Below are 57,671 nucleotides of genomic sequence, written 5' to 3' on the forward strand. Positions count from 1 at the left end.
TGGGTCAGCCGCAGCGGGCGGCGTGACAGGCGTCGCAGGTGGCGGCGCAGGCGCTTCCGGGGCTGGCGCAGGCGCAGGCGCCGCCGGCGCGGCGGGGCGTGGGACGGCTGGCGCTGCGGCGGGGACAGGCGTCGCGGGATCTGGGACGGGCGTGGGATCGGCCGGCGCCGTCGGCCCCGAGGGCGCCGGGGGCGGGACCGGATCTGGATCGGGCTTCAGGGCCAGGACGGCGATCCAGGCGATCGGCTTGCCGGTGGTGATCGGCCCGCCGGCCAGGGTCCGCTCGGTCTTGGTGACCGTGTCGCCGACATTGCCGCCGATGGAATGCACCACATGCTTGGGCGAGCGGGCCACCTGGCTGACGATGTCGCAGTGGGACTCGTAGCCGAAGGCGCCCTTGGCCGCCTCGACCCCGGCCAGCACCTGGCTGAAGCTGCGGATCGGGCTGGAGTTGCGGGAATAGCAGATCACGTCGCCGACCCGCGGCTCGACCCAGCTCGGGTCGCAGGGCAGGTAGGCATAGGCCTTGCGGCCCAGGCCATAGGCGTCGATCGCCGCCTGGATATAGCCCGCATGGGCCGGGGCCGGCCGGAACTGATCATTGGCCAGACCGGCCTGCTTCATCACCGAGGAGACGAATACGGCCGACCAGGGCAGGGTCGAGGCGCTGGAGCGCTTGATGGCGCCGGCAATGGCCTTGGCGGTGGGGGCGCCGGCGCCGAACTTGGCGTTGGCCGCCTCGATGTTCTGGCGGGTGTTGGCCTGCAGCACCTGAGGGCCGGAGGGGCCGATCACCACGTCATAGGGGAAGGTCAGCACCCCGTCGAAGCCGGTGTAGGCCCAGAACTGATAGACCGCGTCCCAGGACAGCGAGCCGGACAGGCCGCCGTCGCCGGTCTTGTCGATCACGGTGTCGACCGCCGTCTCCTTCACCCGCCCGTAGCCGAACTTGCCCCACTGGTCGTTGGCGACGCGGGAGATCTCCTGGGCCACGGCGGCGGGCGGCCGGGCGCTGGCCGCCATGCAGGCGTCCTTCAGGGCCGCGCGGTCGATGTGATAGCTCGCCGCCGCCGCAGGGGCGGGGGGCGACTGGAGCGCGGCGACCAGGGCGGCCGCCAGCATCAGGGCGGACCGGGTCATGGCCGGCCATCCGCCGCGGCGCAGGCCGGCAGGTAGACGACGGCGCAGGGCGGCGCATAGGGCCGCTCGGTCAGGCCCACGTCCGAGGCCTTGAGCCGGCTGTTGCGCACCCAGGAGCTCGCCTCGACGGGATCGAGGCCCGCCTGGCCCACGGCGTCAACCCAGTAGACCGCGTCGCGGCCGATCTGGAAGCTTCGGGCGCCGGGCGAGGTGAAGGGGGTCTGGTTGGCGATGATCCTGCGCGCCTTCCAGGTGTCGGGACCCGCCGCCTTCAGCAGCGGCAGGAGCTGGGCGGTCAGGGCGTCGCCCAGCGGCGGATAGTCCAGGGACCGGTCGAGGAAGAAGGCGAAGTCGGTCTCGGTGGGGGTCAGGCCCGCCTGGGCGTAGAGGCTGTAATAGCGGCCCATCCGCCCCGCCAGATAGCCGGCGGGTCCCAGGAAATAGGCGTCATAGCCGGCCCGAATCTCGGGATGGGCGGCCAGGCGCGCGAAGATCACCCGAAACTCCTCCCGCCGCTCGGGGTCGTCGAAGACCGGCTTCAGAACCGCCGCCTGATGGGCGCACCAGTCGGGGTCGGTGCGGTCGAGCAGGCGCTCGAGCACGGCGGTCTCGCCCTCGAAGTGCTCGCGCACCAGGGCTGCGGCAGCCGGCTGGGCGACCAGGGCCGAGAGCGCCTTCTGCAGGGTGCAGCCATGTCCGGCCGTGGCCTTGAACGGTCCCCAGCTGAGGATCGAGTCCGGGTCGGCGCTGGTCCAGCCGGCGCCCCGGTCCCAGTCCCAGATCGTGCGGTCATAGTCCGGCGTGAGCGGGGCGGCGCCGAAGGCCAGCACCTTGGCGCGATCCAGCGGCGTCGGCGGGGGCTGGTCCTTGAGCAGGCGGCTCCAGACCTTTTCCGGCAGGGCGGCGTCGGGAACCTTGCGGAACCAGCCCTTGCGGCAGTCGCGCAGGGCGGCGATGGCGGCGACGCCGCTGCGGTCCAGCCGGTTGGGCGACATGCGCAGACCCGCGGCGGCGGCGGGATCGGCGTGCTTGCAGCGGTCCAGCTCGTCGGCCAGCCCCAGGAACAGCGGGGTGAAGAAGCCCCATATGGAATCGGTCAGCCGCCATTTGCGGACCTGTCCTGCGTCGTCGGCGTAGGCGGGCTGCCGGACCAGGATCTGAGGCGCAGCCGCCCAGGCCGCGCCGCCCCAGAGCTGGGCGACGGCCCAGGCGAGGATCATGGCGGCGGCGCTTTTCGCGCGCATATCGGCCTCCCCAAGGGTTGGGGAAGCGTCGCAGTCGCGCTCCCGCCCGTCAACCTTGGGGCGTGGAAGGGTTCAGGCGAAGTCTCGGGCGAGTTCGGCGCGGGTCGAGGGGGACAGCAGGGCCATGTGGGCATAGGCCTCGTGGTCGCAGCCGATCATCACGGTCGTGGCCGGGTCGCGGAACTTTGCGACGCTCTCGGGCTTGAGGCCGAAGTGCAGGAAATGAACCGAGGAGGTCTTGCCGTCCTCGCGCGTCCGCTCGACCTCGTCCTCGGAGACCCCGTAGATCTTGTCGTCGCCGACCTTGAGATACATCAGGCTCTCGACCCCGCCGAGCCGGGCCAGGATCTGGGCGCGGCGCACCTCGTCCTCGATCTCGAACATCACGGTGGCCACCAGCTCGGTCCCCTGGGGGATCAGCGGATTATAGGCCGAGAGTTCGTCCGGTACCTGGGCGGCGCGCCCTTTTCGATGAGCAGCATCTCCTGGACCTGGAAGAGCATGGTCTCGTAGCTCTCGAAGAAGAAGGTGCAATGCGGCCCCAGATGCACCCGACGCAGGCGCTTGATCGGCATCAGCGCGCTGCGCCGTTCCTTGCGCACCTTGGCGAACTCGGCGTCCGGCATCAGGTCTTCCGGCGTGATCTGGCGAAGGGCGAGGGGCATGGCGGGCGTCTCTTCCTAAAGCGCCCCATAGGCGCGGGCGAAGATCTCGATGGGGTGGGACTGGCGCGGGGCCGTGGCCGGGCCGGTCTCGACCGTCAGCAGCTGGCCCAGGTGCTTGCAGGCCAGAGGGCAGTCCGAGCAGAGCTCGGCCGAACCCTTCTGCGCGACCTGCTTGGCGGCGGGCTTGCCGACCTTAACGGCCAGGGGGCGGGTCTGTTTCATCACCCCGAAGGTGCCGCCATGGCCGGAACAGCGCTCGACGATCTCGACCTTGGTGTCGGGGATCAGCTTGAGCATCTCGGCCGACTTCGCGCCCATGTTCTGGGCCCGGGCGTGGCAGGCGTGATGGACGGTGACCCCGCCCTCGACGGGGGTGAGGCCGGGCGCCAGGCCGAAGGTCTTGGCGAGCTCGACCACATATTCGCTGACGTCGCGGGTGGCGGCGGCCAGCCGCAGGACGGCGTGGTTCTCCGGCTCCAGCAGGGGCCATTCGAACTTCATCATCAGGCCGCAGCTGGCGGTGAGCGCCACGACCTCGTAGCCGTCCTCGATCAGCGGGGCGAACACCTTGGCGACCCGCTCGGCGCGGCCGGCCACGTCGCCGAGGTCGCCGGCCTCCAGCTGGGGCATGCCGCAGCATTCCGGATAGACCAGCTTGGCCTCGACCCCTTGCCTGGCCAGGACCTTGGCGGCGGCGACGGCGGTGTCGGGCTGGTTGTAGTCGACGAAGCAGGTCGCATAGAGCGCCACCTTGCGCTGGCCGAAGGCCGGGCCGGCCGGATCGGGGGCGAAGGGCGTCTTCAAAAGGTCGGTGGCGGTCTTGGAATGGTACTGGGGCAGCTCGGCCTCGGCGTCGATCTCGGCGATCGCCTCCAGCAGCTGGCGCAAGGGCGTGTTCTTGCGGGCCGTAGCCCAGTTGGCGAGGCCGGCGACCGGCTTGGCCAGCTTGCCGTTGCGATCGGTCTGGCCCAGCTGCTCGCGCACGAAATCCCGTTCCCCGGCGCGACGCTTGGCGGCGCGGTAGCGCAGGATCAGGTGCGGGATATCGATGTCGAACTCGTGCGGCGGCACATAGGGACACTTGGTCAGGAAGCACATGTCGCAGAGCGTGCAGGCCTCATCGACCTTGGCGTAGTCGGACTTGGCGACGCTATCGAGCTCGCCGGTCTTGCTCTCGTCGATCAGGTCGAAGAGGCGCGGGAAGCTGTCGCACAGATTGAAGCAGCGCCGGCAGGTGTGACAGACGTCGAACTGGCGCTCCATCTCCTTCTCGACGGCGGCCAGGTCGTAATAGGCCTCGTCGCGCCAGGCGATGGGATGACGGAAAGGCGCATCGAGGCTGCCCTCGCGCGCCGGCGTCTTGGGGGCGTCGGCCACGGTCGTTCTCCTGATCAGCGGTGCCGCGTCTCCTCCCCCGTTCACGGGGGAGGGGACCGGCGAAGCCGGTGGTGGGGGCGGCCTCAGGCTCGGCGCCCGGTCGCGCGCCCTCCACCACCCTACGGGCGGTCCCCCTCCCCCGCTGCGCAGGGGAGGATAGGATTAGCCCAGGGTGTCCAGGGCGCGCTGGAAGCGGCCGGCGTGGGACTTCTCGGCCTTGGCCAGGGTCTCGAACCAGTCGGCGATCTCGTCGAAACCTTCCTCGCGGGCGGTCTTGGCCATGCCCGGATACATGTCGGTGTATTCGTGGGTTTCGCCGGCGATCGAGGCCTTGAGGTTGTTCTCGGTGCCGCCGATCGGCAGGCCGGTGGCGGGATCGCCAACCTCTTCCATGAATTCCAGGTGGCCGTGGGCGTGGCCGGTCTCGCCCTCGGCGGTCGAGCGGAACACGGCGGCGACGTCGTTATAGCCTTCGATGTCGGCCTTCTGGGCGAAATAGAGATAGCGGCGGTTCGCCTGGCTCTCGCCGGCGAAGGCGTCTTTCAGATTCTGCAGGGTTTTGCTGGCGGCGAGGCCCATCGTCTTCTCCCATGTTCAGGCCGGGTGGAGTCCCGGCCAATCTATTGTCGGACCGCACTATGATCTCTTCGCGAAATAGACCAAATCGATTTAATTTATGGATCGCATAGATCAGATCTATGAATTGGGACTGGGCTGTTGACGCCGGTCCCGGCTTCAGCCGAACTGCCCCACATGCAGCTCACTCTCTCCTCCAGGCTCTATCGCGACCCCCAGGCCTATGAGCGCGAACGCACCGCTGTGTTCGCCGCCGGATGGCAGTTTCTGGGTCACGAGAGTGAGGTCCCCGAGGCAGGCGACTATCTGGCCGGCGAGGTCGCGGGCTGGCCGGTGCTGGCGGTGCGCGGGGCGGACCAGACCCTGCGCGGCTTCCACAATGTCTGTCGCCACCGGGCCGGGCCCCTGGTCGAGGACGGCCGTGGCAGCTGCGGCGCGGAGCTGACCTGCCGCTATCACGGCTGGCGCTATGCGCTCGACGGACGGCTGCGCTCGGCGGTGGATTTCGGCGCGGCCGAGGGGTTCGATCCGCGCGAATTCGGGCTGCATCCGGTGCGCACCGAGACCTGGCGCGGTTTCGTCTTCGTCAATCTCGACCAGAAGGCCGGCCCGCTCGCCGAGCTGGTGGCGCCCCTTGAGCGGATGTTCGCCGAGCGCGGCATGAGCCTGGCGTCCGCCACCCTGCGCCGCAGCCACGACATCGCCTGCAACTGGAAGACCTATGTCGAGAACTATCTCGAGGGCTATCACATCCCGGTGGTGCATCCGGCGCTGGCCGAAGAGGTCGAGACCGAGGGCTATCGGGTGCGGATGGACGGCGCCGTCGCGGTCCACGAAGTCCCGACCAAGAGCGGGGTCAATGACGGGCTGTGGGCCTGGCTTTGGCCGAACCTCGCCTTCAACGTCTATCGCTACGGCCTGATGGTCGAGCACATGCGCCCGATCGGCCACGCCAAGACCCGGCTCGACTACCTGTATTTCTACGACCCCGAGACGGCGGATATGGACGCGGTGCTGGCCGCTTCCAACCAGCTGACCGCCGAGGACGTGAAGATCTGCGAGGCGGTGCAGCGCAATCTCGACGCTGGGATCTATGACACCGGCGTGCTGTCGCCCCGCCACGAGGACGGGGTGGCCTGGTTCCAGACACAGGTGGCTGAGGCGATCGCGCCGTCGGTCCCGGCCTAGGCGGTGGCGCAGGGGGGTCGAAAGCTCGGCCTTTGGGCCGCCCTGGTGATCGTGGCCGGAAACATGATCGGCTCAGGGCTCTATCTGCTGCCGGCGACGCTCGGAGCGGTGGGGTCCATCACCATCTTCTCCTGGCTCATCGCCGGTGGCGGGGCGCTCGTGCTCGCCCTGGTCTTCGCCTATCTCGGCCTCCTGCGGCCCCATGCGGACGGGGCGGTGGCCTATGCGACCGAGGGACTCGGGCCAGCGCTCGGCCACTTCGGATGGTTCACCTATTGGGTCACCTGCTGCTTCGGGACCTCCGGGGTTGCGGTGGCCGCCACGGGCTATCTGAGCTTCTTCTTTCCAGCCCTGAAGGCGACCGGGCCCGGCCTGGTCTCAAGCATCGGGATCATCTGGCTGATGGTGGGCGCCAACCTCATCGGTCCGAAGCTGATGGCGCGGATCGGGGCGGCGACGCTGCTGATCGGCCTCGCTCCCATCGTCCTGGCCATCGGGGTGGGCTTCGTCAGCTTCCGGCCGGAGGTGTTCGCCGCCTCCTGGAACGTCAGCGGCCGCTCGGACCTGGCGGCGACCCTCACCTCGGTCACCCCGATCTTCTGGGCCTTTCTGGGCCTGGAGTGCGCCAACATCGTCGCGGCCATCATCGATAATCCCAAGCGCAACCTGCCGCTCGCCGCCGTGGGCGGGGTGGCCCTCGCGCTTACGGTTTACCTCCTGGCTTCGGTGGCGATCCTGGGCCTCTTGCCCGCCCGCACCCTGGCCGCCTCCACCGCGCCCTTCGCCGACGCCATCCGCGGGGTGGCGGGTGGCCTGGCGGCCGCCCTGGTCGCCGCCTGCGCCCTGGCCAAGACCTTCGGGGCCTTGGGCGGCTGGATCCTGGTGGGGGCGGAGTCCAACCGCTCCGGCGCAGCTGTGGGCTTCTTGCCGCGCTGGACCTCCGACGTGACGCCGGACAGCCGGATGGTGCGCGATCTCGTCCTGGTGGGCCTGATTATGTCGGTCAGCATCTACGCCAGCGCCTCGCCGACTCTCGGCAAGCAGTTCGGGGTGCTGATCAATGTCACCGTGGTCATTTCCATGGTGCTTTACCTGCTCTGCTCGCTCGCCCTGGTGAAGATGGCGACAGAGCTGGAGACGGCGCGCAGCCGCATCATCGCCCGGATCGCCGGGGGAGTTGGCGCGCTGTTCTCCGCCGGCGTGATCGCGGTTTCCGATCCCGCCTTGCGGCTGCCGACCCTGATGGTGGCGGTGCTCAGCTTCGCCTTCTACGGCGTGTCGCGCTGGCGCAGGCTTCAGCCGGCATAGGGCCGCACGACGCCGTTGGGGTCCTCGACCGCCGTCGCCCCGTCCGCAGCTTGCGACAGATAGTCGGGGCCGACCGGCACCTTGCCGTGGCCGTCGGGGATATCCAGCACATAGGTCGGCTGGCAGAGGCCGGAATAGCGGCCCCGCAGGCCCCGCATCACTGCATGTCCCTCGGCCAGCGTGGTGCGCAGATGGCCGGTGCCGGGCGCGAGGTCGTGATGGTGCAGGTAGTAGGGCTTGATCCGCGTCTCGACCATGGCCCGCATCAGGGCGCCCAGGGTCTCCGGCGTGTCATTGATCCCCTTGAGCAGCACGGTCTGGCCGATCATCGGCACGCCGGCGTCGACGATTCTGGCGCAGGCCGCGCGGGCGGCGGGCGTCAGCTCGCGGGCGTGATTGGCGTGCAGGGCGACATAGACCGCCTTGCCCGGGCAGTTCAGGGCGGCGACCAACTCGTCGGTCACGGCGGCCGGATCGACGGCCGGCACGCGGGTGTGGAAGCGGACCACCTTCACATGGTCGATCTGCGCCAACCTGGCCATCAGCTCGGCGATCCGCCGGGGCGAGAGCACGAAGGGGTCGCCGCCGGTGACGATCAGCTCCCAGATCGCCGGGGTCGCGGCGACATAGGCCAGAGCCGCGTCCAGCGCCGCGGGCGACAGGGGCTTCACCCCGTCGGGCCCCACCATTTCGCGGCGGAAGCAGAACCGGCAATAGACGGCGCAGGTGTGGGTGATCTTCAGCAGCGCGCGGTCGGGATAGCGGTGGACGATCCCCTCGACCGGGCTGTGGCTGTCGTCGCCGACCGGATCGGCGGATTCTTCGGGGCTCTGAACCAGCTCCGCCTCATGGGGCAGGAACTGGCGGGCGATGGGGTCGTCCAGATCCTCGACCAGCTCGGCCATGGCGGGCGTGATCGCCACCGCATATTGCGCCGCCACCCGCTCCAGCGCCGGCAGGCGTTCCGGCGCGATCAGGCCGGCGTCGGCCAGGGCCTGGGGACTGCGAAGGGTCTTGGTCGTGGTCATGAGGTTGAGAACAGCCGAACCGTTTCCGGATCCGCGTCGAAGCGGCACTCATCAGCCATCCACGCAGGCGCAGCACCTCGGCGGACCAAGGTCCTGACTGCGCTGTTCCGGCAGAGGCTACAGGGCGTGTGTTCGTATAGGTTCAGGAGAGTGGTCCTGCATTCGTCGGTGGAGACGTCGTTCTTATCGAGCAGGGCAAGAACGGAGAGGCCGAGATCGTGAGCGCGCTCCTCGGACGGCGGCTTATGAAGCAAGGGTTCGATCTTTGCAAAGTCGCCGGGTTGGTAGTTCGCGAGGAGCAAGCGCACGCCCTGGTCGCCCATTGCGAGCCGTTGTAGCGCTTCTTGGCGAACCCGAGGATGCGGTACGCGTCCGAGGATCCCTGCGGTGATCCCAGACACTCTGGGGATCGGACTGTCGAGCCACTTGAACAGGCGCGTTGGATCGTCGGGGAAAGGCCGTCCCGTGAAGTGGCGAAGGAGTTGGGCGGCATCATTCTCGTCGATGCGCTCCAACATTTCCGCGGTAAGCGAGCTCCAATCAGCCTGCGATAGCTTTCGTCTCCAAGCGCCCGGTGGGCGTCGTCCGCCGAATATGTCTGATCTTATTGCCGCCAAATCGTAGGCTTCATCGTCCACCGAAGGTTCGGGTTGTCCTACATCCTCGATAGACGACATGAGCTCGTCGAGCTGCAGATGATTCGCTCGCAATTCCCTGAGGGTCTGTTCGGAATTCGCCCCGTCGCGCTCGAAAAGCGCGTCCAGCATGCCCTGAACTCGCCAACCTTCAGACTTGAGCCGAGATGCCAATAGCTCGGCGCAATCCAGCAATGCAGCTGCGCCATCGAGGAGGATCAGGCCCTCCATACAGTCCAGCTGGTCCTCGTCGGATAGGCCTGCGAAGGCTCCACGGAGGGCGTCCCCTTCAAGCTGGGGTAAAATCCTGACCAAACGGACCAGTACGGTGAAAAGCTGCGGTACGTCTGTATCCTCGTCGGCCGAGATCAGCGCAGTTTCCAGCTTGGAAAAGAGGGCCGCCGGGCTATCGCTCGCGGTGATGAGGCGGGCCAAATATGCACTGCGTTCGCTCTCGCATTGACGGTCGAAGGCGAGATTGCTCACGCAGGCGCGAATGATTTGGTCGTGCAGGCCTTTGCGCTCTGGCGCCTGCAGAAGGAGTTTCATGGCGCGGCCAGACCCCTTCGCCAGAGCCGCCGCGAACTCCTCGTCCAGTATCGTCATATCGCCTTCAACCAATGCGAGTTGTACGGCGCCAGGGGTGACCATTCTCCGGCGAACATTCGGGCGCGCTTATGGCGTCTCGGCGACCGGGACCCACAGCACCTGATCGATGCGGCTGGCCCCCGTCGCCAGCATGACCAGCCGGTCGAAGCCCAGCGCCGATCCGCTGGCCGGAGGCATGTGGGCGAGCGCCGCCAGGAAGTCCTCGTCGATCGGATAGGTCTCGCCATAGACGCGGAGCTTTTCGACCATCTCGGCCTCGAAGCGGCGGCGCTGTTCGGCCACGTCGGTCAGTTCCCCGAAGGCGTTGGCGAGCTCGACCCCGCAGCCATAGAGCTCGAAGCGCTCGGCCACGCGGGGATCCGACGGCTTGGGTCGCGCCAGCGCGGCTTCCGCCACCGGATATTCGCACAGGATCGTCGCCCGGCCCTGGCCCAGGAAGGGCTCGATCTTCTCGACCAGCACGCGGGAGAAGACATCCGCCCAGGTGTCGTCGTCGGCGACCCGGATTCCCTTTTCCCGGGCGGATGCGGCCAGGGCGTCGCGGTCCGTCGATCCGTCGGCGGCCACCGTGGTCAGAAGGTCGATCCCGGCCATGCGGTCGAAGGCCTCGGCGAGCGTCAGCCGCTCCGGTTCGGCGAAGGGGTCCATGCTCATGTCGCGGAAGGCGAAGGCCTTGGCGCCGGCCGTCTCGGCCGCGAGCGCCAGCAGGGCCGCGCAGTCGGCCATCAGGGTCTCGTAGGGTTCCCGCACCCGATACCATTCCAGCATGGTGAACTCGGGATGGTGCAGGGGGCCGCGCTCGCGATTGCGCCAGACCTTACCCAGACTGAAGATCCGCGTCTCGCCCGCCGCCAGCAGGGTCTTGCAGGCGAACTCCGGCGAGGTGTGCAGGTGGAGCCGCGTGCGACCGCCGTCATGGCCGACCGCGTCGGTGGAGAAGGCGTGCAGATGGGCCTCGTTGCCCGGCGAGATCTGCAGGGCCGCGGTCTCCACCTCCTCGAAGCCGCGGACCTCGAACCAGGCGCGGACGGCGCGGGTGATACGGTTGCGGGTCGTCAGAAATCCCCGGCGATCGGCGTGGCGCTCGGGAGCCCACCAGGCGGAGGGGGAGGGGATCGGCACGGGTTTGGGTTCCGGTTCGGCGGCGGCCTGGAGCCGCAAGGGACGAAGACGACTGGCGATCTTGGCGCGGATCGCTATAGGTGCGCTCAAGATTTACAAGACCGCGCGCTCCTCGAGGGGCGCGGCAAGCTTCGAGGAAGAGAACTTAAGTGAAGGTCGCTGCAAGCTCGCTCCGCAAGGGCGCCGTCGTCGATATGGAAGGCCGGCTCTATGTCGTGCTGACCGCGGAGAACATCCACCCCGGCAAGGGCACCCCGGTGACCCAGCTGAACATGCGCCGCATCTCCGACGGCGTGAAGGTCTCGGAACGCTGGCGGACGACCGAACAGGTCGAGCGCGCCTTCGTCGACGACCGTGACTACAACTTCCTCTACAACGACGGGGAAGGCTATCACTTCATGAACCCGGAGAACTTCGACCAGGTCGTGGTTCCGGAAGACGTGGTGGGCGACAACGCCTCCTGGCTGCAGGACGGCATGACCTGCATCCTGTCCCTGCACGAGGGCGTGCCGATCGCCATGCAGCTGCCCAGCCGCGTGACCTTCGAGATCGCCGAGACCGAGCCGGCGGTGAAGAACCAGACCGCGTCCTCGTCCTACAAGCCCGCCATCCTGACCAACGGCGCCCGCGTCATGGTCCCGCCCTATATCGCGGCCGGCACGCGCATCGTCATCCTGACGGAAGACGGCACCTATATCGAACGCGCCAAGGACTAAATGACTTGGTCCCCTCTCCCCCTGCGGGAGAGGGTGGCCCTGCGCAGCAGGGTCGGGTGAGGGGTCAAACAGACCTCTCCGAATGCGGCGTCCCCAGAATCGCCGATGGCGGAGCAAGACCCCTCATCCGTCGGCTTCGCCGACACCTTCTCCCGCAAGGGGAGAAGGGAAATTAGCTACTCCAGATCCGGATAGGGCCCCTTGCCGCCCTCGGCGATGAAGCGGTCGATGCGGGCGGTCAGCACCGGCATGGGCACGCTGCCCAGCTCCAGCACGGTGTCGTGGAAGGCGCGCAGGTTGAACTTGGGGCCCAGGGCCTTCTCGGCTTTTTCCCGGGCCGCCAGGATGGTCGCCTCGCCGAGATAATAGGCCAGGGCCTGGCCGGGCCAGCCGATATAGCGGTCGACCTCGGTCTCGATCTCATGGTCGCTGAGCGCGGTGTTGTCGTGCAGGAACCGCTGGGCCTGCTCCCGAGTCCAGCCCTTGGAATGGATGCCGGTGTCGACCACCAGTCGGGCGGCGCGCCACATCTGATAGGTCAGCATGCCGAACCGGTCATAGGGCGTTTCGTACATGCCCATCTCCAGGCCGAGCTTCTCGCAATAGAGCGCCCAGCCCTCGCCGAAGGCGGAGATGTAGACCTTCTGACGGAACTCCGGCTGTTCCTTGTGCTCCATAGCGATCGGCATCTGGAAGGCGTGGCCGGGCGCGCTCTCGTGCAGGGTGAGCGCCGTCAGATTGTACAGCGGCCGGGACGGCAGGTTGTAGGTGTTGACCAGATAGACGCCGGGGCCGCCGCGGCCCGAGGTGTAATAGGGCGCGATGTCGTCCGGCACGGGGATGATCGCGAACCGCTTGCGCGGCAGATAGCCGAAATACTGGTCGGCCTTGCCGTCGAACCGCTTGGCGATCCAGGCCGCCCGCATCAGCAGCTCTTCCGGGGTCTTGGCGTAGAACTTCGGATCGGTGCGCAGATAGGTCAGGAAGGCCGGGAAGTCGCCCTGGAACCCGGTCTCCTTCATGACGTCCAGCATCTGGGCGTGGATCTTGGCCACCTCCGACAGACCGAGCGCGTGGATCTGGTCGGCGGTCATGTCGAGGGTGGTGAACTCCTTGATCTTGCTCTGATAATAGGCCCTTCCGTCGGGCAGGGTCTCGGCCGCGAGATCCGCCCGGGCGGCCGGCAGATAGGTGGTCCGCATGAAGGTCAGGAGCTCGGCATAGGCCGGGATCACGGAGCTCTCGATGGCCGCAAGCGCCTTGGCCTTCAGCCGGGCCTGGTCGGCGGCGGGGATCGAGGCCGGCATCTGCTTGAGCGGCCCGAAATAGGGATTGGCCTCGCCCTTGGCCTCGGCCACCGAGGCGATGGAGGCGTCGCGGCCCTTGAGCACCACCTGGGGCGGGGTGAAGCCGCGGGCCAGGCCGGCGCGCATATTGACGATCTCCTCGCCGAAATAGCGCGGAAAGTCGCCCAGCTGGGTGATGTAGCGCTCATATTCGGCGGCGTCGCGCAGGGGCTTGCGGGCCTCGCCGGTCAGGTCCGACCAGAAGGCGGAATCGCCGTTCAGCGGCTTCTCATAGTCCCGGAACTTCTGCTGATTGATCAGGACCGCGATCTGGTCACGATAGATCTGGGCGTTGATCTTCGCCTCCGGCGACAGGCTCGCCGCCGGAATGGCGTCGAGCTCGGCCATGACCTTGGTCCAATAGGCGAGCCGGGCCGTCTGATGGGCGGCGTCGATGCGCGGCAGGTGATCGGCCATGCGATCGGTGGAATCCTCGCCCTCCTGGCCGTCCAGCTCGGCGCTGCGCCAGGCCCATTCGCGGGTGTAGAGCGCCTTGAACTTCGCATCGCCCGCCGCGTCGGCGGCGAGGGCCTGGGAGGTCAGGGCGGTTGCGGCGAAGAGGGCGGCGAGGCCCAGGCGCGTGGCGGTGCGGGACATGCGAAACTCCGAAAGCGTGGCCTATCTGACCTTGCGCCGGGGCTTCGGGCTAGGGGGCGCGGGTTTGGCGACCTCATAGACATAGGCCCAGTCGCCATTCGGCTCGTCGTCATTGGGGCCATAGTCGCTGGGAAATCCGTGGGCGACGACCGTCGCCCCGGCCAGCTCTGGGCGGGCGGCCAGGGCGGCGCGGATCCGCTCGGCGTCGGGCGGGCCGACATCGTGGACGCTCCAGGCCAGGATGGGACAGCCCCCGTGGGCGCGGGGCGTGAACAGCGGGGCCAGCGCCGGATCCCCCGCCAGCTCATCGGGCAGCAACGCCTGGAGCCGGCCGCCGCCGCGATAATAGCGGCCGAAGAAGTCTGCCTCGGCGAGCCGCCGGAAGAACAGGGTGGAGGGGCCGAAGCGGTAGGGCAGGACGACCGGAATGTCCTGGCCCCGGCAGGCGGGGAGATTGGACACATAGGCGGCGGAGCCGCGCCAGTCCTCCATCCGCTGAATGTCCCGCCGCTCCAGGGTGAGCGGCAGGCGCAGCGCCATACAGACGAACACGGCAAGGCCCAGGGCGGCCTCCCAGCGGGGGCCTCTCGATCCCAGGGCCGCGTCATAGAGCCAGGCGAGACCTGGCCAGATCAGGGGGAAGGCGACCAGGACGTTCTGGTCGGAGAAGGAGGGCGTATAGACCAGGGTGACGAGGACCCCGAGCAGGGCGGCTGCCACCGCCGCGAACAGGCCGGCGCCCGCCAGCCAGTCGCCGAGCGGACGGTCGCTCCCCTCCGGCGCCCGTGCCGCCCGCCCGCGCCAGGCCGCAAGCGCCAGGAGGAGGCCGCCCAGGGCGACCTCGACCTTGCCGTCCATGAGGTCCTCCCAGACGCCGGTCAGCTCCATCCGGAAGAAGGGCCAATCCTTGCCGAACCACAGGGCGTTGAAGTTCTGCAGGGTGTGGACGCGCAGGGCGTGGATATAGACGAGCGCCACGGCCAGGATCACGAGACCGGCTCCGGCGACGGCGGCCTGCAGGCGTCGATCGCGGGTGGTGAGGATCAGGGCCGCGAACACCATGCCGGTCTGCAGCAGCATGTAGAAATGGCCCATCGACCCGATCAGGCCTGCGGCGACCAGGGTCGCGTAGGCCCTGGCCGGGAACGGGCCGCCCTGCGCCTGGCGGCGGCGGATGGCGACGGCCGCGGCCGCCAGGACGGCGCTGGCCAGCATGCAGAAGGCGTAGTTGCGGCCGTTCTGGGACTGGTTGAACCACCAGGCCGTGCCGACCGCGACCAGGCCGGCGAACAGGCGCGCCCGCAGGGAATAGACGCCCCGCGTCCCGGCCATGAACACCGCCACGGCCCCGGTCGCACAGATCGCGCTCAGCGACCGGACGGCGACCTCCGAGGATCCGAACAGGCCGATCCAGCTGTTGAGCGCGAGATAATAGGCAGGGGGGTGGGTATCGGTCAGGGCCCGGGCCATGACCTCGCTCCAACCGCCGTGATGATCCACGACGAACAGGGTGAAGAGCTCGTCGATCCAGTAGCTGGAGGTCGAAAGCCCGTGGAACGCCCAGCCCAGGAACACCGCTAGCAGGGCCGCGGACAGGGTCTCGGGCAGGAACTTGACGAACTTCACTCAGGCGCTCCGGGCGGGCGCCTACTCCAAGGCCTCGCGGCGAACCGGGTCAAGTCAGAGGCGGCGTCCTCGCGGGTCGGTCCGCCGCCTGCCTGCGGGGCGACCGCCTAGGGGCGCGAGACTTCGTAGACAAAGGCCCAGTCGCCGCGCGGCTCGGGCTCATGGGGCCGGCGGTGGCTGGGAAAGCCGTGGGCGACGACGCGCGCGCCGGCCAATTCCGGGCGGGCGGCAAGCGCCGTGCGGATCTGCTCGGCCTCGCGCGGTCCGACATCGTGGACGCTCCAGGCCAGGACGGGACAGCCGCCCCGGGCGCGCCGGCCGAACAGGGCGGCAAGCCCGGGGTCATGGGCGAGCTCGTCGGGCAGATAGGCCTTCAGCCGTCCGCCGCCGCGATAATAGCGGCCGAAGAAATCCCGCTCGGCGAGCTGGCGGAAAAATGCGGTCGAGGGCCCGAAGCGGAAGGGCAGGATGACGGGGATCTCCTCGCCCCGGCAGGCGGCCAGGCCGGAGACGAAAGCCGCCGATCCGCGCCAGTCCTCCATCCGCGAGACGTCACGGCGTTCGAGGACCGGCAGGCGCAGGGCGACGCAGACCGCCAGGGCGAGGGCGAGGCCGGCCTCCCATTTCGGGCCGCGTCCACCCAGCGCCGCGTCATAGAGCCAGGCCGCGGCCGGCCAGGTCATGGGAAAGCCGGTCAGCAGGTTCAGATCGGAGAAGGACGGGGCGTAGGCCAGGGTGACCACGACGCCCAACACGCCGGCGCCGCCCGCCGCGATCAGACCGGTGGCGGCCATCCAGTCCCCGACCCTGCGGTCGGTCCCATCAGGCGCCTGGGGCGCCCGGCCGCGCCAGCCGGCGAGCGCCGCCAGGAGGATGACCAAGGCGGCCTGGATCTCGCCGCTGAACCCCGCCCGCCAGGCGCCGTTGAGCTGGGCGCGAAAGAACGGCCAGTCCTTGCCGAACCACAGGGCGTCGAAGTTTTGCAGGGTGTGGGCGCGCAGGGCGTGGATATAGATGAGCGCCACGGCCAGGATCGCGAGCCCCGCTCCGGCGACAGCGGCCTGTAGGCGTCGATCGCGGGTGGTGAGGATCAGGACCGCGAACACCATGCCGGTCTGCAGCAGCATGTAGAAATGGCCCATCGATCCGATCAGGCCGGCGCAGGCGAGGCCTGCGACCGCGCGGGCCGGAAATGGTCCTGCGTCGGCCTCCCGGCGGCGGATGGCGCAGGCCGCGACGGCCAGGACCGCGCTGGCCAGCATGCAGAAGGCGTAGTTCCGGGCGTTCTGGGACTGGGTGAACCACCACAGGGAACTGGCGGCGACGAGGGCGCCGAACAGACGGGCGCGCAGGGAATAGACCCCCCGGGTCCCGCCCACGAAGACGACCACGGCGGCGACCGCACAGAGGGCGCTGAAGCCGCGCACCGCGACCTCCGACGACCCGAACAGGCCGATCCAGCTGTTGAGCGCCAGGTAATAGGCTGGCGGGTGGGTGTCGGTCAGCGCGCGGGCCAGGACCTCGCCCCAGCCGCCGGGGTGATCGACCACGAACAGGGTGAAGAGCTCGTCGATCCAGTAGCTGGAGGTCGCCAGGCCGTGGAAGGCCCAGGCCAGGTGAACGGCCAGCAGGCCGCCCAGCACCAGGGCGGTCAGACGGGTCGGCCAGGTCATCGGGTCTCCTTGGGGCGCAGGTCCCCAAAGTGAAGCTTCTGGTCGGGTGGAAAATGGGGCGCCCCGGTGTCGGTGGCTGTAACGGAGCCGGCGGCCGGATTTCTCGGGCGCGCGGGGCCCGGTCGCGCTAAGGTCGGCGGTGAAGGATCCTGACCATGGCCGCTGACGACGACGCCCCGCCCGCCAACGAGACGCCGATCCAGCGGGCCCTGCGCCTGAAGAAGGCGGCCATCGAGGCCAAGCCCAAGCCGCCGCGCGGGGGCCGCTTCCAGCGCGAGCGCGCCGCCGCCGCCCAGGCCTCGTCGAAATCCAAGCCCTGGATGTCGCGCTAGGCCGTCAGGCGACGAAGGACCCTACACCGAGCGCGGCGACCGCCCCCAGGGTCAGCACCGTCCTCAAGCGCGGATACCATGCGGGATGCACGAAGCCGCGGGTGTCCCAGACCCACTGCGCGACGAAGGCCGCCGCCATCAGGGCGCATTGCACCCCGCGGTCGGCGTGCGGCGCGATCAACAGGGCGAAGCCGGCCAAAGTCGGCGCCATGCTCAGGCTGATCACGGCGATCCGCACCTGGGGCCGCACGACCTCCATGCCCCAGCGCGCCCCGCCCAGGAACGACAGGATGAGCGCGCCATAGACCAGCAGGGTCATGAGCGCGTAGTCGGCCATCATCCCGCGGCTGAGCGCCGCGACCCCCGCGGCGGCCGCGAACGGGATCAGTCCGGCTAGGCCATAGATCCAGGCGATGCGGGGGGCGGGGGAGGGCATGGCGAATTCTCCAGAGGCGTCGCGGACCTTATGCGCCGGGGCGATGGCGGCGAACAGCCGGGTCTGGCCGCTCGCGGTCGAGGCCTTGACTTGGGCCGCGCGCTCTGGGCGCCTAGGGTGTTTTTGAATGGGGCGCCTCGGCAAGGCCTTGCCAGATCGTGCCCTTCAGCCGCTCGGCGCCGCGGGTCTGTCGCGCCTCGGCGACGAACGCCGTCCGTGTCGCGTCCCAGTCCAGCCCGAAGACGTCCTTGAAGGCGGCCCCGAAGTCCGCGCCGCCGCGCATCTCGGTGATCACCCGCGCCAGGCGGGGTTGAACATCGACAAAGCCGGCCCCGCCGCAGCGTGTCCGTAGAAACTCGACGAACCAGGCGCCGATGAATTCCAGCCGTCGATTGGCGGCGGGATCGGCCAGGTCGCCGGGGCTCAGGTCGTCCAAGACCGCGGCGGCGTCCGCCGCCGTATAACCGGCGATCGCCCGGGCCAGGCTGCGGTCATAGGGTTGGGGCGGATAGCCCAGGCTGCGACGGTACATGAAGCCGTCGGTCAGACCCCGTCCTTCGGCGATGAAACCGGGAACGCCGGAGGGGCGGACCTCGCGTCGGTCCTGGATGTGGGTGAGCTCGTGGGCCAGGGTCCCGGCGGACAGCACCGGATCGGACCTGAGATAGGCCAGTCCGACCTTGAACCGGTCCTTCATCGCCACGCCCAACACCCCCGGGGTCTCGGCCACGGTCACCTGCAGCGGCGCAGACAGGGGCGCGGCATCGGGCCAGGCCTGGGTCCGGGCCACCCAGTCATAGGCCGCCTGGACCCGGCCAGCGATGGCCTCGGCCTCCCCGGTCCCCAGCTCCGCCCGCCCGACGATGCGGATCCGGCCGTCCGGCGTCTCATAGATCTGCCGCATCCGGCCCTCGGCCCTGGCCACGGGCTGGCAGCCTAGAGTGGACGCCAGGGCCAGGACCGTCAGGGCGGCTGCAACCGGTTTCGAGCATCGCATCGTCCTCGGTCCCCCCGGCCGCGAGCCCACTATGCCTGGGCCCACGCCCCGTGAAAGCCCGGAACCGGGCTCGGGCCAAGGCTCCGCCCCCGCGGAACGTCGGCAGACTCTGGACTGGAGATTAGGTCGTGGCGGAGAGGGTGGGATTCGAACCCACGGTACCGGTAAAGGTACGCCGCATTTCGAGTGCGGTGCTTTCGACCACTCAGCCACCTCTCCGGAGCCGTCTGGAGGCCCCCAAGGGGGGCCCGCCGAGCGAGGGGCGGAACCTACTCATCCGACCCTTCCGAAGCAAGAGGCTGTTTAGCCCCGGGCTGCGGCTTCCGATTCAGTCGTCGGCGGGCAGGACGGCGACGCCGTCTTCGTCGGCATAGAGACGGTCGCCGGGCACGAAGACCACGCCGCCGAAGGCGACGGGGGTGTCGACCACGCCCTCGCCGCGCTTGACGCTGCGCATGGGGTGGGAGCCCAGGGCCTTGACGCCCAGCTCCAGGGTGCCGAGCACGGCGGTGTCGCGCACCGCGCCGTTCACCACCACGCCGGACCAGCCGTTCTTCACCGCGTCGGCGCCCAGCATGTCGCCGACCAGGGCCCGGTGCAGGGAGCCGCCGCCGTCGATCACCAGCACGCAGCCCTCGCCCGGCGTGGCGAGCGTGGCCTTCACGAGCGAATTGTCCTCGTGGCAACGCACGGTGCGGATCGGGCCGGAAAAGGCGGTGCGGCCGCCATAGTCCTTGAACTGCAGTTCGCAGACCTCGATCTCGTCCTCGTGGGCGTCGCACAGGTCGGCGACGCTGACGCCCATCTCGTTGGGAAGGGTCATGCGGTGAGGGCCTCGCCTTTGTAGGAATCGCGCAGTTCGCGCTTGAGCACCTTGCCGATGTGGCTGCGCGGCAGGCTGTCGATCAGCACCAGGTCGGCCAGGCGCTGGGTCTTGCCGACCTTGCCGTTCACAAAGGCGCGGATCTCGGCCGGGTCGGCGCTGGCGCCGGTCTTCAACGCCACGAAGGCGACCGGGGTCTCGCCCCAGGCCTTGGAGGCGACGCCGACCACGGCGGCTTCCAGCACCGCCGGGTGCTGGACGATCTCGGCCTCGAGGTCGGAGGGATAGATGTTGAAGCCGCCGGAGATGATCATGTCCTTCTTGCGGTCCATGAGCGTCAGGAAGCCGTCCTCGTCGAAGCGGCCGACATCGCCGGTGCGGATGTAGCGCAGGCCTTCCGGGCTGTACCACTCGGCCTCCGAGGTCTTGCCCGGCTGGTTGTGGTAGCCGACCATCATGGCGCCCGATCGCCCCACGACCTCGCCGATCTCGCCTTGGGCCACTTCCTTGCCGTCCTCGTCGATCAGGCGGATGTCGTGGCCGGGCAGGGGCTGGCCCACCGTGTGCAGCTTGTCGGGGAACTCGTGGGCGCGCAGGCCGCAGGAGCCGCCGCCCTCGGTCATGCCGTAATATTCGATCAGGCCGCCCGGCCAGCGCTTCAGCACGTCGGCCTTGATCTCGGCCGGGAAGGGCGCGCTGGTCGAGAACTTCATGACGAAGCTCGACAGGTCGTAGCTGTCGAAATCGGGCCGCTCCATCAGCCGGCGGTACTGTACGGGCACCAGCATGGCGTGGGTCACCCGGTGCTTTTCGGACAGCTTCAGGAACTGCTCGGCGTCGAACTTGGGCATCAGCACCGCCGTGCCGCCGTTCGACAGGGTCGGCAGGAAGGAGACGAGGGTGGTGTTGGAATAGAGCGGGGTCGAGATCATCGAGACCGCCGTGTCGGGATAGACCCCGCGGCGGATCTGGCCCCAGCGCATGGCGTGCGGCTGGACGATGCCCTTGGGCGTGCCGGTGGTGCCGGACGAATAGATGATGTTGAAGCCCTGGTCGGGGGTGACGGTTACCGGGGCGGGCTTGGCGCCGGCCGGGGCCAGCCAGGCCTCGAAGGCGATCCCGGCGTCGGAGCCGTCCAGCGCCACGCGCTTGGCGGTGATATCGCCCGCCACGCCGGCGAGCGCATCCGACACGCCCTTGTCCAGGAAGAAGACCTTGGCCCCGCAGTCCTTCAGCATGACCACCAGGCTCTCGGGCGTGGAGGAGGGGGCGAGGGGGGCGACGACGCCGCCGGCGCGCAGGATGCCGAAGAAGGTCGCGCCGTATTCCACGCTGGAGGTGGCGCAGATGGCGGCCACATCGGCATTGCCGACCCCGTCGCGCTGCAGGGCGACGGCGATGCGGTCCATCAGGCCGTCGAGTTCGCCATAGGTGATGGTGCGCTTGGCGTCGACCAGGGCGGGCTTGTCGGCGCGCTCCGCGGCCTGGGCGGCGATGACGTCGGCCAGGGTTCCGAATTCCTGGGTCAGGATGTCTTCGACGGACATGGGGCCTCCTACCTACCGATCGTTCGAATTGTTGGGTCCTCTTAGGCCGGAAAGCGCGGCCCCCGCAATCGCCCGCTTGCCGCCAAGGCCTGACGTGGAGGAAAGTAGCCGGGACCGCTCTTTCCTATCGGCGGCGACAGCTATTTTCAAAAGACGCCTGGCGTCGCGGCCCCCCCGCCGACCAGGCCATTGGGACGGAACATATTATGGCCGACGACACCCCCGAAATGATCTCCCTGGGCGCCAAGCTCAAGCAGTGGGCGGAGCTGAAGCCCGACGCCCCGGCGGTCTCCTGCAAGGACGAGACGCTCACCTATGGCCAGTTCCACCGCCTGACCAACCGCGCGGCCCGCGGCCTGGCGGCGCTGGGGGTCAAGCACGGGGACCTGGTGACGCTCGGCCTGCCCAACTCCATCGACTTCGCCGTCGCCTGCTGGGGCCTGTGGAAGCTCGGCGCGACGCCGCAGCCGGTCTCCTTCCGCCTGCCCCAGGCGGAGCTGGAGGCGATCATGGAGCTGGCCGCGACCCCGATCGTCATCGCCGACTTCAAGATGGTGATCGATCGGCCCTTGGTGACCCTGGCCGACATCCTGGCGAAGTCCGACGACGACAGCGACCTGCCCGACGCTACCGCCCCGGTGTCCAAGGCGCCGACCAGCGGCGGCTCCACCGGCCGGCCGAAGCTGATCCTGTCCGGCCAGCCGGGGGTGACGGCGGCGGTGACGCCGGAGGTCGGCGGCTGGCGGATGCGCACCGGTTCGATCGCTCTGCTGCCCGCCCCGCTCTATCACAACGCCGGCTTCGGCATGATGATGGCCGCCTTCGGCCAGGGCGCCCACATGGTGATCCTGCCGCGCTTCGACCCCGAGGGGACCCTGGCGGCGATCCAGGCGCACAAGGCGACCTGGATCTATCTGGTGCCCACCATGATGACCCGCATCTGGCGGCTGCCGGAGGAGACTCGGGGCGCCTATGACCTGTCGTCTCTGGAGACCCTCTGGCACCTGGCCGCGCCCTGCCCGGCCTGGCTGAAGGAGGCGTTCATCCACTGGGTGGGGCCTGAGACAGTGATGGAGCTCTATGCCGGCACCGAGGCCCAGGCCGTGACCACCATCACCGGGACGGAATGGCTGGAGCATCGCGGCTCGGTCGGCCGTGTGACCGTGGGCGAGATGATCGCCGTCGGCGAGGACGGGTCTGTGCTGCCGCCCGGCGAGGTGGGCGAGATCTATATGCGCCGTCCGGCCGGCGCGCCGCCGTCCTACAAATATCTGGGGGCCACGGCCAAGACGCTGGAGGGCGGCTGGGAGAGCCTGGGCGACATCGGCTGGTTCGACGCCGACGGCTATCTGTACCTCGCCGACCGGCGCACCGACATGATCCTGGTCGGCGGATCCAACGTCTATCCGGCCGAGATCGAGGCGGCCCTGGAGGAGCACGGCGCGGTGCAGTCCTGCGCGGTGATCGGCATCCCCGACGACGACCTGGGCAACCTGATCCACGCCATCGTCCAGACCAAGGGCGAATGCGACGAGGCTGCCCTGCGCGAGCACCTGTCGGGCCGGCTGGTCACCTACAAGCAGCCCCGGACCTACGAGTTCGTCGACGAGCCCCTGCGCGACGACGCCGGCAAGGTGCGCCGCTCGGCGCTCAGGGAGGCGAGGCTGAAGCCGGTCGCTTAAGCCGCCGCGTCGCCGAACTGCAGGGCGGCCAGGCGGGCGTAGAGCCCGCCGCGGTGCGTCAGCTCCTGGTGCGTGCCCTGCTCGACCACGCGGCCGGCGTCCATCACCACGATGCGGTCGGCCTTGAGCACGGTCGCCAGGCGGTGGGCGATGACGAGGGTGGTGTGGCCGTCCATGGCGCCGTCGAGGGCGCGCTGGACAAGCTGCTCGTTCTCGGCGTCCAGCGCGCTGGTCGCTTCGTCGAGCAGCAGGATCGGCGCCTCGCGGACCAGGGCCCGAGCGATGGCCAGGCGTTGGCGCTGGCCGCCAGACAGGCTGCGGGCGCGCTCGCCCAGCGGGGTGTCGTAGCCTTGGGGCAGGGCCTGGATGAAGCCGTCAGCCTGGGCGGCCCGGGCGGCGGCGTGGATCTCGGCCTCGCTGGCGCCCTCGCGGCCGAAGCGGATGTTCTCGGTCGGCGAACCCGAGAACAACGGGCTCTCCTGGGCGACCAGCGCCATGCGGCGGCGGACTTCGGCCGGGTCGGCGTCGCGCAGGTCGACGCCGTCGACGCGGACCACGCCCGTTTGCGGATCATAGAAGCGCAGCAGCAGGCGGAAGACGGTGCTCTTGCCGGCGCCGGACGGGCCGACCAGGGCCACCCGCTCGCCGGGGGCCACGCGCAAGGTGAAGCCGGAGAGCGCCGGCAGGTCCGGGCGGCCGGGGTAGGCGAAGGTGACATTGTCGAAGGCGACCTCGCCCGCGCCCGCCACCGGCAGGTGCTTGGGGACCACGGGGGCCGAAATGCCAGGCTGGGCGTCGAGCAGGTCGGAGATCCGCTCCATCGCGCCGGCGGCTTTCTGGACATCGCCCCAGGTCTCGCCGAGCGCGCCCACCGAACTGGCGGCGAGCACGGAGAGCAGGGCGAACTGGAAGAGCGCCCCCCAGCTCATGTCGCCACGCAGGCCGGCATGGACGCCCAGCCAGAAGATCGCCACCACGCCGCCGAAGACCAGTGCGATGACCGCGGCGGTCATGATCGCGCGGGCGGTCATGCGGCGCAGAGAGGTGCGGAACGAGGCCTCGACCGCGTCGCCGAAGCGGGCGGCGCCGGAGGCTTCGCGCCCGAAGGCCTGGACGATCTCCAGGGCGTCGAGGGTTTCGCCGGCATGGCCGACGGCCTTGGCGAACTGGTCCTGGGTGGAGGCGGTCAGCTTGCGGACCTGGCGGCCGAACAGGAAGAGCGGCGCCAGGACGACAGGGAAGATCAAGAGGACCAGGCCGGTCAGGTGGGGGCTCACCACCATCAGCATGATCAGGGCGCCGATCAGGGTCAGGAAATTTCGCAGCGCCATGGAGACCGAGGTGGAGAGCAGGCTCTCGACGATCTGGATGTCGGTGGTCAGGCGCGACAGCACCTCGCCGGTCTTGGTGGCCAGGAAGAAGGCCGGGTCGAGGGTGAGGATATGGGCGTAGGTGGCCTTGCGCAGGTCGGCGACGATCCGCTCGCCCAGCTTGGTGACGAAGAAATAGCGAAGGGCCGAGGACAGGGCGAGGGCGACGGCGACGGCGCCCAACAGGATGAACCAGGCGTCGACGGATTGCGGGTTGGCCTTGGCCGAGGTCAGGTGGTCGACGAGCAGGCGGACGGCGGCGGACAGGCCCAGGGTGGCGGCCGTCGCGGTCAGCAGGAACACGCTGGCGAAGCCCGCATCGGCCTTGTGCGCCCCGATGAACGGCAGGAGCCGGCCGAGCGCTTTGACATTGCGGCTGCGCGGTCTGCGCTGCGCGGCCTCGGAGATCTCCTGCACCAGAGCGGCCCCTGCCGTCGGCCGGCCGTCCACCTGAGGCTCGGCCCCCAAATCACTCATGAAAATCGCGCCCTTGCTCTTGCCCCGCCTTTTCCTGTATAGGCGCGGCTCGTTCGCGCCCGCCCACTCGGCGGGCCGTCCTCTTTGATGCCGCTCCTTTAGGTCGGATGCCTCCGAAATGAAACAAGACACCCATCCCGACTATCACTTCATCACCGTGGTGATGACGGACGGCACGAGCTATCAGACGCGCTCCACCTACGGGAAGCCGGGCGCGACGCTGAACCTCGATATCGATCCGAAGACCCACCCGGCGTGGACCGGCGGCAACCAGCAACTGCTGGACCGTGGCGGTCGCGTGTCGCGCTTCAACGCCAAGTTCGGCGCGTTCACCCGCAAGTAAGTCGCGGCGGCCCCGGCCGCTTCGATCCAGATCAAAAAAAGCGCCGCGTGACTCACGCGGCGCTTTTTCTGTTGCCCGGTCACCCCCGCCGGACGGACCGCCCGGCGGGGGCTTGGATCACCAGGACTTGGTCACCGCCACGCCATAGGTGCGCGGCTCGTTGTAGAAGGCGTTGCGATAGAGCCCGGAGGAATCGTCGGTGAGGTAGGTGTCGGTGATCACCTGCTCGTCCGTGGCGTTCTTGACGAAGCCCTCCAGGGTCCAGCCCTTGGCCCGGTTGGCGAAGGTCAGGGTCAGGTTGACGTTCTGCCAGCCGCGGATCCTGTCCGCCTCGCTGTTATAGATCCGCGCGAAGGTCTCCGACTGCCGGTAGTAGTCGGCGCGCGCCACGGCGTCCCAGCCATTGCCGAAGTCGCGCGTGTACTGGGCGCCCACCGAGGTGGTCCAATGCGGGGCGTTGGGCAGCTCCTTGCCCTTCAGGTTCACCGCCACCCCGTCGCTCGCCGTGCCGAAGCTTCCCGAGCAGAGGCCGAGGATCGCGAAGGGGTTGTTGGTGGCGTTGGCGTAGGCCACCGCCGCCGCCGCCGCGGTGGTCGAGACCACGCAGTTGGAAGCCGCGGAGGACTTCACCACCACCAGGCTGGTGTCGCCCTGGGTGCGGTCGAAGGTGTCGACCGAGGAGCCGCTGGTGATCTCGGTGTCGAGATAGCCGATCGAGGTGTTGAACCTCAGGGCGTGGGTCGGCGACCAGATCGATTCCAGTTCCACCCCCTTGATTCTGGCGTCGATGTTCTCGTTGGTCGAGGCGCGGTTGACGATCTTCGACACCTGGTAGCCGGTGTAGTCGTAATAGAAGACCGAGCCGTTGAGGATCAGCGAGCCGCCGAGCAGGGCGTTCTTGGTTCCGATCTCGAAGGAGTTCACGAACTCCGGGTCGAAGGTCGGCTTGCCGCAGATCACCCCACCGGTGTTGGTGCAGGGGCTGTTGACGCCGCCGGCCTTATAGCCCCGCGAATAGAAGGCGTAGACCATGGTGGAGTCGGTGAAGCCCAGGTCCGGCTTCCAGTCGAATCCGAACCGGCCGGTCGTCTCCTTGAACTCCACATGCTGGTTGGTGATGCTTGAGACCCCCGATCCCGTGGTGCCCAGGGTGACGGTGTGGCTCTCAATGTGCTTGTCGTCGTCGGTGTAGCGCAGGCCCAGCGTCCATTTGAAATTGTCAGCCATCCGCCAATAGAGCTCGCCGAACAGGGCGTTCGATTGCAGGTGATAGGGGGAGTAGGCGTCGTAGTAATTGTGGCCGGAACGGTTGGGATCCTGGCTGGTGTCGATGGCCACACAGGACGAGCCGCTGGTGCAGTTGGCGTTGCCGGTCTTCAGATAGTTGTTCAGCTGGTAATAGGCCGTGCCCGTGTTGAACATCACGTAGTAGTCGCCGGTCGATTTGAAATCCAAGGCGATGGCGCCGACATTGAAGTTCCACGGGCCGTCGAAATTCGACTGCAGCCGCACCTCCTGGCTCCATTGCTTGGAGCTGCCGGCCGAGATGTCGCTGGTGGTGAAGCGGTTATAGGCGCCGTTCTGGGCGTCGCTGACCACGCCTGACGGGAACAGGGCCGCGTAGATGGCGTTGTAGACCGCCGAGCCGCCGACCGCCGCGGCGAAGGCGTTGACCGCGTTCGGCGTGGTGTTGAACGTCGTCGAGGGCGTGTAGCGGTTGTAGTCCTGGCGCGTGTAGATGTCGTTGCGCGAGGTCGAGGTCAGGGAGGTCAGCTTCAGGGCGTCGGTGACGTCCCACTCCAGGTTCAGCTCCCAGATGTCGGTGTGGGCGCGATAGATGGGGTCGAAGGTCGACTCGATGTTGCGGACGTTCTGATCCTGCATCTTGCCCGCATAGGCGTCGCCGGTCTGCAGACCGGTCAGGGTCCCGAACAGGCCGCCGAGCGTGGCCTGGGAATTGACCGTGCCGAGCGCGTCGGAGGAATAGAGCGAGGTCGCCTTGCAGCCCTGGCTGAAGAAGCCCTTCTCGATCGTGGCGATCGCGGACACGCCGGAGAAGCTGGCCCCGCCCACGCTGGAGGGCCCGGTGTCCTTGGTGCAGTACTGCTTGCCGATCCGCGAGCGATTGTCGTCCTCGGCGAAGCGGTCATACATCAGCGAGGCCTTGAACCGGTCGGTCGGGGTCCAGGCCAGGGTCGCGCGCACGCCATAGAGGTCGCGGTTGTCGGCGTCGTTGCCGGTGACGATGTTCTTGCCATAGCCGTCCCGGCGAAGGGTCGACCCGGCCACCCGCAGGGCGAGCTGATCGCCGATCGGCACATTGATCATGCCGCGGAACTTCTCCTCGCCATAATTGCCCAATTCCATGCGGGCGTTGGCCTCGAAGTGATCGACCGGCTTGTTGGTGATCATATTGACCACCCCGCCGGTGGCGTTGCGGCCATAGAGCGTGCCTTGCGGGCCGCGCAGGACCTCCACCCGCTCGACGTCATAGAACTCGGTCTCGAACAGGTTGTTGGCGGTGAGCGGGGCGTTGTTCAGGTGGATGCCGGTGCCGGCGTCCCCTGAGCCGGCCACCAGCTTGGAGCCGACGCCGCGGATCTGGAAATTGTACCCGGTGAAATTGCCCTTCGAGAAATTGACGTTGGGAATGGCCAGAACCAGGTTCGGGCCGCCGTCGATCTTCTGTTTCTGAAGCGCGTCCTGGCTGAAGGCCGAGACGGCGATCGGCACGTCCTGGATCGACTCTTCCTTCTTCTGGGCGGTGACCACCAGTTCCTCGATCACATTGGCGGTGTCCGAGCCTGCGGCCGCGTGGGCCGGGGTCTGGAAGGCCAGGAGCGCGAGGGTCGAGGCGCCCAGGGTCAAGGACAGGCGCGCGCGCGCCCGTATGGCGAGTGTCATGATCTTCTCCCTAATCGGCGGCGCGGCGGCCGCCGGCGTTGTTCTTGGTGCGCCGCGCCGATCCGCACGGCGCCGCAGGGCGACACCCGTGGCCCGGACCGGGCGGTGATCCGCCCTGTTTCAGGTGTCGGATCGGCTGGAATTGCACGCAGAACAGATGGGCGTCGTCACCTGGAAATCCCAAGTACAATGCCCGGAAGATTGGATTCAGTGCGGGTTGCTTCTATATAGTGATCGCGTAAGCACAGTTTATTTCAATGAATTCAAGCCGAAATCATGTAGAAAAGTCTGCATTTACAGAGTGTATATTCTGAAAGAATTCGGTCACATTGGGTCTTGCGTCGCGATTTGGCGAAATCGGCTCGCCCAGATGTGCGTGCGATATCGGCGCATCCTCCCAAGGGATGACTGCCCCATGTGGGTGTGAGCGGCGCGCGGGTCGCGCCGCTCGTCTTGTCGCGGGGAGCTCGGCGCAAGAAAAAGCCCGGCCGTGAGACGGCCGGGCTTGCAGCTCTGAAGGATCGATCGGGCGGTGTCAGCCGCCGAAGGCGGAGCGCAGTCGGTCCATGTGGTCGGCGACCGGATTGGCCGGTTCGGCCTCGTCGGCCTCCACATACATGCGGCGGTCCAGGTGGCGGACCCGCTCATAGAGACGCTCGGAGCGGTCGAGCAGGGTCAGGAGGCCGGCGGGCAGTTCCTCGGCGGCCTTGGTGGCGCCCGGCCGGCAGACGTCCTCCGCGCCCAGGCGATAGCGGTCGTCGCAGGCGCCTTCGGGCGGCATGTCGCCTTCGCGAACGGCGCGCTGGACCAGCAGCCAGGAGGCCACCTGCATCAGCCGGGTGGTGAGGCGCATGCTCTCGGCGGCGTAGGCCAGGGCGGCGTTGCGCGACAAGAGCTTGGATTCCTGGCGGCCGGAACCGTCCAGATAGCCGGCGGTCTCCTCGACCAGATCCATGCCTTCCTGGAAGGTGCGGTCAAACAGCTCGGAACCCGCAAAGTCGCGGATCACATCCGCGCGGCGGGCGGTGGTCGGCGTTGCGCCATCACTCATAAGTTCGTCCCCGACAAAGTCGTAAGCGCCCTAGATCGTCCTTGGACGGGATATCGTCCGCGGACAGGCGCCGGTGTTCGATCCCCGGCGCTGCAACCCCCGTGCCAAGGCGCGGGGCCGTCTCCCTTAGCCGTCTCAGCTGGCCGACGAGCTGGGACCGAACAGCGCATCCGCCGCCGCCCGTCCCGCCTTCTTGCGGCCGATCTGGGCCTCGCAGCGGGCGATCTCCTCGCGCAGCAGGGCGATGCGTTCCTCAAGCTCCGCCACCGCGTAGAGCTCCAGGTCCTCCTTCACGGCCTCGGCCAGGCGCTGGCCGCGTCCGACGCGAATGCTCGCAGGTTCTTCCATATGAAGAGCCTCCTCTTGCCGGCCCGTTTCAAGAGTCTATCTGAACGCGGACGCGTCAGCGACGCAAGACCAGGGAGGTCACACCCGTGAGCCAATCGACGACCATGACCGCGATCGCGGTGGAGGGCGGCCGCGGGCCGGCCGAGGCCCTGAAGGCCGCGCAGATCGCCCGCCCGGTTCCCGGACCGGGCCAGATCCTGATCAAGGTGGAGGCCGCGGGCGTGAATCGTCCTGACCTGATCCAGCGCATGGGCGCCTATCCGCCGCCGCCCGGCGCGCCGGACACCCTGGGCCTGGAAGTCGCCGGCGAGGTGGTCGAGGGCGCCGGCCGCTGGAAGCCTGGCGACCGGGTCTGCGCCCTGCTGGGCGGAGGCGGTTACGCCGAATACGCCGTCGTCGACGCCCGCCACGCCCTGCCGATCCCGGCGGGCTTCACCGCGGTCGAGGCCGCGGCCCTGCCGGAGACGGTGTTCACGGTGTTCGCCAATGTGTTCGAGCATGGCGGGCTGAAGGCCGGGGAGACCCTGATGGTGCACGGCGCGACCTCGGGCATCGGCGCCACCGCGATTCCCATGGCCAAGGCCGCCGGCGCCCGGGTGATCGGCACCAGCCGCGGCGCGGCCAAGACCGCCGAGGCCCTGAAACTGGGGGCCGACGTCGCCGTCGACGTCACCGCCCAGGACTTCGCCGAGATCGCCAAAACCGAAGGCGGCTGCGACGTCATCCTCGACATGGTCGGCGGCGACTATTTCTCCAAGGATCTCGACGCCATCAAGACCGGCGGCCGCATCGTGTTCATCGCCGCCCAGGGCGGCGGCGAGGTCCCCTTGCAGATCTTCCGCCTGATGCAGAAGCGGGCCGTCGTCACCGGTTCGACCCTGCGCCCCCGTGACGCCGACGAGAAGGCCCGCCTGGCCGCCGCCGTCGAGGCCACGGTCTGGCCCTGGATCGCGGCGGGCAAGCTCAAGCCGGTGATCGACCGCACCTATCCGCTCGCCCAGGCGGGCGAGGCCCACGCCGCCCTGGAGCGGGGTGAGGTGGTCGGCAAGGTGGTGCTGACGCTCTAGTTCTGCTGCGCCGCCTCGAAGGCCGCGCGGCGGGCGTCCATCATCTTCTGACGCTCGGCGCGCATCTCGGGGTCCCAGCTCTGGCGGGGGCCGACAAACATGCCCCCGTCCACCAGCATGTGGACGCCCGTGACGAAGGCGCTTTCGTCGGAGGCGAAGAACAGGGCCGCGTTGGCGATGTCGGCGGGCAGGCCGGGCTTGGCGATCGGCTGAGCGTCCGGCGCCTGCTGGGCCATGTTCTGCTTGATCATCTCCGCCAGGCCGGTCGGCACGGTCTCGGACGGGGTGAAGATGTTGGTCAGGATCAGGCCCGGGCAGATGGCGTTGACCCTCACCCCGTCGCGGGCCAGCTCGGCGGCGGCGACCTTGGTCAGGTGGATCACGCCGGCCTTGGCCACCGAATAGGCGATCGGACCCATGCCGGCCTGCAGGCCGGCGATGGAGGCGGTGTTGACGATCGCGCCGCCGCCGCGCGCCTTCATGTGCGGTAGGGCGTAGCGCATGCCCAGCGCCACCGAGCGCAGCAGCAGGTCCTGGCTGCGGTCCCAGGCCTCGCCGGTCATCTCTTCCAGCCTCTGGGGCGAGCCGCCGGCCCCGGCGTTGTTGAACAGGATGTCGAGCCCGCCGAAGCGTTGCGCCGCGCCGGTCATCAGCGCCTCGATCTGGTCTTCCTGCATCACGTCGCAGTGGCGGTAGGCGACCGTGCCCGGGAAGCGCGCCTCCAGACCCGCGCCTGCAGCGTCGTCGATATCCCCGACCATGACCCGAGCGCCCTCGGCCTCGAACCGTTCAACGGTCGCCAGTCCGATCCCCGCGCAGCCGCCCGTGATGACCGCAATCTTGCCCTTCAGACGCTCCACGGCGTTCTCCCCAACCGGTTTTCCCAAGCTTAGACCCGGTTCAAACTCGGCTAAAGGCACACTTTTGATTGCAAGTCGGAATTATTTTTCGCTCCTAGGTCGAAAATCGGCCGAATTATTACGCCTGGGTAACCCCATGGCTTGACGTTGGGCCACGCCCGAAACAGTCTTTCCGTAAACGCGGTATTCGCGCTGGCCAAAGAGCCAATAAGGGGAGGCGACTTTGATCCGTAACAGGATGGGACTTTTTGCGACTGCATCTCTCGCGGTTGTAATTTTCGCGGGCGCAGCACATGCGCAGGGTTCTCAGACCACCACTATCGAAGAACTGGTGGTCACCGCCGAAAAGCGGGAACAAAGCCTGCAGGACGTGCCGGTCGCCATTTCGGCGTTCACCAGCAAGCAGCGTGACCTGGTCGGGATCAGCTCGATCCAGGACCTGACGAACTTCACGCCGGGCTTCGTCTACCAGTCGGCCAACGACCGCGCGAGCATGCGCGGCATCGGTCGTCTGACCAACGTTCACTCCGTGGACGGCGCGGTGTCGATCTATATCGACGGCCTGTTCACGACCTCGACGGTTCTGGCCGGCGGCCCGCCGCTGGAAACCGACCGGGTGGAAATCCTGCGCGGCCCGCAGGGCACGCTGTACGGCCGTAACGCCATCGGCGGCACGGTCAACGTGATCAGCGCGCGCCCGACCGACACGCCCTATGCGGAAGTTCGCGCGATCGCCGAGAACTTCGGCTTCACGAACCTGCAATTCGCGGCGTCCGGCCCGCTGGCGGAAGGCCTGCAGGTCCGCTTCTCCGGGTACAAGCTCGATCAGCGCGATGGCTATTACAGCAACATCAGCCCTGGCATGCCCACCGAGGGCAGCAAGCGCAACGAATATGAGATGCAGTTCCAGGTCAAAGCCCAGCTCGGCGAAAACGCCGATCTGTGGATGAACTACAAGACCCTGGAATGGAACAACCGTGGTGGTCCCGGCGCCCGCGCCGGCTATCTGAACGGCCCGTACGACACCGGCCTGCTCGATCAGAACTACACCGTGGTCTATAACTCGGCTCACGGTTATTCGACGGCGACGGGCGCCAATGGCATCGTCCCGGGCAGCCTGGTGCAGTTCAACGGCGTCACCACGACCACCAACCCGGCGCTGCAGGACCCGCACAAGTTCAACACGAACACGCCGCAGCACGTCACCCTGACGGATGTGCACTCGTTCACGGCGAACTTCGCCTACCACATGCCGACCTTCGACATTAAGTACATCGGCGGTCTGCAGAACTATAAGTACGACCTGACGGGCGACACTGACGCCACCAGCGTCAAGTCGTACCAGATCCCGCTGGCGGCCGGTTCGGTCTGCGGCACCGTCCATACGCTCTATGGCTTCGGCGCTTCGACCGTCGACTGTAACCCGCTGACGGTGAACGGCGACAACACCTACCACTATTTCGAGTACCCGACCTGGTACAGCCACGAAATCAACATTGCGTCGACCGACGACGGTCCGGTGCAATGGATCGCCGGCGTGTACTACTATAACGAAAAGTACTCGGGCACCGGCTCCACCGCCGACTTCTTCCTGAACGGCGCGTCTTCGCTGCAGACGCCGATTCTCGGCGCCGCGCCGAACCCGGAAGGCACCTGGTCGACGGGTCACTACTCCCTGACCACCGAGAGCAAGGCCGTCTTCGGTCAGGTCGACTGGAAGGCCACCGACACTCTGAAGATCACCGCCGGTCTGCGCTACACCAAGGACCACAAGTTCGGCACCGAATATCGCCGGATCGTCTGTAACTCCGACGTCTGCTACTCCGGTCTCTATCCGGCCATCGGTCTGTCGGGCTTCGGTCCCGGCACGGCGGCCAACTGGGGCAGCCTGCTCGGCAACCTCGCGGCCCTGCCCGCGGTCGGCAAGGCCTTTGGTCTCGGCAACGCGCTGGCCCCGCTCGGCGGCCTCGGCAACGGCGGCATGGACCTGACCGACACCTTGGGTCCGAAGACGAGCGTGGCCGTGAAGGGCGTCACCAGCCCGGTGGTCTGCACCGGCACCACCTGCCGGCAGTACACGATCGATCCGGCCACCGGCGTCGCCGCCCGTAACCTGGGCGACACCTCGGACGCCGTGACCGGCACCATCGGCCTGCAGTGGGACCCGAGCGAAGGCACGATGGGCTACGCCCGCTACAGCCGCGGCTACAAGGCCTTCGGTCTGTCGGCTGGTGGTCTGCTCAGCAAGCCTGAAGCCGATCCCGAGTTCGTCAATTCCTACGAAATCGGCTTCAAGACCAACATCGGCCGCACGCTGCAGCTGAACGCCGCGATCTACTATCTCGACTATCGCGATCTGCAGGCCCCGGTGACGGTGCGCGTTGGCCCGACCAACGTGACCCAGTTCGTCAACGTGGCGAAGTCGCGGTCGGACGGTCTGGAACTGGATGCGATCTGGCAACCGATCGCGCCCCTGCGCCTGACCCTCGACTACGCCTACAACGACACCCGGATCCTCAAGGGTGACACGTTCGTGGACGTGAACGACAACGTGAACACCGGACCGGTCAGCATCGTCGGCAACAGCCTGCCTCAGGCGCCGAAGACCAAGATCGCCGTCAACGGCAGCTACTCGTTCTTCATGGAGCCCGGCACCCTGACCCTGAGCGCGAGCTACATCTATCGCGACAAGGCCTATGCCAACATCTTCTCCAAGGCCTGGAACGAAGCTCCGTCGTGGGACCAGATCGACCTTCGCGCTCACTGGGCGCCGAAGGGCAACAAGTACACGGTCATCGCCTATGTGAAGAACGTGGCTGACACCGAAGGCTATGACGCCGCCGTGGTCGCCTCGAACCGTAACCCGGGCGCCTTCCTGAACGGCGGTCAGAACCTCGAACTGACCCCGCCGCGCACCTACGGCGTCGAATTCCAGTATCGGTTCTTCTGATCCTGAGGCCCGCCTCCGCCGCCTTGCGCGGCGGGGGCGGCGCCCTTCTGCCGACCGCCCTTGCGTTGCTGCCTCCTGCAGACCGATCGCCGGATACGGCGACGGCGAGGGCCAGACTGCGCCCCGACGGAGCGCATAGTTCGCGTACGTCTAGTATTCCTCAACTACGACCTTACGGGCGCGCCGGTCTCCGACGCGCCCGATTTTCGTGTCCCGCCAGGTCGGTCGAGCGGGCTTGTGTCAAAACCGTAAGATCAAAATCGTTGACGGGTAGGAAGGCCTCCCGCACGCTGGAGCCCAACGAGATCGGCGCGAACCCTTCGGGGATCACGGCGCCGCACGCCCCGGGGACGAAGCCGAATGACGCCAAAATCCGCGCCTGACTTGGCGGCGCTCGTTCCGGGATCCCTCGCTACACCCACCGCCATCGCCCCGCGCCGCTGATCCTCGCCGGCGCATCCTTCGTCACGCCTGAAATCATACCGAATATTCGAAATCGATCCTCATGAACCAAGCCGCCTCTCCCCCGCCGAAGTCCGCCCGCCTGGGGTTCGGCGCCAAGTCGCTCTATGGCGTCGGGTCGATCGCCTTCGGGGTGTCGACGCTGGGCCTGTCGTCCTCGGTGCTGCAGCCCTACCTCAATCGCGTGATCGGCCTGCCGGCCCTATGGGTCGGAACGGCGATCATGCTGACCCTGATGCTCGACGCGGTGATCGACCCGGTCATCGGCCACATCTCCGACAAGCTGCGCACGCGCTGGGGCCGGCGCCACCCCCTGATGTATCTCTCCGTCCCGCTGGTGGCGGTCGCCTGCTACGCCTTCTGGAACACGCCGGCGGAATGGGGCCCGGCGCGGGCCGGGCCGATGCTGATCGTGCTCCTGATGCTGCTGCGGCTGGCGATCAGCCTCTATGAGGTGCCCAGCCAGGCGCTCGCGCCGGAACTCGCACCCGACTACAACGACCGGACCAGCCTGTTCAGCTACCGGTTCTTCTTCGGGGTGGTGGGCGGCCTGAGCATGAACGTCTTGCTCTACCGGGTGTTTCTCAGCCCCGAAAACGGCGGCATCCTCAGCCGCCAGGGCTATGGCGCCTATGGCCTGGTCGCCGGCCTGGTCATGGCCTTCACCATCTTCCTGTCCTCGATCGGCACCCATCGCCATATCAAGACCCTGGTCCAGCCCCCGGTCCGCAAGGTTCCCACCGCCCAGGTGGCGCGCGAGGTGTGGGGCACGATCACCAATCCCTCCCTGGTGGTGGTCATGGTCTCGGGGCTCTGCTCCGGGGTCTCGATGGGGCTGTCCAGCGCGCTCAGCCAGTATTTCTATGTCGAGATGTGGGGCATGGACTCCAAGGGCGTCTCCCTGATCGGCCTGGCCGGCGTGGCGGCCTCCCTGTTCGGCGTCGCGCTGGCGGCGCCGTCCTCGGCCCTGCTCGGCAAGAAGCGCGCGATGCTCACCCTGTTCTCCATCTCGGTGATCACCACGGCCCTGCCCCAGTCCCTGCGGCTCCTGGGCCTCGCCCCCGCCAACGGCACGCCCTGGCTCATCCCCTTCCTGGTCGCCGACTTCTTCATCGCCACGACGCTCGCCATCACCGGCTTCATCATCATCTCCTCGATGATCGCCGACGTGGTCGAGGACGCGGCCGTGAAGACCGGCGTGCGCTCCGAAGGCCTGCTGTTCGCCGCCAACGGCCTGCTCAACAAGTTCACCTCGGGGATCGGGGTGTTCCTGTCGGGCGTGCTGCTGACCGTGGTCGCCTTTCCCACCCATGCCGCCCCCGGCTCGGTGAGCCCGGAGATCATGCGGCACCTGTCGCTGCTCTATCTGCCGGTCACGGCCGGGATGAGCGCGCTGTCGGTGGCGGTGCTGGCCTTCTACCGGATCGATCGCCAGACCCATGAGAACAACCTGGCCACCCTGGCCCAGGCCGCGGCGCTCGCCGAGCGCGGCGAGGAGGTCGAGGCCCGGTCCATGGTCGCCGGCCCCGGCGGACTTGACTGAGACCCGCCCCGCCATCCCGCGCCCCATCAGGAACTGACCCCGTGACCGACGCTGTTTCGCCGACCGCCCGCCGCCTGAGCGTGCCGACCAAGTTCTTCTACGGCTTCGGTTCGGTCGCCTTCGGGGTGAAGGACAGCGGCTTCTCCTATTTCCTGCTGATCTTCTACAATCAGGTCATGGGGCTGCCGGCCCAGACCGTCGGGCTGGCGATCATGGTCGCCCTGTTCGCCGACGCCTTCCTCGATCCCATCGTCGGCCAGATCTCGGACAATTCCCGCTCGCGCTGGGGACGGCGCCACCCGTTCATGTACGCCGCGGCGATCCCCGTCGCGGTGTCCTATCTGCTCCTGTGGAATCCGCCGCGCGGTCTCGATCACCAGGGGCTGTTCTATTATCTGATCGCCACCGCGATCCTGATCCGCAGCTTCATCACCTGCTACGAGATCCCGTCCTCGGCCTTGGCCGCGGAGCTCACCACCGAATATGACGAGCGCACCAAGCTCCTGTCCTACCGCTTCCTGTTCGGCTGGATCGGCGGGCTGATCATGTATTTCGCGGCGCTCAAGGTCTTCCTGAAGCCGGACGCGCTGCACAAGGTCGGCCAGCTCAATCCCCTGGGCTATTCCCACTACGGCCTGGCCTCGGCCCTGCTGATGCTGGTCGCGATCCTGATCTCGGCGGCCGGCACGCACAGCCAGATCCCCTATCTGCGCGAGGCGCCGCATCGCAAGCTGACCCTGGCCAGCTGGGCCGCGAGATGCTGGGCACCCTGGCGCACGCCTCGTTCCTGCGGGTGCTGGCCGGCAGCCTCTGCACCGCCATGGCCGGGGGCCTGGTGCTGTCGATCTCGCTCTATATGACCACCTTCTTCTGGGAGTTCTCCTCGGCCCAGATCGCCCTGTTCACGTTCTCCAGCCTGACCGCGGCGGCGGTCGCCTTCGTCGCAGCGCCGATCCTGTCGAAGCGCTGGGGCAAGAAGAGCGCCTCCATGGTGCTGATCGCCAGCGCCCTGGTGATCGGCTCGACCCCGATTTCGCTGCGGCTGCTCGGCGTGTTCCCGGCCAATCACACGCCCTTGGTCTTCCCGATCATCTTCATCCAGAACATCATCTCGACCAGCTTCTCGATCACCGCCGGCATCCTGATGAATTCGATGATCGCCGACGTGGTCGAGGATTCCGAGCTGCGCACCGGCCACCGGTCGGAGGGCCTGTTCTTCGCCGCCTCGGCCTTCGTGGCCAAGGCCGTGTCGGGGATCGGCATCTTCGCCTCCAGCATGATGCTGGCGCTCGCCCACTTCCCCCAGCACGCCAAGCCCGGCGAGGTGCCGCAGGACATCATCCATAATCTTGGCGTGATCTATGTGCCGACCCTGGCGGTGCTCTATGTCCTGGCGATCGTGGCGGTGTCCGGGTACCGCATCACCCGCGAGAGCCACGCGGAGTCCCTGCGCCAGCTCGCCGCCGCGGCCGACCTGGCCCAGGAGGGCGAGCCAGCTTCGTCCGAGGGCCGCCTCGGCTGATCAGCGGCTGAAGACGCCCATCAGCAGGGGGCGGGCGAAGATCGCCGGCGCGGCCTTCTGGGTCACGCCCTGGACCCAGAAGCCGAGCTCGGCGCCCGCGTTCAGGGTGGCGTTCAGCATCTGGGCGGCGATGGCCGGATCCACCGGCCGGATCGAGCCCTCGGCGATGCCGTCGGAGATCATCGAGGCGAAGCGGTCCGACACCCGGTTGGAGTGGGCCACCTGTTCCTCGCGGATCGCCTCGGGCAGGGCCGACAGGGCCGAGGTGCGCAGCAGGGGCCCATATTCCGACAGCTGATATTCCGTGATCGCCGCCGCCGCGCTGGACAGCCGAATCCACTGGTTCTGGGGCAGGGCCATGGCCAGGCGCTGCACCCGGCGCATGACCTCGAAGGTGCGGTCGAAGCAGGCGACCACCAGGTCGTCCTTGGCGTCGTGGTGGTGATAGAACGAGCCCTTGGTCACGTTCAGCTCGGCGGAGATCTTGTCGACCGAGGCGCCCTTGTAGCCACGGGCGTTGATCAGCCGGGTCGCCGCCAGCAGGAAGGTCTCGCGGCCGTTCTCTTGGCCCTCGCTGGCCGCCAGCTCGGCCAGCGGCATGGGGGTCGGCGCCCACTCCGCCCCCGGCGCCGCGAAGCCGCCGATCAGGATGTCGTACATCCGCTCGCAGATCCGCGGATAATCCTCGGGGTCGTACTTGGGCAGCCAGGCGGCGGCCCAGAACAGCTGCTCCAGCAGCATGTGGGTCCGTGCCGTGCGGCGGCCCCGTCCCAGCCAGGCGAGGTCGGGCGATTCGAACAGGCCGCGCACCTTGCGGAAGCCGGCCATGAAGGCCTCGGTGACCTGGGCCCGCTGCGGATTGTTCAGCGCCCGGACGTCGGCCAGGGAGGCCAGGGCCGCGGCCTCGCCAACGGCCACCTGGCGCAGGCGCTCGAGCCGCAGCTCCAGCAGCCGGCGCAGCCGCTCGGGCGGGGTGGGCAGGGTCATGGCCTCGTCGGCGGCGGCGCACAGCCAGTCGACCCCGCGCATCAGGCAGGCGGCGGCGAGGTCGTCCTTGCGCTTGAAATAATAGGTGACGCTGGTGGTCGAGAGGCCGACGGCGGCGGCGGCGACGCCCAGGGTCAGGCCCTTGACGCCCTCGCGGTTCAGGATCGCGGTGGCGGCGTCGAGGATCGCTTCGCGCTTCTTCTCGAAGCGGTCGGTCGACCGGGCGCTGCTCCGCTCTGACATCTCGTCTCCACCCCCGCCGGGCCCGTGGCCGCAGACATGACTATCTCTATCGGACCTGCCCGGTTCGCGCCAAGGCGAAGTGCCGCGGTCAGCCTGCGGCGAAGGGGTAGGGCGATATCGACTTGGTGAAGTCGTCGACCGTCAGGGTGCGGTTGATGGGCTCCGCCGCCCGCTGGGGACAGGCCGGGCGCTCGCAGATCCGGCAGGCCGGGCCGATGGCGGTGGCCACGGGGTCCTTCAGGTCGAGCCCGCGGGAATAGACCAGGCGCTCGGCGTATTTCAGCTCGCAGCCCAGGCCGACGGCGAGTTCGGAATCGTCGCCGGCATATGGGGTGGCGATGCGGCTCACGGTCCGGGACAGGGTGAAGTAGCGCTGGCCGTCGGGCGTCTCCACGACCTGGGTGATGATCCGGCCCGGCGTGCGGAAGCTGGTGTGGATGTTCCAGCGCGGACAGGCGCCGCCGAACCGCGAGAAGGGAAAGGCCGAGCCGGCGAACCGCTTGGAGATGTTGCCGGCCGAGTCCACCCGGACCATGAAGAAGGGCACCCCGCGGGCGCCGGGGCGGGCCAGGGTGGTCAGGCGGTGGCAGGCCTGTTCGAAGCTCACCCCGAACCGGGCGCGGACCAGCTCGATGTCGTAGTTGGTCCGTTCGGCGGCCTCGTGAAAGGCGCCATAGGGCATCAGGATGGCGGCGGCCAGATAGTTGACCAGGCTGACCTTGGCGAGGTTCCGGGTCGGCTGGTCCGGCGCCCCGGCCCGATCCGCCATGGCGTCCAGCAGCGGCCCGTATTCGAGCATGGCCAGCTGGTAGGCGAGGGAGAAGGATCGCCCCGCGCTGGTCAGCACCTCGGACAGGAACAGCCGCTTGCGGTGGTGGTCATAGCGGCGGACCGATTCCGGCAGGACGTCCAGCGGCACCACCCGCACCTGGATGCCATGGCGTCCGGCCAGGCGCTCGCGGGCGGCGGCGGCGAATTCCTGGGGCTGAGGGGCCAGCGCCGCGGCCAGGGCGTCGGCGGCGTCCTCCAGCTCCGGGAAATGGTTCTTCTGGGCCTGGATATAGTCGCGCACCCAGTCGGAGGGGATCACGGCGGGGCCGCCGCCGGCGCCTTCCTCCGGCCGGCTGATGGCGCCGAGGTCGGTCAGGCGGCGCTGATCCAGATAGGCGCGATAGAGCCGGACGATCGCCTCGGAGACGCCGGGTGCGCTCTCGGCCACCTCGGCCACCTCGTGCCGCGCCAGGCCCAGATCGCGGAACATCTGGTCGGAGAACACCTCCGTCAGGCCGGTCGCATTGGCCGATTCCGGATCGGCGTTGAGGCTCTTGAGGTCGAGGTCATAGGCCTCCGCCAGGCGAAGCAGCACCTGGGCGGTGACGGGGCGCTGGTTGCGCTCCAGAAGGTTCAGATAGCTGGGCGAGACCCCCAGATCCTCGGCCATGCGCGTCTGGGTCAGGCCCAGCTCGCGGCGCATGCGCTTCATGCGCGCGCCGAGGAACAGCTTGCGGTCGGACGGAGGCATGGCCATGTTGTCGCGTTGTCACAAGTTTACAAATTTGACAAGGTGTGACTGTGACATTCCCGCCTTTTCACGGCGCGCGCGGGCTTCGCACCCGGCCGGCCGGCGGCTACAGGGCTCTGGCAGCCTGCCGCACCGCACAATCGGCGTTGCGGCAGGGTTCGGATTTCGGAACGGCCGGCGGTCTCACCGCCAGCCCGACCGGGGAGCAAAAGGCCATGACCAAGGAACGGTACTGGGTTGTCGGCGGCGTCTACCGCGACATGGCGTTCAGCGCCCTGAGGGACGGCGTCCCCCAGGCGATGGGCCCGTTCGAGACGCGCGACGAGGCGACCGCCGTGTGGCGCAAGGTGTCCCAGGAGACCAAGGGCGCCACCGCACGGTTCTCGATCGCCGCAGAGCGACTCGTCCTGCCGGCCTGACCTTTCGCCCGGATGTCTCTCCTGGCCCGCCTCGAGCTGATGCTTGGGGCGGGCCTTTTTTTCGGCCCTACTTGCGGACCCAGCCCCCGCCATTGGGCTTGTAGAACTCGCCCGGCTTCAGCTTGGCGCTGATCACGCTGTTGAAGGCGGCCGCGCCGGCGGCCTCGGGGGTCACGCCGTTCTTGGCCGCGGCCTGGGCGTAGACCTGGGCCCGGCCGGCGTTGATCTCGGCCACGGCGGCTTTCACCGCGGCGTCGGCGGATCCCGTCACCAGGCCGAGAAATCCGTCGGCCTGTTCGCCGACCAGACCCTGGGCCTTGGCGGCGTCGACGGCGATCTTGGCCGAGGCGGTGTCGGCATGGGCGGCGCCGGCGATCAGGGTTCCGGCCACGGCCGCCACGGCGGGCAGCCATCCATTCGCGCGCATCATCATGGTCATGGCTCCTAGAACAGGTCCGGATTCTTCTGGATCAGCGCCTTGACGTCGTCGTCCAGGCGCAGGCGGACGTCGGCGTCCAGCTTGGCGTAGATGGTGATCGGCTTCACATCCACATGCAGGGTGGGGGCGCAGGCGCAGAGCGCCAGGGCGCCCATCACCCCGCCCAGGGCCAGGGGGTTGGATCGAAGCATGGGTCGGTCTCCACGTCTTGAGGTCGGAAGGTGGCGGGTCACGGCTGAACCGGGCGTGAACCGCGCAGGCGCTGGTAGTCGGCGAGGTCGCCCAAGAGCTGATCCAGGTTGACCGAGGTGTCCAGGGTCAAGTCGACCTTTGTGCCGGAAGGCAGGGGCAGGGACCGGGTGATCTTGCGGGTCAGGACCTCGCGGGCGGTCAGCTTGATCTCGGCCTTCTTGGGCGGATCATGCTCGCCCTTGATATGGAAGATCACGCCGAGGCGGCCGCCGGGGCGCGAGGCGACCTCGGCGGTGAGCGCGTCGAAGGAGAGGTTCTCCATCGCCTGATAGACGAAGTCCGAATAGGGGTCGGCGCTCGCCACGGCGGTCTCCGCCGCCGCCGCGACCGGGGCCTTGGGATCAACCGCCGGCGCGCCGCCCGCGCCCTGAACGCCGGTCAGGGCTTCGCGGCGGATGGAGATGCGGCCGGGCGTGACCGCGTGCAACTCGCCGCCCTCGATCCGCACGCCCTGGGGCGTCATGGCGAAGGGGATGCGGCCGCTGACCTTGGCCTTGAGGTCCATGCGGTCGGCGAAGGGCGAGGCCTCCACCAGGTCCGACAGCTCGACCTTGTCCAGGGTCACGGCCGCGCGCCAGGTTCCGCCAGCGAAGGGAATCTCGAAGGGCTCGACCGTGACCTGGCCGCCGCTGAGGCCGAAGCCGGCCGCGGCCACCTGCACGGCGTCATGGTCCAGGCCGAAGGTCACCCGGGCGTGGGTCAGGGGGGTGAGGGCCGCCACGGCGTCGGCCTCGAGGCTCTGGCCGGGCGCCGCCACGAGGGGGACGAGGCTGGTGAAGACGATCCGGCCCTTCAGGCCGCTGACGGCGCCCGCCGGGCTCATGAAATCGAGACGGCTCACCTCGAGCTCGCCGCCGCTGGTCGATCCGCCGGTCGTCCAGTCCACATGGCCCTGGAAGCGGGCCGATCCCTCGGCGGGATCTCCGATCATCGCGGCCTTGGGCGACAGGGCCGACGGCTGCAGCCCCTTGGGGGCGAAGGCGAGCACGCCGGTGTCGAGGCTCAGTCCGCCGGCGCCGGTGCGCCCGTCATGGACCAGTCGCGCCTGGGCCAGGGCGCGGCCGGCCGGATCGGTTAGGGCGAAGTCGCCCGTCCAGTCGCGGTTCGCCAGCCGCGCGCGGCCCCGCGCCAACAGCGGATTGAAGCGGCGGTCTGGGGCTGTGTCGGTCAGCCGGACGCTTCGGATGTCGGCGGACAGGGCCAGGTCGCCCCGCGTGCTGGCCAGGCTGATCGGTCCGTCCGCCTCGCTGGCGGCGAGCTGCAGGAAGGGAACCTGGGCCTTGAGGCCGTGCGCCGCGCCCTGCGCCCGCCACCCGCCATGGCCGAATTGGAAGAGCGGCCCCGCGGTCGGGCACAGCTGTCCGCCGATATCGGCGACGTCGTTCGCGCCGAGCTCCAGGCGCGCGGCGCCCAGCTGCGCGCAACGCTCCGCATTGAAGGTCAGGACGCCGCCGGCCAGCCGCACCGCCCCGGAGGCTGCGACCTCGCCCGCCGCCACGGGGCCGAGGGATCCCTTGGCCTTGAGGTCGGCCTGGCCGGTGAAGGCGCCGTCGGCGATGCGGTAGCGGGCGAGGGCGAGGTCGGCCTGGGGCAGGCCGCCGCCGGACAGCGTCAGCCGCAATCCGCCCGCGCCCCGATCATAGAGCGGTCCGCCGAGCCGCGTCAGCTGGCCCTGGCCGCCGGAGGCGGTGCTGATCGTCATCGGTCGGGGCAGGTCGACACTGAGGCCCGCAGGCCCGCCGCGGACCGCCAGGGCAGGGGCCTCCACAGCGAAAGCCGCGAGCGCTCTCTTGAGGCCGGCGTCGCCAGGGCTGTCGCTGGCCTTCACGACACCGAGTCCGGTCCAGGCGCCGCGGGTGGCGGCCCGGCCGGTGAGGTCCAGGCTCAGGCCCCGACCGTCGGCCGCCGCCTGTCCGGTCAACTGGGCGCCCAGGCGGGTGAGGCTGAGGTCGGTCTGGGACAGGCGCTGGGCGCCCAGGGTGATGTGGACTCGTCCGCGGACCTGGTCGCCGCCCTGTCGGGTCCAGGCGACCTCGGTCGCCTGCAGGCTGGCGCTCGGCGCCGCCAGGCGGGTCGCGCCCACCTCCGCCTGGGCGGCCTGCAGGGCGCCGTCGACCACGCCGGTCAGGGTGAGATCCTGGCCCCATCCGGCGGCCTGGCCGCGGAAGGTGGTGGTCTGGACGAGATCGCGAGCGGCGGCCTCGCCGAAGCCGGCCCGGGATGCGCGGGTCTCCAGGGTGGCGATCACCTCGCCCTTCAGCCGGCGGGCCTTGAGGTCGGGATAGGGGATCTGGCCGGTCAGCCGGAGGTTCGCCGCCGAGACCGTGCCTGCGCCCGCGCCTTGGCGCAGCTCGCCCTGGGCGATCTGACCGGCGAAGGCGACGGCCAGCAGATCGGCGTGGCGGATCAGGTGCAGTTCGGCCGGGCCGCTGCGCACCGACAGGCCGTTCCCGGCCAGGCGCGCCGGCGCGAGGCTGATGTCGAGGCGGTCCAGCCGGCCGTCCTGGATCTGGCCGTCGGCGACGGCGTCGAGCCGGCCCTGGTCAGTGTCCAGTCGCAGGCGGGCGCCGCGGATCTCGATGTCGGGGATCGGGGAATTGGGATCGGGCGGCCGCTTGCGCAGACTGGCGATCAACGGATCGAGGGCGCCCAGGCTGAGGCGCCCATCATGCCAGCGGGCCTTCAGGGTGGGGCGCACCAGCCTGATCGAGGTGACCCGCGCGCCGAAGCGGTCGCCGGTCCAGAAGCCCAGCAGGTCGTAGCGGATCTCGACCGACTCGGCGGTGAAGTCGGGGTCGTTTGCGGGGCCGACCCGCAGGGCGCCGGTGAAGCCGCCGGGGTCGAAGGCCTGGAAGGCGATCTGGGACTCGACGCCCTGGGCCCTCAGCCAGCTGGACACCGCGTCGCGCGCCAGGCTGCGCCGGGCCGCATAGACGCCCAACGCGCCGGCGGTCGCCACGACCAGGGTGACGGTCAGGGCGATGCGCCAGGGGCGTCTGGGGGCCGGCTTCGGCGAACGGGGCGTGGCGTCAGTCAAACGGAATCCGCTTCGGAGCAGTCGTCTCAGGCATAGCCCAAAACCCTCCGAAGCGGTGATGTTCCCGTCCCATGGCGGTTTAGAGGCCGCCCCTAGAGTCCGCCAGGGGTCGCGTAGGCCACGCCGCCGTCGACGGCGATGGTGTCGCCGACCACATAGTCGCCGGCGCGGCTGGCCAGGAAGATCGCGGTCCCGGCCATGTCCTCGTCCGTGCCGATGCGGCGCGAGGGGATGCGCTTGGCGATCTCGTCGCCATGGTCGCGGGCGACGCGGTTCATCTCGGAGGCGAAGGCCCCCGGCGCGATGCCGGTCATGACAATGTTGTCGGCAATCAGGGTCGCGGCCATCCGGCGGGTCAGATAGATCAGGCCCGACTTGGAGGCGTGGTAGGAATAGGTCTCCTGCGGATTGAGGCGGATGCCGTCGATCGAGCAGATGTTGATGACCTTGGACGGCTTCTCATGGGTCCCGGCGGCGGCGAGCGCCCCATGCAGGGCCTGGGTCAGGAAGAAGGGCGACTTCAGGTTCAGGTCCATGACCTTGTCCCAGCCGCTTTCCGGGAACTCGTCGAAGGGCGCGCCCCAGGCGGCGCCGGCGTTGTTGACCAGGATGTCCAGCTTGGGCTCGGCGGCGATCATCCGTGCGGCGAGCGCCTTGCAGCCTTCGACCGTCGAGATGTCCTGCGGCATGGAGATGCAGTTGGGGCCGAGCTCGGCGGCGGTCTCGTCGCAGGCGCCGGGCTTGCGCGAGGAGATGTAGACCTTGGCGCCCTGGTCGATGAAACCCTTGGCGATCATCTTGCCGATCCCGCGGGAACCGCCGGTCACCAGGGCCGTGCGGCCCTCCAGAGAGAACAGATTGAGGGCCATGGGCGCATCCTTCCTTGACGTTATGGAAGGCTCCATAGACCGCCTGCCGGACGCCGCAAAGCCTTCGCACATTTGACTCGCGCGAGCGCGAGCGGCCCTATAACAAGCGTTTGAATCAAGGGTCGCCAGGATCGCGAGCGCCCCGCTAGCCATTTCAATCGAGGATGCGCCGCATGACCGCCATCAACCCGGTGACCGACCTTTCGCTCGACGGCGAAATCGCCGTCATCACCCTCAATTCCCCGCCGGTGAACGCGCTCTCCGCCAATGTGCGCGAGGGCCTGTTCGAAGGCTTCAAGGCCGCGATCGCCGATCCGGCCGCCAAGGCCATCGTGCTGATCTGCGAGGGCCGCACCTTCATCGCCGGCGCCGACATCACCGAGTTCGGCGGCGCCTCCAAGGGCCCCGGCCTGCACGAGGTGCAGGACATGATGGAGAATTCGCCCAAGCCGGTGGTCGCCGCGATCCACGGCACCGTGCTCGGCGGCGGTCTGGAAGTCGCGCTCTGCGCCCACTTCCGCGTCGCGGTCCCCTCGGCCAAGTTCGGCCTGCCGGAAGTGAACCTGGGCCTCCTGCCCGGCGCCGGCGGCACCCAGCGCCTGCCCCGCGTGGTCGGCCCCGAGCGCGCGCTCGAAATGATGACCAGCGGCCGCCACGTGCCGGCCAAGGAAGCCCTGGCCGGCGGCCTGGCCGATGAACTGGTCGAGGAAGGCAAGCTGAAGGACGGCGCGCTCGCCTTCGCCCGCAAGGTGGTGGCCGAGGGCCGCAAGCTGACCCGCATCCGCGACCAGAACGAAAAGGTCGAGGCCGCCCGCGGCAAGCCCGAGATCTTCGCCGATTTCCGCAAGGCCAATGCGCGGAAGTTCCGCGGCTTCCTGGCTCCGGAATACAACATCCAGACCATCGAGGCGGCGGTGAACCTGCCCTTCGACGAGGGGCTGGCCGTCGAGCGCAAGCTGTTCATGGAGCTGATGACCGGCTCGCAGTCGGCCGCCCAGCGCTATTCCTTCTTCGCCGAGCGCACCGCCCAGAAGATCCCGGACGTGCCGGACGACACCGCCCTGATCCCGATCAAGAAGGTCGGCATCATCGGCGCCGGCACCATGGGCGGCGGCATCGCCATGAACTTCGCCAATGCCGGCATCCCCGTGGTGATCGTCGAGCAGAAGCAGGAGCCGCTGGACCGCGGTCTCGCCACCATCCGCAAGAACTATGAGCGCACGGCCTCGCGCGGCGGCATCACCGCCGCCCAGGTCGAAGAGCGCTGCGGCCTGATCACCGGGTCGCTGTCCATGGAAGACAGCTTCAAGGACGTCGACCTCGTCATCGAGGCGGTGTTCGAGCGCATGGATATCAAGAAGGACATCTTCGAAAAGCTCGACGCCATCTGCAAGCCGGGCGCGATCCTGGCCACCAACACCTCGGGCCTGAACATCGACGAGATCGCCTCGGTGACCAAGCGCCCCGAGAGCGTCATCGGCCTGCACTTCTTCTCGCCGGCCAATGTCATGAAGCTGCTCGAGATCGTCCGCGCCGATCACACCTCCAAGGAAGTGATCGCCACCTCGATGAAGCTCGCCAAGCAGATCGGCAAGGTCGCGGTTCTGGTCGGCGTCTGCCCCGGCTTCGTCGGCAACCGCATCCTGGGCGCCCGCCAGCGCGAGGCCCAGAAGCTGGTCATGGAAGGGGCGATGCCCTGGGACATCGACCGCGTGCTCTACGACTTCGGCTTCCCCATGGGCCCGTTCGCCATGAGCGACCTGGCCGGCCTCGACATCGGCTGGGTGAAGGAAAAGTCGAACGGCGAGTCGATCCGCGACGTGCTGTGCGAAATGGATCGCCGCGGCCAGAAGACCGGCGCCGGCTATTACGACTATGACGAGGCCCGCAACGCCAAGCCCTCGCCGGTCACCGAGAAGATCATCAACGACTTCATCGTCAAGTCGGGCGCCAATCCGCGCAAGATCTCCGACGAGGAGATCCTGGAGCGCTGCATCTATCCGATGATCAACGAGGGCCTGAAGATCCTCGAAGAGAAGAAGGCCATCCGCGCCTCCGACATCGATGTGGTCTGGCAGAACGGCTACGGCTGGCCGGTCTATCGCGGCGGCCCGATGTTCTATGGCGACCTGATCGGGCCCGAGAAGGTGCTCGCCAAGATGCAGGAGTTCCAGGCCAAGATGGGCGACCAGTTCAAGCCGGCCGCCCTGCTGGAAAAGGTCGTCGCCGAAGGCAAGAAGTTCGGCCAACTCTAAGTTTCGAAACGCCGCCCGGATGGTGATCCTCCGGGCGGTTTTTTCGGTCCCTATGCTCCCCTTACGTCAAGGGGCGCGCCTCCCCAACCTCAAGAGGAAGTCCAGACCATGCGGGAAGCCGTCATCGTTTCCACCGCGCGTACGCCGATCGGCAAGGCCTATCGCGGCGCGTTCAACAACACCTCGGGCGCCGAGCTCGCCGGCCACGCGATCGCCCAAGCCGTCGCCCGCGCCGGCGTGGATCCGGGCGAAATCGACGACGTGGTGATGGGCGCCGCCCTGCAGCAGGGTTCGACCGGCAACAACATCGCCCGCCAGGCCGCCCTGCGCGCCGGCCTGCCGAACACCGTCTCGGGCATGACGCTCGACCGCCAGTGCTCCTCGGGCCTGATGGGCATCGCCACGGCCGCCAAGTACATCATCAATGACGGCGCCACGGTCGCGGTCGGCGGCGGTCTGGAATCCATCAGCCTGGTCCAGAACGACAAGATGAACCGCTATCGCACCAGCGATAAGTGGCTGAACGAGCACGTTCCGGAAATCCACACCTCGATGATCGAGACCGCCGAGATCGTGGCCGAGCGTTATGGCGTCAGCCGCGAATATCAGGACGAGTACGCCTTCCAGTCCCAGCAACGCACCGCCGCGGCCCAGGCCGCCGGCGTGTTCAACGCCGAGATCGCGCCGCTCACCTCGATCATGATGGTGCAGAACAAGGAGACCGGCGAGTTCTCCGAAAAGGAAGTCACCCTGACCCAGGACGAGGGCAACCGTCCCTCCACCACCCTGGCCGACCTGCAGAAGCTGGCCCCGGTGTTCAAGGGCGGCATCTTCGTCAAGGAAGGCAAGTACGTCACCGCCGGCAACGCCTCGCAGCTGTCCGACGGCGCCGCCGCCGTGGTGCTGATGGAGCGCAAGGAAGCCGAGCGTCGCGGCCTGACCCCGCTGGGCGCCTACCGCGGCATGGCCGTGGCCGGCTGCGGCCCGGAAGAAATGGGCATCGGCCCGGTGTTCGCGATCCCCAAGCTGCTGGAGCGCAACGGCCTGAAGATCGACGACATCGACATGTGGGAGCTGAACGAGGCCTTCGCCTCGCAGTGCCTCTACTGCCGTGACAAGCTCGGCATCGACCCGGCCAAGTACAACATCTCGGGCGGCGCCATCTCGATCGGCCACCCCTATGGCATGACCGGCGCCCGCGCGACCGGCCATATCCTCCACGAGGGCAAGCGCCGCGGGTACAAGTACGGCGTCGTCACCATGTGCGTCGGCGGCGGCATGGGCGCCGCCGGTCTGTTCGAAATCTTCTAAACGATTTCGTTCAGGACTAAACTATCGGGAGGGGCCGTCCGCAGGGGCGGCCCCTTTTCGTTGCGGGCGGCTCTGCGGAGAGCCGCGGGGCGTAACATTCGCCGACCGCTGTTACGTCCATTCCGATTGTCAAATCCTCCGGGCCCGGCCTAGCTTGCGCCCCTGATTTTACGGGAGCGGGGCGGATGTTGCGGAAAGTGTTGATGGCGGGCGCGGGCCTGTCCCTGGTGGCGAGCCTGGCGTTCGCGGCGGAACCCGAGGGACCGGCGCCGAGCGCCAAGAAGCCCGAGGCGAGCGCCTCTGCGGACACCGCCCTGTTCAGCCCGGAGAGCGTCGGCAGCGACGGCTCGGTCACGGTGGGCGGCCAGACCATCGACTATCATGCGGTCGCCGGCACCCTGATCGTCCACCCCAAGGGCTGGTACGACGCGGCCAAGGCCAAGGGGGACGGGGCCGACAAGTCCAATCCCGAGGCCGAGGCCTCGATGTTCTATGTGGCCTATTTCAAGAAGGCGCGCCCTCGGCCGAGCGGCCGATCACCTTCGTCTATAATGGTGGCCCCGGCTCCTCGACCATGTGGCTGCACATGGGCGCCTTCGGGCCCCGCCGGGTGATCACCGCCGACAATGGCGAGCATACGCCCGCCGCCCCCTACCAGCTGACCAACAACGCCTACAGCCTGATGGACGTCAGCGACCTGGTCTTCATCGACGCGCCGGGGGCGGGCTTCTCGCGCATCGCCGGCAAGGACAAGGAAAAGGCCTTCTGGGGCGTCGACGCCGACGCCTACGCCTTCACCCAGTTCATCACCGGCTTCCTGTCGCAGTACGGGCGCTGGAACTCGCCCAAGTACCTGTTCGGCGAAAGCTACGGCACGCCCCGCTCGGCGGTGGTGATCAACAATCTGGAGACCGGCCAGAGCGTCGACTTCAACGGGGTGATCCTGCTGTCCCAGATCCTCAACTTCGCGCTCAGCGTCGACGGGATTGAGAACAACCCGGGCAGCGACGAGGGCTATATCACCGCCCTGCCGACCTATGCCGCGACGGCCTGGTATCGGAAGCTGGTCGGCCCCGATCGCCCCGCCGACCTCAAGGTGTTCCTGAAGGAGGTCGAGCATTTCGCCACGACCGAATACGCCACCGCGCTGCTGGCCGGCGCCGAGCTGGAGCCGGCGCGCCGCCAGGCGATCGCCGAGAAGCTCGCCCACTATACCGGCCTGCCGGTCGACTATGTGCTGCGCGCCGATCTGCGCATCACCGGCGGCATGTTCGAAAAGACCCTGCAGGCCAAGGACGGCCTGACCACCGGTCGCCTCGACAGCCGCTTCTCGGGCCCCGACATGGATCCGCTGAGCAAGGAGGCCGACTATGATCCGCAGTCGGCGGCGCTCAGCTCAGCCTATGTCACGGCCTTCAACGACTATGCGCGGCGCACCCTGGGCTATGGCCAGGGCAAGATCTTCAAGCCCTCGGTCAATGTCTTCCGCTTCTGGGACAACGCCCACGTGCCGCCGGGCGCCGGCTACACGCCCCGGGCCATGCTCAATGTGATGCCCGACCTGGCCTCGGCCATGAAGTACAATCCGAGCCTGAAGGTGCTGCTGCTGGGTGGCTATTACGATCTCGCCACCCCCTATTTCCAGGGCTGGTACGAGATGCACCACCTGCAGATCCCGGCCAGCCTGCAGGCCAATATTTCCTACAGCTACTATGAATCCGGCCACATGGTTTACGCCCATGAGGCCTCGATGAAGGCCCTGCACGACGACGTGGCGGCCTTCATCTCCAAGACCGACAACGTCCAGGCCAAGCCCGCCCGGCGCTAGAACCTTCCCATTGTGAACCGCCGCGCTCCTCCCTAACCTCCGGTGCAACCAGAGATCCCGGGGAGGGGCGCATGGCGAACGAGGGCAAGGGCCGCAATGACGGTCTGATCATCGGCGCGGCTTCGGCCGGCACGGTGTTCGAATGGTACGACTTCTACCTGTACGGCTCGTTGGCGAGCTTCATCACCGGGCACTTCTTTTCCGGGGTGAACGAGACCACCGGCTATATCTTCGCCCTGCTGGCCTTCGCCGCCGGCTTCGCGGTCCGGCCCTTCGGGGCCCTGGTGTTCGGCCGTCTGGGGGACCTCTGGGGCCGCAAGAACACCTTCCTGGTCACCATGCTGCTGATGGGGCTGTCGACCTTCACGGTCGGCCTGCTGCCCGACTACAAGCAGATCGGGGTCGCGGCGCCGATCGCGCTCGTGGTCATGCGCCTGATCCAGGGCCTGGCGCTCGGCGGCGAATATGGCGGGGCGGCGACCTATGTCGCCGAGCATGCGCCGGAGGGAAAGCGCGGCCTCTACACCAGCTGGATTCAGACCACGGCGACGCTGGGCCTGTTCCTGTCGCTGATCGTCATCATCGTGGTGCGCACCCAGCTGGGCGAAGACGCCTTCAAGGCCTGGGCCTGGCGCGTGCCGTTCCTGGTCTCGCTGGTCCTGCTGCTGGTGTCCCTGTGGATCCGCCTGAAGCTCCATGAGAGCCCGGTGTTCCAGAAGATGGTCGACGAGGGCACGTCGTCCAAGGCGCCGCTCACCGAGAGCTTCGCGCGCTGGCCCAATCTCAAGCTGGTGATCCTGGCGCTGGTGGGGCTCACCGCCGGCCAGGCGGTGGTCTGGTACACGGGCCAGTTCTACGCCCTGTTCTTCCTGGAGAAGACGCTGCGGGTCGATGGCGTGCTCACCAATGAGCTGGTCGCCGCCGCCCTTTTGATCGGCACGCCCTTCTTCGTGATCTTCGGATGGCTGTCGGACAAGATCGGCCGCAAACCGATCATCCTGCTGGGCTGCCTGCTCGCGGCCCTGACCTATTTCCCGATCTTCAAGGCGCTGACCGTCGCCGCCAATCCCGCGCTGGCCGCCGCCACGGCGAGCGCGCCGGTGACCGTGGTCGCCAATCCGGCCGACTGCTCGTTCCAGTTCGACCCCGTCGGCAAGAAGTCCTTCGCCTCGTCCTGCGACATCGCCAAGTCGGCGCTCGCCGGCGCCGGCGTCTCCTACGCCAATCGCTCGGCCCCGGCCGGAACCCCGGCCCAGGTGCTGGTCGGCGACGCGACCGTGCCGGGCCTGGAGGGCCGGGCGCTGGACAAGAAGGCGCTGACCGCCGCCAAGACCGCCTGGACCAAGTCCCTGACCAAGGTCCTCTCCGACCATGGCTATCCGGCCAAGGCCGACCCCGCGCGGATCGAAAAGGTCAAGGTGGTGGGGCTGCTGTTCCTGCTCGTGCTCTATGTGACCATGGTCTATGGCCCGGTCGCCGCGGCGCTGGTGGAGATGTTCCCGGCCAAGATCCGCTACACCTCGATGTCGCTGCCCTATCACGTCGGCAACGGCTGGTTCGGCGGCTTCCTGCCCACCACCGCCTTCGCCATGGTGGCGGCGACAGGCAACATCTATTTCGGGCTCTGGTATCCGATCGTGGTCGCCGTGGTCACGGTGGTGATCGGCGGCCTGTTCATCCGCGAAATGCGCGGGGCGTCGATCGACTAGAGCGCGTCAGGGCTAAGTGGAAGCCGGTTAGCCCGCCCGACGCGCTCTAAACATATGAAGTAGAGCCTTTTTGCTCGGTTCAGGTGAGTCCACCTGAACCGAAAAGGCTCTAGGGCCTGGCGACCAGCCCATAGGCGAACAGGTCGGCGGTCTCGTCGGCGATCTGGCGCGGGGTGAGCGGATAGGCGTCGGGCAGCCACTTGGGCAGCCACAGGAAGATGCCGGCCGCCACCTCGCCGGCGAAGGCCGTGTCGCAGGCGCGGACCGACCCGTCCGCCACCCCCTGGCGCAGGCTGCGGGCCGACACCCGCCTCAGCCGCAGGGAGGCGCGGGAGAAGGTCGATCGGTCGGGCTCTGGCAGGGTCAGGCGACCGGGCTGGGGCATCAGGGGCGAGAGCGGTCCCGCCTGGGCCTGGACGTTCAGGTGCAGGCACAGGATGGCCTTCTCGAAGCCGTCCCGGCCGCGCGCGGTGGCCGTGTCCATGAACACGTCATAGAGCTCGAACGCCCGGCGGTAGCAGCGCACCACCAGGTCGGCCTTGTCGTCGAAATAGTGATAGACCGCGCCCTTCGTCGCCCCGACCATGGCGCTGATCTCGTCCAGGGACGCGCCATCGATGCCGCGCCGGTTGAACAGCCGCGAGGCTGCGGCGATCAGCTGGGTGATCTTGATCTCGTTGGTCTGGCGCCGGTCGAAGGCGTTGAACGGCTTGGCGGTCAGGGCCTCCACATCGATGTCGCAGAGCGAGCCCGCGGGCCGCCGATCGTCGGCGGCGAAACCGTGCAGCGCCAGGTCGATGGTCGCGGTGATCATGCGCCGCCGCGCCGCGCGGCCGTCGCGATAGCCCAGCCAGTCGGCCGACAGCCGGGCCCAGGAGATCATGCCGATCAGGGACTGGGCGGCGATCTCGGTGTCGCAGGGGCGGAAGACCCCTTCGCTGACGCCCCGGGCGATCTGGGCCCGCAAGGCGGCGACATTGCGCTGATGCTGGTCTCGGATCAGGCCGCGCTGAGGTTCGGGCAGGAAGTCGATGTCGCTCAGCACGGTCTGGGCGGGACGGTCGAAGGCCAGCTGGCTCTCGATGAACAGGGTCAGGCGCGCCGCCGGATCGGCCCCCTGCTCCTCGGCCGCGACCAGGTCGTCGGTCATGGTCTCGCAGGCCCGCTGATAGGCGCGGAACACCAGATCGGCCCGGTCGGCGACGTAATAGTACAGGGCGTTGCGCGACAGCCCGACCTTCTCCGCGATGTCGTTCAGGACGATCGCCCCGGCCCCGACCGCATTGATCTGTCGCGCCGCCTCTTCCAGCAGCAGATCGCGCCGCGCGGCCCGCTTGCGCGCGGGCTTGGCGTGCACGGGCCTGGCGGCGGGGTCTGGCTTGTCCGGGTCGAGCGACATCGCATCCGTCTTAGCGGCGGTCCGGTCAGGACGCCATTCTTCGCCGCCAAATACAACAGACCTACGCGAGTGTCGAAAAACTTGACGGCCCGAACTGGTCGTGTCGTTATCATCCCAAACTTTAGCGTCGAAAAATGGCGTCGGGGATCAACCCGCCGCCGGCCGTCAGGGAGGGCGAGTCATGAGCGTTTCGAACACAAGGGGCCTGAGAGCAGGCCTGGTCATGAGCGCGGGGGTCGCGGCCCTGATGCTGGCGGCGGGTTCGGCCCGCGCGGCCGAGGCGCCCACCGAGATCGAGGCGATCACCGTCACCGCCCAGAAGCGCGCTCAGGACACCCTGGACGTCGGGGTCAATGTCGCCGTGGTCTCGGGCGAGCAACTTCAGGCCCGTCGTGTGGGTCAGGTCACCGATCTCGTCGCCTTCACCCCCAATGTCGACATCAAGGAGAACATGCCAGGCGTCCTGCCCGTGGTGTCGATCCGCGGCGTCGGCCTCAACGACTTCTCGGTGACCAACAATCCCAGCGCCGGGGTCTATGTGGACGAGGTCTATCTGAGCTCGCTCGCGCTCATGAACTTCGACATGTTCGACCTGGAGCGCATGGAGGCGCTGAAGGGACCGCAAGGCACGCTCTACGGTCGCAACTCCACCGCCGGCGCCATCAATATCGTCACCGCCAAACCGAGCTTCGGCGGCTATGAGGCCCGGATCGCCGCCGGCTACGGGAACTACAAGGCCGGCGATCTCGAGGGGATGGTCAACATCCCGGTCTCCGACAGCTTCGCCCTGCGCCTGTCGGGCAAGGTGGTGAAGCAGGACGAGGGCTATTTCTACAACCGCGCCCTCAAGCGCGACATCGGCCGCCGCGACGTCGATCTTGGCCGCCTCCAGGCCCGCTGGCAGGCGACCGACAAGGTCGAGGTGCTGGTCAAGCTCGAAGCCCAGAAGAACCGTTCGGAGGTCGGCGCCCCGGAGTTCTTCGGCCTGCTGAAGCCCGCCGGCGCGCCGGCCGGGCTGGTCTGTCCCGGCGCGTCGGGCTGCACCGACTTCCTCGGCTACAGCGACACCGACGGAGACCCCTTCAAGGGCGCCTGGTCGGTCAATCCGGCCTATGACTTCGACCAGCGGGCCGCGACCAGCCGGATCACCGCCGATCTCGGCTGGGCGACCCTGACCTCGGTCACCGGCTATCTCGATTTCAAACGCCAATGGGGCGCTGACACCGACGCCGGGCCCTATCGCGAGCTGGACTTCATCGAGCACGACAAGATCAATCAGATCTCCCAGGAGCTTCGCCTGGCCGGGGCGACCGAGCGGAGCGACTGGCTGGTCGGCGCCTTCGTCTCCCGCGACCGGGTGAAGATGAGCTATGACGGCGACCTGAGGGACCTGTTCAACACCCGCACCTACACCTTCTCCGATCAGACCTCGAAGTCGGCGGCGGCCTTCGGCAATGTCGAATGGAAGCTGCGCGATCATCTCAGCCTGGTGGCCGGCCTGCGCTACACCTGGGAGCAGAAGGACAATGTCGGCGGCGACCTCGACCTGGTCTCCAACTGCCCGGGCAGCGCCCTGACCCTGGCGCCCTGCGGCGCGGGGCCCATCCCGCTCGCCCACGTCGACGCGACGATCGACGACACCAACTGGTCCTGGAAGCTCGGGCTGAACTGGAAGCCCAACCCGATGACCCTGGTCTATGGGTCGATCAGCCAGGGGGTGAAGTCCGGGGGCTTCTTCTCCGGCGTCGCCACCACCTCGGCCCAGCTCCAGCCCTACCTGCCCGAGACCCTCATCGACTACGAGGTCGGGATGAAGCAGCGGTTGTCGGGGGCCGGGCTCTCCTGGTCGGGCAGCCTGTTCTACTACGACTATTCCGACGTCCAGACCTTCATCCGCGACACCTCCGGCGGCCTGCCGATCCAGCGCCTGGGCAATGTCGGCCAGGCCAAGATCTATGGCGCCGATCTCGACCTGACCTGGTCGCCGCCGGCCCTGGACGGCCTGGACCTGACGGCGGGGCTCGGCCTGCTGCACACCGAACTCGGCGCCTTCGCCTCGTCGGCGGGGCCCGTCGCCAAGGGCAACGAAATGCCCGACGCCCCCAAGGCCAGCGCCAATGTCTCCGCCACCTACACCGCCGCGCTCCAGGGGGACCTGAAGGCCCGCTTCCAGGTGGATGGGCGCTACGCCGGCAAGATGTTCAAGGACGCGCTGAACGATCCCCTGATCGAGACCCCCAGCTATTGGGTGTGGAACGCACGGGCGAGCCTGTTCACCGCCGGCGACTGGGAGGTGGCGGTCTGGGGCAAGAACCTGGCCGACGAGCGCTATGTCACCCAGGGCGTCAACAACCTGGCCCTGGGCATAGGCTTCCGGGTCTACGGCGCCCCGCGCACCTTCGGCGTGTCCTTCTCAAAATCCTTCCGGTAGGGGCCATGGTCCAGATTCAAGGTCAGTCGGCGCCGACCTTCGCGGCGGTCGCCGCGGAGTTCGAGCGTAATTTCACCGAGCGCGGCGATGTCGGGGCGGCGCTCTCCATCGTGGTCGAGGGGCAACCGGTCGTCGACCTGTGGGCCGGCAGCCTGGACCAGACCGGCGCGCGGCCCTGGGCGGCGGACTCGGTGGTCAATGTCTGGTCGACCACCAAGGCGGTGAACGCCCTGTGCTTCGCCATGCTCGTCGATCGCGGCGTCATCGCCTATGGCGACCCGGTCGCGCGCTGGTGGCCGGAGTTTGCGGCCCACGGCAAGGAGGCCGTCACGATCGGCCAGCTGCTGTCGCACCAGGCGGGGCTGTGCAGCTTCCGCGATCCGGCCGTGGTCGAGGACTTCTACGACCAGCCCCGCGCGGCTGCGCGGCTGGCGGCGACGGAGCCCCTGTGGCCGCCGGGGTCGCGCTCCGGCTATCACGCCATCTCCATCGGGGTGCTGGCGGGCGAGCTCTTCCGCCGGATCACGGGCCGCAGCCTCGGCCAGTTCATCGCCAGCGACCTGTCGGCGCCCCTGGGCCTGGACCTGACGCTCGGCCTGCCGGTCTCCGAGGAGAGCCGACGCGCCGAGATGATCGCCCCGCCGGAACTGGCGACGGACAACATGGCGACCGACCTCAATCCCTCCCAGGTCGCCGCCTATCTCAATCCGGTCATCGAGCCCTTGCTGCCCAACACCGCCGCCTGGCGGGCCTGCGAGCTGTCCTCCGCCAACGGGTTCTCGAACGCCCGCTCCCTGGCCAGGCTGTTCGGCGCCGTGGCGCGGGGCGAGCTGATCCGGCCGGATACCCTCGCCCAGGCCACCGCCCTGCAGATCGAGGGGGTCGACGAGGTGCTCGGGGTTCAGGCTCGCTGGGGCGCCGGGTTCCTGCTCAATACCGACGGCCTCTATGGCCCCCAGGCCCGGGCGTTCGGCCATTCCGGCTGGGGCGGGTCCTTCGTGGTGGTCGATCCGGTCGCCCGAGCGGCCATCGCTTATACGATGAACCGCATGGGCACGGATCTGGTCGGCGACCCGCGCGATGTCGCCCTGATCGCCGCGGCCTATGAAGCCCTGGCCTGAACGAAAGAAGCCGCCGCGGTGACCGCGGCGGCTTCGATTTCAGACCGATGACTTGGATCTATTCGGCCGCCTGGCGGGTCGAGTCGAACTTCGGAGCCAGTTCGCCCTTGGCGTAGCGCTTGGCCATGTCGGACAGAGCGATCGGGCGGATCTTCGAGGCTTGGCCGGCGGCGCCGAACTCCTCGAAGCGCTGGCGGCAGACCACCCGCATGGCGTCCATGGCGGGCTTCAGATATTTGCGCGGGTCGAACTCGCCGGGATGCTCGGCCAGGATCTTGCGGATCG

Annotated in this window: 46 protein-coding genes, 1 tRNA gene and 1 pseudogene (1 of these 48 running past the window's edge); 19 read left to right on the top strand and 29 right to left on the bottom strand. The window is 68.3% G+C overall.

Annotation, left to right across the window (positions count from 1 at the left end):
- From MQH10_RS18875 to MQH10_RS18895, 5 genes and pseudogenes are all read right to left on the bottom strand, one after another.
- The coding region (locus MQH10_RS18875) for a DUF2272 domain-containing protein (protein WP_242565547.1) at positions 1-1,140 on the bottom strand (1,140 nt) is incomplete at its 3' end.
- Entirely contained in the window at positions 1,137-2,384 is a 1,248-nt protein-coding gene (locus MQH10_RS18880; protein ID WP_242565548.1) for a hypothetical protein, read from the bottom strand. The genes MQH10_RS18880 and MQH10_RS18875, both read right to left, overlap by 4 nt.
- Before the next feature lie 72 nt (positions 2,385-2,456).
- Positions 2,457-3,049: pseudogene (locus MQH10_RS18885) on the bottom strand (DUF3501 family protein).
- 15 nt (positions 3,050-3,064) lie between these two features.
- A complete protein-coding gene (locus MQH10_RS18890; protein ID WP_242565549.1) occupies positions 3,065-4,426 on the bottom strand; it encodes a heterodisulfide reductase-related iron-sulfur binding cluster in 1,362 nt (453 codons plus the stop codon).
- A gap of 162 nt (positions 4,427-4,588) precedes the next feature.
- Positions 4,589-5,005, bottom strand: coding sequence for a rubrerythrin family protein (locus MQH10_RS18895; protein ID WP_242565550.1), 417 nt, complete (start codon positions 5,003-5,005; stop codon positions 4,589-4,591).
- A gap of 174 nt (positions 5,006-5,179) precedes the next feature.
- Here MQH10_RS18895 and MQH10_RS18900 point away from each other — a divergent pair, with 174 nt between their 5' ends.
- Positions 5,180-6,190 (top strand): aromatic ring-hydroxylating oxygenase subunit alpha, encoded by a 1,011-nt coding sequence (locus tag MQH10_RS18900; protein WP_242565551.1) that lies wholly within the window; start codon positions 5,180-5,182, stop codon positions 6,188-6,190.
- A gap of 3 nt (positions 6,191-6,193) precedes the next feature.
- Complete coding sequence (locus MQH10_RS18905) at positions 6,194-7,498, top strand: amino acid permease (RefSeq protein ID WP_336605126.1); 1,305 nt, start codon at positions 6,194-6,196, stop codon at positions 7,496-7,498.
- Here MQH10_RS18905 and MQH10_RS18910 read toward each other — a convergent pair.
- The 3 genes from MQH10_RS18910 to epmA form a co-directional block, all read right to left on the bottom strand.
- The gene (locus MQH10_RS18910) at positions 7,486-8,526 is read right to left on the bottom strand and encodes a lysine-2,3-aminomutase-like protein (protein ID WP_242565553.1); all 1,041 of its coding nucleotides are present in this window, start codon (positions 8,524-8,526) and stop codon (positions 7,486-7,488) included. The genes MQH10_RS18905 and MQH10_RS18910 overlap by 13 nt on opposite strands.
- Positions 8,523-9,767: a hypothetical protein gene (locus MQH10_RS18915; RefSeq protein ID WP_242565554.1), complete on the bottom strand. Its 1,245-nt coding sequence runs from the start codon at positions 9,765-9,767 to the stop codon at positions 8,523-8,525. The genes MQH10_RS18910 and MQH10_RS18915 overlap by 4 nt, the downstream gene beginning before the upstream one ends.
- Before the next feature lie 69 nt (positions 9,768-9,836).
- A complete protein-coding gene (gene epmA / locus MQH10_RS18920) occupies positions 9,837-10,892 on the bottom strand; it encodes an EF-P lysine aminoacylase EpmA (RefSeq protein WP_242565555.1) in 1,056 nt (351 codons plus the stop codon).
- A 149-nt stretch (positions 10,893-11,041) separates the two neighbouring features.
- On the opposite strand from epmA, the gene efp reads away from it, so the two are divergent.
- Complete coding sequence (efp, locus tag MQH10_RS18925; RefSeq protein WP_242565556.1) at positions 11,042-11,608, top strand: elongation factor P; 567 nt, start codon at positions 11,042-11,044, stop codon at positions 11,606-11,608.
- A 176-nt stretch (positions 11,609-11,784) separates the two neighbouring features.
- On the opposite strand, the gene MQH10_RS18930 is transcribed toward efp, so the two are convergent.
- The 3 genes from MQH10_RS18930 to MQH10_RS18940 all read right to left on the bottom strand — a co-directional run bounded on the left by MQH10_RS18930 (position 11,785) and on the right by MQH10_RS18940 (position 16,850).
- Positions 11,785-13,551: a DUF885 domain-containing protein gene (locus MQH10_RS18930; protein WP_242565557.1), complete on the bottom strand. Its 1,767-nt coding sequence runs from the start codon at positions 13,549-13,551 to the stop codon at positions 11,785-11,787.
- 21 nt (positions 13,552-13,572) lie between these two features.
- Positions 13,573-15,177, bottom strand: a complete 1,605-nt coding sequence (locus tag MQH10_RS18935; RefSeq protein ID WP_242565558.1) for a hypothetical protein — start codon at positions 15,175-15,177, stop codon at positions 13,573-13,575.
- Between the two features lie 107 nt (positions 15,178-15,284).
- On the bottom strand, positions 15,285-16,850 hold the full coding sequence (locus tag MQH10_RS18940; RefSeq protein WP_242565559.1) for a glycosyltransferase family 39 protein: 1,566 nt from the start codon (positions 16,848-16,850) through the stop codon (positions 15,285-15,287).
- A gap of 155 nt (positions 16,851-17,005) precedes the next feature.
- On the opposite strand from MQH10_RS18940, the gene MQH10_RS18945 reads away from it, so the two are divergent.
- A complete protein-coding gene (locus MQH10_RS18945) occupies positions 17,006-17,182 on the top strand; it encodes a hypothetical protein (protein WP_242565560.1) in 177 nt (58 codons plus the stop codon).
- A 4-nt stretch (positions 17,183-17,186) separates the two neighbouring features.
- Here MQH10_RS18945 and MQH10_RS18950 read toward each other — a convergent pair whose 3' ends face one another.
- From MQH10_RS18950 to MQH10_RS18970, 5 genes are all read right to left on the bottom strand, one after another.
- A complete protein-coding gene (locus MQH10_RS18950; RefSeq protein ID WP_242565561.1) occupies positions 17,187-17,618 on the bottom strand; it encodes a DUF3429 domain-containing protein in 432 nt (143 codons plus the stop codon).
- Between the two features lie 112 nt (positions 17,619-17,730).
- Positions 17,731-18,522 carry a hypothetical protein gene (locus MQH10_RS18955; RefSeq protein ID WP_242565562.1) on the bottom strand — a complete coding sequence of 264 codons (792 nt, stop codon included), beginning with the start codon at positions 18,520-18,522 and terminating at the stop codon, positions 17,731-17,733.
- 222 nt (positions 18,523-18,744) lie between these two features.
- A tRNA-Ser gene (locus MQH10_RS18960) sits at positions 18,745-18,834 on the bottom strand.
- 109 nt (positions 18,835-18,943) lie between these two features.
- Entirely contained in the window at positions 18,944-19,438 is a 495-nt protein-coding gene (gene rraA / locus MQH10_RS18965; protein WP_242565563.1) for a ribonuclease E activity regulator RraA, read from the bottom strand.
- The gene (locus MQH10_RS18970; RefSeq protein ID WP_242565564.1) at positions 19,435-20,985 is read right to left on the bottom strand and encodes a class I adenylate-forming enzyme family protein; all 1,551 of its coding nucleotides are present in this window, start codon (positions 20,983-20,985) and stop codon (positions 19,435-19,437) included. Before MQH10_RS18970 ends, rraA begins: the two co-directional genes overlap by 4 nt.
- A 206-nt stretch (positions 20,986-21,191) precedes the next feature.
- Here MQH10_RS18970 and MQH10_RS18975 point away from each other — a divergent pair, with 206 nt between their 5' ends.
- A complete protein-coding gene (locus MQH10_RS18975; protein WP_242565565.1) occupies positions 21,192-22,667 on the top strand; it encodes an AMP-binding protein in 1,476 nt (491 codons plus the stop codon).
- Here the strand turns inward: MQH10_RS18975 and MQH10_RS18980 are convergent.
- Positions 22,664-24,514 (bottom strand): ABC transporter transmembrane domain-containing protein, encoded by a 1,851-nt coding sequence (locus MQH10_RS18980; RefSeq protein ID WP_242565566.1) that lies wholly within the window; start codon positions 24,512-24,514, stop codon positions 22,664-22,666. The genes MQH10_RS18975 and MQH10_RS18980 overlap by 4 nt on opposite strands.
- A 118-nt stretch (positions 24,515-24,632) precedes the next feature.
- Here MQH10_RS18980 and rpmE point away from each other — a divergent pair, with 118 nt between their 5' ends.
- Complete coding sequence (gene rpmE / locus MQH10_RS18985) at positions 24,633-24,857, top strand: 50S ribosomal protein L31 (RefSeq protein WP_242565567.1); 225 nt, start codon at positions 24,633-24,635, stop codon at positions 24,855-24,857.
- 117 nt (positions 24,858-24,974) lie between these two features.
- Here the strand turns inward: rpmE and MQH10_RS18990 are convergent, their stop codons facing one another.
- The 3 genes from MQH10_RS18990 to MQH10_RS19000 form a co-directional block, all read right to left on the bottom strand.
- Positions 24,975-27,761 carry a TonB-dependent receptor gene (locus MQH10_RS18990; RefSeq protein ID WP_242565568.1) on the bottom strand — a complete coding sequence of 929 codons (2,787 nt, stop codon included), beginning with the start codon at positions 27,759-27,761 and terminating at the stop codon, positions 24,975-24,977.
- Positions 27,762-28,296: 535 nt separating this feature from the next.
- Positions 28,297-28,812, bottom strand: a complete 516-nt coding sequence (rcdA, locus tag MQH10_RS18995) for a protease adaptor protein RcdA (protein ID WP_242565569.1) — start codon at positions 28,810-28,812, stop codon at positions 28,297-28,299.
- A 135-nt stretch (positions 28,813-28,947) separates the two neighbouring features.
- Positions 28,948-29,160, bottom strand: coding sequence for a DUF1192 domain-containing protein (locus MQH10_RS19000; RefSeq protein ID WP_242565570.1), 213 nt, complete (start codon positions 29,158-29,160; stop codon positions 28,948-28,950).
- A gap of 104 nt (positions 29,161-29,264) precedes the next feature.
- On the opposite strand from MQH10_RS19000, the gene MQH10_RS19005 reads away from it, so the two are divergent.
- Positions 29,265-30,227 carry an NAD(P)H-quinone oxidoreductase gene (locus MQH10_RS19005; RefSeq protein WP_242565602.1) on the top strand — a complete coding sequence of 321 codons (963 nt, stop codon included), beginning with the start codon at positions 29,265-29,267 and terminating at the stop codon, positions 30,225-30,227.
- Here MQH10_RS19005 and MQH10_RS19010 read toward each other — a convergent pair.
- On the bottom strand, positions 30,224-31,087 hold the full coding sequence (locus tag MQH10_RS19010) for an SDR family NAD(P)-dependent oxidoreductase (RefSeq protein ID WP_242565571.1): 864 nt from the start codon (positions 31,085-31,087) through the stop codon (positions 30,224-30,226). The two genes, MQH10_RS19005 and MQH10_RS19010, sit on opposite strands and share 4 nt — an antisense overlap.
- Before the next feature lie 331 nt (positions 31,088-31,418).
- On the opposite strand from MQH10_RS19010, the gene MQH10_RS19015 reads away from it, so the two are divergent.
- The 4 genes from MQH10_RS19015 (at position 31,419) to MQH10_RS26545 (ending at position 37,564) form a co-directional block, all read left to right on the top strand.
- Positions 31,419-34,037, top strand: coding sequence for a TonB-dependent receptor (locus MQH10_RS19015; protein ID WP_242565572.1), 2,619 nt, complete (start codon positions 31,419-31,421; stop codon positions 34,035-34,037).
- A 505-nt stretch (positions 34,038-34,542) separates the two neighbouring features.
- Positions 34,543-36,042, top strand: coding sequence for an MFS transporter (locus MQH10_RS19020; protein ID WP_242565573.1), 1,500 nt, complete (start codon positions 34,543-34,545; stop codon positions 36,040-36,042).
- Positions 36,043-36,083: 41 nt separating this feature from the next.
- On the top strand, positions 36,084-36,902 hold the full coding sequence (locus MQH10_RS26540) for an MFS transporter (protein WP_336605127.1): 819 nt from the start codon (positions 36,084-36,086) through the stop codon (positions 36,900-36,902).
- The gene (locus tag MQH10_RS26545; protein ID WP_272887030.1) at positions 36,800-37,564 is read left to right on the top strand and encodes an MFS transporter; all 765 of its coding nucleotides are present in this window, start codon (positions 36,800-36,802) and stop codon (positions 37,562-37,564) included. The genes MQH10_RS26540 and MQH10_RS26545 overlap by 103 nt, the downstream gene beginning before the upstream one ends.
- Here the strand turns inward: MQH10_RS26545 and MQH10_RS19030 are convergent, their stop codons facing one another.
- Both MQH10_RS19030 and MQH10_RS19035 read right to left on the bottom strand, forming a co-directional pair.
- A complete protein-coding gene (locus tag MQH10_RS19030; RefSeq protein ID WP_242565574.1) occupies positions 37,565-38,794 on the bottom strand; it encodes a TetR/AcrR family transcriptional regulator in 1,230 nt (409 codons plus the stop codon).
- Between the two features lie 88 nt (positions 38,795-38,882).
- Complete coding sequence (locus tag MQH10_RS19035) at positions 38,883-40,322, bottom strand: helix-turn-helix domain-containing protein (protein ID WP_242565575.1); 1,440 nt, start codon at positions 40,320-40,322, stop codon at positions 38,883-38,885.
- A gap of 209 nt (positions 40,323-40,531) precedes the next feature.
- On the opposite strand from MQH10_RS19035, the gene MQH10_RS19040 reads away from it, so the two are divergent.
- Positions 40,532-40,735 (top strand): DUF4170 domain-containing protein, encoded by a 204-nt coding sequence (locus MQH10_RS19040; RefSeq protein WP_242565576.1) that lies wholly within the window; start codon positions 40,532-40,534, stop codon positions 40,733-40,735.
- 67 nt (positions 40,736-40,802) lie between these two features.
- On the opposite strand, the gene MQH10_RS19045 is transcribed toward MQH10_RS19040, so the two are convergent.
- From MQH10_RS19045 to MQH10_RS19060, 4 genes are all read right to left on the bottom strand, one after another.
- Entirely contained in the window at positions 40,803-41,165 is a 363-nt protein-coding gene (locus MQH10_RS19045; RefSeq protein WP_242565603.1) for a YdbL family probable chaperone protein, read from the bottom strand.
- Between the two features lie 14 nt (positions 41,166-41,179).
- The gene (locus tag MQH10_RS19050; RefSeq protein WP_242565577.1) at positions 41,180-41,365 is read right to left on the bottom strand and encodes a YnbE family lipoprotein; all 186 of its coding nucleotides are present in this window, start codon (positions 41,363-41,365) and stop codon (positions 41,180-41,182) included.
- 38 nt (positions 41,366-41,403) lie between these two features.
- Positions 41,404-44,463, bottom strand: a complete 3,060-nt coding sequence (locus tag MQH10_RS19055; protein ID WP_242565578.1) for an intermembrane phospholipid transport protein YdbH family protein — start codon at positions 44,461-44,463, stop codon at positions 41,404-41,406.
- A 92-nt stretch (positions 44,464-44,555) separates the two neighbouring features.
- A complete protein-coding gene (locus MQH10_RS19060) occupies positions 44,556-45,332 on the bottom strand; it encodes an SDR family oxidoreductase (protein WP_242565579.1) in 777 nt (258 codons plus the stop codon).
- 173 nt (positions 45,333-45,505) lie between these two features.
- Here MQH10_RS19060 and MQH10_RS19065 point away from each other — a divergent pair, with 173 nt between their 5' ends.
- From MQH10_RS19065 to MQH10_RS19085, 5 genes are all read left to right on the top strand, one after another.
- Positions 45,506-47,587, top strand: coding sequence for a 3-hydroxyacyl-CoA dehydrogenase NAD-binding domain-containing protein (locus MQH10_RS19065; RefSeq protein ID WP_242565580.1), 2,082 nt, complete (start codon positions 45,506-45,508; stop codon positions 47,585-47,587).
- Positions 47,588-47,695: 108 nt separating this feature from the next.
- Complete coding sequence (locus tag MQH10_RS19070) at positions 47,696-48,898, top strand: acetyl-CoA C-acyltransferase (protein WP_242565581.1); 1,203 nt, start codon at positions 47,696-47,698, stop codon at positions 48,896-48,898.
- 185 nt (positions 48,899-49,083) lie between these two features.
- The gene (locus MQH10_RS19075; RefSeq protein WP_242565582.1) at positions 49,084-49,512 is read left to right on the top strand and encodes a hypothetical protein; all 429 of its coding nucleotides are present in this window, start codon (positions 49,084-49,086) and stop codon (positions 49,510-49,512) included.
- Entirely contained in the window at positions 49,473-50,726 is a 1,254-nt protein-coding gene (locus MQH10_RS19080) for a S10 family peptidase (protein WP_242565583.1), read from the top strand. The genes MQH10_RS19075 and MQH10_RS19080 overlap by 40 nt, the downstream gene beginning before the upstream one ends.
- Positions 50,727-50,797: 71 nt before the next feature.
- Positions 50,798-52,435, top strand: coding sequence for an MFS transporter (locus MQH10_RS19085; protein ID WP_242565584.1), 1,638 nt, complete (start codon positions 50,798-50,800; stop codon positions 52,433-52,435).
- A gap of 109 nt (positions 52,436-52,544) precedes the next feature.
- Here the strand turns inward: MQH10_RS19085 and MQH10_RS19090 are convergent, their stop codons facing one another.
- A complete protein-coding gene (locus MQH10_RS19090; protein ID WP_242565585.1) occupies positions 52,545-53,834 on the bottom strand; it encodes a TetR family transcriptional regulator in 1,290 nt (429 codons plus the stop codon).
- Positions 53,835-54,015: 181 nt separating this feature from the next.
- On the opposite strand from MQH10_RS19090, the gene MQH10_RS19095 reads away from it, so the two are divergent.
- Together MQH10_RS19095 and MQH10_RS19100 are read left to right on the top strand one after the other, a co-directional pair.
- Complete coding sequence (locus tag MQH10_RS19095) at positions 54,016-56,265, top strand: TonB-dependent receptor (RefSeq protein WP_242565586.1); 2,250 nt, start codon at positions 54,016-54,018, stop codon at positions 56,263-56,265.
- 5 nt (positions 56,266-56,270) lie between these two features.
- Positions 56,271-57,386, top strand: a complete 1,116-nt coding sequence (locus MQH10_RS19100; protein WP_242565587.1) for a serine hydrolase domain-containing protein — start codon at positions 56,271-56,273, stop codon at positions 57,384-57,386.
- Positions 57,387-57,444: 58 nt separating this feature from the next.
- On the opposite strand, the gene fba is transcribed toward MQH10_RS19100, so the two are convergent.
- A protein-coding gene (gene fba / locus MQH10_RS19105) for a class II fructose-bisphosphate aldolase (protein WP_242565588.1) crosses the window boundary here: on the bottom strand, positions 57,445-57,671 show its end. Its footprint extends 859 nt past the window's final position; the window shows 227 of its 1,086 coding nt (coding positions 860-1,086); its start codon lies off the right edge, out of view; its stop codon occupies positions 57,445-57,447.

The organism is Phenylobacterium aquaticum, from assembly GCF_022695515.1.
Lineage (GTDB): Bacteria > Pseudomonadota > Alphaproteobacteria > Caulobacterales > Caulobacteraceae > Phenylobacterium > Phenylobacterium aquaticum.

Bases quoted from the DNA above. Each gene is read 5' to 3' on its own strand.
- MQH10_RS18975 (WP_242565565.1), top strand. From the start codon at position 21,192: ATGGCCGACGACACCCCCGAAATGATCTCCCTGGGCGCCAAGCTCAAG.
- MQH10_RS18955 (WP_242565562.1), bottom strand. From the start codon at position 18,522: ATGCGGCAGATCTATGAGACGCCGGACGGCCGGATCCGCATCGTCGGG.
- MQH10_RS18915 (WP_242565554.1), bottom strand. From the start codon at position 9,767: ATGACGATACTGGACGAGGAGTTCGCGGCGGCTCTGGCGAAGGGGTCT.
- MQH10_RS19095 (WP_242565586.1), top strand. From the start codon at position 54,016: ATGAGCGTTTCGAACACAAGGGGCCTGAGAGCAGGCCTGGTCATGAGC.
- MQH10_RS19005 (WP_242565602.1), top strand. From the start codon at position 29,265: ATGACCGCGATCGCGGTGGAGGGCGGCCGCGGGCCGGCCGAGGCCCTG.
- MQH10_RS19100 (WP_242565587.1), top strand. From the start codon at position 56,271: ATGGTCCAGATTCAAGGTCAGTCGGCGCCGACCTTCGCGGCGGTCGCC.
- MQH10_RS18980 (WP_242565566.1), bottom strand. From the start codon at position 24,514: ATGAGTGATTTGGGGGCCGAGCCTCAGGTGGACGGCCGGCCGACGGCA.
- MQH10_RS18970 (WP_242565564.1), bottom strand. From the start codon at position 20,985: ATGTCCGTCGAAGACATCCTGACCCAGGAATTCGGAACCCTGGCCGAC.
- MQH10_RS18910 (WP_242565553.1), bottom strand. From the start codon at position 8,526: ATGACCACGACCAAGACCCTTCGCAGTCCCCAGGCCCTGGCCGACGCC.
- MQH10_RS18940 (WP_242565559.1), bottom strand. From the start codon at position 16,850: ATGACCTGGCCGACCCGTCTGACCGCCCTGGTGCTGGGCGGCCTGCTG.
- MQH10_RS18880 (WP_242565548.1), bottom strand. From the start codon at position 2,384: ATGCGCGCGAAAAGCGCCGCCGCCATGATCCTCGCCTGGGCCGTCGCC.
- MQH10_RS19035 (WP_242565575.1), bottom strand. From the start codon at position 40,322: ATGGCCATGCCTCCGTCCGACCGCAAGCTGTTCCTCGGCGCGCGCATG.
- MQH10_RS18895 (WP_242565550.1), bottom strand. From the start codon at position 5,005: ATGGGCCTCGCCGCCAGCAAAACCCTGCAGAATCTGAAAGACGCCTTC.
- MQH10_RS18930 (WP_242565557.1), bottom strand. From the start codon at position 13,551: ATGTCCCGCACCGCCACGCGCCTGGGCCTCGCCGCCCTCTTCGCCGCA.
- MQH10_RS19075 (WP_242565582.1), top strand. From the start codon at position 49,084: ATGTTGCGGAAAGTGTTGATGGCGGGCGCGGGCCTGTCCCTGGTGGCG.
- MQH10_RS19065 (WP_242565580.1), top strand. From the start codon at position 45,506: ATGACCGCCATCAACCCGGTGACCGACCTTTCGCTCGACGGCGAAATC.
- MQH10_RS18990 (WP_242565568.1), bottom strand. From the start codon at position 27,761: ATGACACTCGCCATACGGGCGCGCGCGCGCCTGTCCTTGACCCTGGGC.
- MQH10_RS19085 (WP_242565584.1), top strand. From the start codon at position 50,798: ATGGCGAACGAGGGCAAGGGCCGCAATGACGGTCTGATCATCGGCGCG.
- MQH10_RS26545 (WP_272887030.1), top strand. From the start codon at position 36,800: ATGCTGGGCACCCTGGCGCACGCCTCGTTCCTGCGGGTGCTGGCCGGC.
- MQH10_RS19040 (WP_242565576.1), top strand. From the start codon at position 40,532: ATGACCAAGGAACGGTACTGGGTTGTCGGCGGCGTCTACCGCGACATG.
- MQH10_RS19000 (WP_242565570.1), bottom strand. From the start codon at position 29,160: ATGGAAGAACCTGCGAGCATTCGCGTCGGACGCGGCCAGCGCCTGGCC.
- MQH10_RS18945 (WP_242565560.1), top strand. From the start codon at position 17,006: ATGGCCGCTGACGACGACGCCCCGCCCGCCAACGAGACGCCGATCCAG.
- MQH10_RS19020 (WP_242565573.1), top strand. From the start codon at position 34,543: ATGAACCAAGCCGCCTCTCCCCCGCCGAAGTCCGCCCGCCTGGGGTTC.
- MQH10_RS18950 (WP_242565561.1), bottom strand. From the start codon at position 17,618: ATGCCCTCCCCCGCCCCCCGCATCGCCTGGATCTATGGCCTAGCCGGA.
- MQH10_RS19070 (WP_242565581.1), top strand. From the start codon at position 47,696: ATGCGGGAAGCCGTCATCGTTTCCACCGCGCGTACGCCGATCGGCAAG.
- rcdA (WP_242565569.1), bottom strand. From the start codon at position 28,812: ATGAGTGATGGCGCAACGCCGACCACCGCCCGCCGCGCGGATGTGATC.
- MQH10_RS19050 (WP_242565577.1), bottom strand. From the start codon at position 41,365: ATGCTTCGATCCAACCCCCTGGCCCTGGGCGGGGTGATGGGCGCCCTG.
- MQH10_RS19045 (WP_242565603.1), bottom strand. From the start codon at position 41,165: ATGATGCGCGCGAATGGATGGCTGCCCGCCGTGGCGGCCGTGGCCGGA.
- MQH10_RS19090 (WP_242565585.1), bottom strand. From the start codon at position 53,834: ATGTCGCTCGACCCGGACAAGCCAGACCCCGCCGCCAGGCCCGTGCAC.
- MQH10_RS18900 (WP_242565551.1), top strand. From the start codon at position 5,180: ATGCAGCTCACTCTCTCCTCCAGGCTCTATCGCGACCCCCAGGCCTAT.
- MQH10_RS19030 (WP_242565574.1), bottom strand. From the start codon at position 38,794: ATGTCAGAGCGGAGCAGCGCCCGGTCGACCGACCGCTTCGAGAAGAAG.
- MQH10_RS19080 (WP_242565583.1), top strand. From the start codon at position 49,473: ATGTGGCTGCACATGGGCGCCTTCGGGCCCCGCCGGGTGATCACCGCC.
- rpmE (WP_242565567.1), top strand. From the start codon at position 24,633: ATGAAACAAGACACCCATCCCGACTATCACTTCATCACCGTGGTGATG.
- rraA (WP_242565563.1), bottom strand. From the start codon at position 19,438: ATGACCCTTCCCAACGAGATGGGCGTCAGCGTCGCCGACCTGTGCGAC.
- MQH10_RS19060 (WP_242565579.1), bottom strand. From the start codon at position 45,332: ATGGCCCTCAATCTGTTCTCTCTGGAGGGCCGCACGGCCCTGGTGACC.